53 protein-coding genes and 2 pseudogenes are annotated in these 56,164 nt (G+C 65.0%); 39 read left to right on the top strand and 16 right to left on the bottom strand.

All coding sequences use genetic code 11. The features are described 5' to 3' along the window. Positions 1-283: 283 nt before the first annotated feature. Positions 284-631: a hypothetical protein gene (locus FJ967_RS33660; RefSeq protein WP_246675194.1), complete on the bottom strand. Its 348-nt coding sequence runs from the start codon at positions 629-631 to the stop codon at positions 284-286. On the opposite strand from FJ967_RS33660, the gene FJ967_RS33655 reads away from it, so the two are divergent. Then, entirely contained in the window at positions 599-1,138 is a 540-nt protein-coding gene (locus FJ967_RS33655; protein ID WP_246675193.1) for a hypothetical protein, read from the top strand. The two genes, FJ967_RS33660 and FJ967_RS33655, sit on opposite strands and share 33 nt — an antisense overlap. Positions 1,139-1,147: 9 nt before the next feature. On the opposite strand, the gene FJ967_RS06455 is transcribed toward FJ967_RS33655, so the two are convergent. After that, positions 1,148-2,179, bottom strand: coding sequence for a LacI family DNA-binding transcriptional regulator (locus tag FJ967_RS06455; RefSeq protein WP_140730885.1), 1,032 nt, complete (start codon positions 2,177-2,179; stop codon positions 1,148-1,150). Between the two features lie 165 nt (positions 2,180-2,344). On the opposite strand from FJ967_RS06455, the gene FJ967_RS06450 reads away from it, so the two are divergent. From FJ967_RS06450 to FJ967_RS06440, 3 genes are read left to right on the top strand one after another with little or no spacing between them, the layout of a single operon-like run. Further along, complete coding sequence (locus FJ967_RS06450; RefSeq protein ID WP_140730884.1) at positions 2,345-3,436, top strand: fatty acid desaturase family protein; 1,092 nt, start codon at positions 2,345-2,347, stop codon at positions 3,434-3,436. A gap of 35 nt (positions 3,437-3,471) precedes the next feature. After that, entirely contained in the window at positions 3,472-3,786 is a 315-nt protein-coding gene (locus FJ967_RS06445; RefSeq protein WP_140730883.1) for a MocE family 2Fe-2S type ferredoxin, read from the top strand. Positions 3,787-3,803: 17 nt separating this feature from the next. Further along, entirely contained in the window at positions 3,804-5,021 is a 1,218-nt protein-coding gene (locus FJ967_RS06440; RefSeq protein WP_246675192.1) for an FAD-dependent oxidoreductase, read from the top strand. A 97-nt stretch (positions 5,022-5,118) separates the two neighbouring features. Here the strand turns inward: FJ967_RS06440 and FJ967_RS06435 are convergent, their stop codons facing one another. From FJ967_RS06435 to hslV, 5 genes are all read right to left on the bottom strand, one after another. Beyond that, complete coding sequence (locus FJ967_RS06435) at positions 5,119-6,078, bottom strand: DUF1402 family protein (protein WP_140730881.1); 960 nt, start codon at positions 6,076-6,078, stop codon at positions 5,119-5,121. A 175-nt stretch (positions 6,079-6,253) separates the two neighbouring features. Continuing rightward, complete coding sequence (gene hslU / locus FJ967_RS06430) at positions 6,254-7,564, bottom strand: ATP-dependent protease ATPase subunit HslU (protein ID WP_140730880.1); 1,311 nt, start codon at positions 7,562-7,564, stop codon at positions 6,254-6,256. A 4-nt stretch (positions 7,565-7,568) separates the two neighbouring features. Then, the gene (locus FJ967_RS06425; protein WP_140730879.1) at positions 7,569-8,168 is read right to left on the bottom strand and encodes a DUF2585 domain-containing protein; all 600 of its coding nucleotides are present in this window, start codon (positions 8,166-8,168) and stop codon (positions 7,569-7,571) included. Positions 8,169-8,171: 3 nt separating this feature from the next. Then, positions 8,172-8,723, bottom strand: a complete 552-nt coding sequence (locus FJ967_RS06420) for a GNAT family N-acetyltransferase (protein ID WP_140730878.1) — start codon at positions 8,721-8,723, stop codon at positions 8,172-8,174. Positions 8,724-8,785: 62 nt separating this feature from the next. Beyond that, entirely contained in the window at positions 8,786-9,337 is a 552-nt protein-coding gene (hslV, locus tag FJ967_RS06415; protein WP_140730877.1) for an ATP-dependent protease subunit HslV, read from the bottom strand. A gap of 225 nt (positions 9,338-9,562) precedes the next feature. On the opposite strand from hslV, the gene hisB reads away from it, so the two are divergent. The 9 genes from hisB to coaA are packed head-to-tail and all read left to right on the top strand — an operon-like array spanning position 9,563 to position 15,310. Further along, positions 9,563-10,162 carry an imidazoleglycerol-phosphate dehydratase HisB gene (hisB, locus tag FJ967_RS06410; protein WP_140730876.1) on the top strand — a complete coding sequence of 200 codons (600 nt, stop codon included), beginning with the start codon at positions 9,563-9,565 and terminating at the stop codon, positions 10,160-10,162. A gap of 4 nt (positions 10,163-10,166) precedes the next feature. Beyond that, on the top strand, positions 10,167-10,643 hold the full coding sequence (locus FJ967_RS06405) for a DUF2628 domain-containing protein (protein ID WP_140730875.1): 477 nt from the start codon (positions 10,167-10,169) through the stop codon (positions 10,641-10,643). A 1-nt stretch (position 10,644) separates the two neighbouring features. Next, entirely contained in the window at positions 10,645-11,295 is a 651-nt protein-coding gene (hisH, locus tag FJ967_RS06400; RefSeq protein ID WP_140730874.1) for an imidazole glycerol phosphate synthase subunit HisH, read from the top strand. A gap of 5 nt (positions 11,296-11,300) precedes the next feature. Next, positions 11,301-11,591 carry a DUF1330 domain-containing protein gene (locus tag FJ967_RS06395; protein WP_140730873.1) on the top strand — a complete coding sequence of 97 codons (291 nt, stop codon included), beginning with the start codon at positions 11,301-11,303 and terminating at the stop codon, positions 11,589-11,591. Positions 11,592-11,595: 4 nt separating this feature from the next. Then, entirely contained in the window at positions 11,596-12,345 is a 750-nt protein-coding gene (gene hisA / locus FJ967_RS06390; RefSeq protein ID WP_140730872.1) for a 1-(5-phosphoribosyl)-5-[(5-phosphoribosylamino)methylideneamino]imidazole-4-carboxamide isomerase, read from the top strand. Next, positions 12,342-13,178, top strand: coding sequence for an arginase family protein (locus FJ967_RS06385; protein WP_140730871.1), 837 nt, complete (start codon positions 12,342-12,344; stop codon positions 13,176-13,178). The genes hisA and FJ967_RS06385 overlap by 4 nt, the downstream gene beginning before the upstream one ends. Beyond that, complete coding sequence (gene hisF, locus FJ967_RS06380) at positions 13,175-13,969, top strand: imidazole glycerol phosphate synthase subunit HisF (RefSeq protein WP_181175699.1); 795 nt, start codon at positions 13,175-13,177, stop codon at positions 13,967-13,969. Before FJ967_RS06385 ends, hisF begins: the two co-directional genes overlap by 4 nt. Before the next feature lie 33 nt (positions 13,970-14,002). Further along, positions 14,003-14,326 carry a phosphoribosyl-ATP diphosphatase gene (locus tag FJ967_RS06375; RefSeq protein WP_140730869.1) on the top strand — a complete coding sequence of 108 codons (324 nt, stop codon included), beginning with the start codon at positions 14,003-14,005 and terminating at the stop codon, positions 14,324-14,326. 24 nt (positions 14,327-14,350) lie between these two features. Then, positions 14,351-15,310, top strand: a complete 960-nt coding sequence (gene coaA, locus FJ967_RS06370) for a type I pantothenate kinase (protein WP_140730868.1) — start codon at positions 14,351-14,353, stop codon at positions 15,308-15,310. Between the two features lie 58 nt (positions 15,311-15,368). On the opposite strand, the gene FJ967_RS06365 is transcribed toward coaA, so the two are convergent. The 4 genes from FJ967_RS06365 to FJ967_RS06350 form a co-directional block, all read right to left on the bottom strand. Then, positions 15,369-16,925: a DegQ family serine endoprotease gene (locus FJ967_RS06365; protein WP_140730867.1), complete on the bottom strand. Its 1,557-nt coding sequence runs from the start codon at positions 16,923-16,925 to the stop codon at positions 15,369-15,371. Between the two features lie 188 nt (positions 16,926-17,113). Continuing rightward, on the bottom strand, positions 17,114-17,845 hold the full coding sequence (locus FJ967_RS06360) for an MBL fold metallo-hydrolase (protein ID WP_181175688.1): 732 nt from the start codon (positions 17,843-17,845) through the stop codon (positions 17,114-17,116). Beyond that, positions 17,845-19,011: a diphosphate--fructose-6-phosphate 1-phosphotransferase gene (locus FJ967_RS06355; RefSeq protein WP_140730866.1), complete on the bottom strand. Its 1,167-nt coding sequence runs from the start codon at positions 19,009-19,011 to the stop codon at positions 17,845-17,847. The genes FJ967_RS06360 and FJ967_RS06355 overlap by 1 nt, the downstream gene beginning before the upstream one ends. Positions 19,012-19,141: 130 nt before the next feature. Further along, positions 19,142-19,912 (bottom strand): L,D-transpeptidase, encoded by a 771-nt coding sequence (locus FJ967_RS06350; RefSeq protein ID WP_140730865.1) that lies wholly within the window; start codon positions 19,910-19,912, stop codon positions 19,142-19,144. Between the two features lie 238 nt (positions 19,913-20,150). On the opposite strand from FJ967_RS06350, the gene FJ967_RS33920 reads away from it, so the two are divergent. The 3 genes from FJ967_RS33920 (at position 20,151) to FJ967_RS06335 (ending at position 21,527) form a co-directional block, all read left to right on the top strand. After that, positions 20,151-20,273 (top strand): hypothetical protein, encoded by a 123-nt coding sequence (locus FJ967_RS33920; protein ID WP_140730864.1) that lies wholly within the window; start codon positions 20,151-20,153, stop codon positions 20,271-20,273. A gap of 149 nt (positions 20,274-20,422) precedes the next feature. Continuing rightward, on the top strand, positions 20,423-21,046 hold the full coding sequence (locus tag FJ967_RS06340) for a LysE family translocator (protein ID WP_140730863.1): 624 nt from the start codon (positions 20,423-20,425) through the stop codon (positions 21,044-21,046). A 61-nt stretch (positions 21,047-21,107) separates the two neighbouring features. Then, complete coding sequence (locus FJ967_RS06335) at positions 21,108-21,527, top strand: hypothetical protein (RefSeq protein WP_140730862.1); 420 nt, start codon at positions 21,108-21,110, stop codon at positions 21,525-21,527. 264 nt (positions 21,528-21,791) lie between these two features. On the opposite strand, the gene FJ967_RS06330 is transcribed toward FJ967_RS06335, so the two are convergent. Continuing rightward, complete coding sequence (locus FJ967_RS06330; RefSeq protein WP_140730861.1) at positions 21,792-24,518, bottom strand: autotransporter outer membrane beta-barrel domain-containing protein; 2,727 nt, start codon at positions 24,516-24,518, stop codon at positions 21,792-21,794. A gap of 226 nt (positions 24,519-24,744) precedes the next feature. Here FJ967_RS06330 and FJ967_RS06325 point away from each other — a divergent pair, with 226 nt between their 5' ends. Together FJ967_RS06325 and xylB are read left to right on the top strand one after the other, a co-directional pair. Further along, entirely contained in the window at positions 24,745-26,070 is a 1,326-nt protein-coding gene (locus FJ967_RS06325; protein WP_140730860.1) for a tetratricopeptide repeat protein, read from the top strand. Between the two features lie 81 nt (positions 26,071-26,151). Continuing rightward, entirely contained in the window at positions 26,152-27,606 is a 1,455-nt protein-coding gene (gene xylB / locus FJ967_RS06320) for a xylulokinase (RefSeq protein WP_140730859.1), read from the top strand. Between the two features lie 197 nt (positions 27,607-27,803). On the opposite strand, the gene FJ967_RS06315 is transcribed toward xylB, so the two are convergent. After that, positions 27,804-28,166 (bottom strand): nuclear transport factor 2 family protein, encoded by a 363-nt coding sequence (locus tag FJ967_RS06315; RefSeq protein WP_140730858.1) that lies wholly within the window; start codon positions 28,164-28,166, stop codon positions 27,804-27,806. A 113-nt stretch (positions 28,167-28,279) separates the two neighbouring features. Here FJ967_RS06315 and xylA point away from each other — a divergent pair, with 113 nt between their 5' ends. From xylA to FJ967_RS06300, 3 genes are all read left to right on the top strand, one after another. Next, the gene (gene xylA, locus FJ967_RS06310; RefSeq protein ID WP_140730857.1) at positions 28,280-29,605 is read left to right on the top strand and encodes a xylose isomerase; all 1,326 of its coding nucleotides are present in this window, start codon (positions 28,280-28,282) and stop codon (positions 29,603-29,605) included. 104 nt (positions 29,606-29,709) lie between these two features. Next, positions 29,710-30,189: a GNAT family N-acetyltransferase gene (locus FJ967_RS06305; RefSeq protein WP_140730856.1), complete on the top strand. Its 480-nt coding sequence runs from the start codon at positions 29,710-29,712 to the stop codon at positions 30,187-30,189. Between the two features lie 164 nt (positions 30,190-30,353). Beyond that, positions 30,354-30,563, top strand: a complete 210-nt coding sequence (locus tag FJ967_RS06300; protein WP_140730855.1) for a hypothetical protein — start codon at positions 30,354-30,356, stop codon at positions 30,561-30,563. An 8-nt stretch (positions 30,564-30,571) separates the two neighbouring features. On the opposite strand, the gene FJ967_RS06295 is transcribed toward FJ967_RS06300, so the two are convergent. Continuing rightward, entirely contained in the window at positions 30,572-31,549 is a 978-nt protein-coding gene (locus FJ967_RS06295) for a GlxA family transcriptional regulator (RefSeq protein WP_140730854.1), read from the bottom strand. 81 nt (positions 31,550-31,630) lie between these two features. Here FJ967_RS06295 and FJ967_RS06290 point away from each other — a divergent pair, with 81 nt between their 5' ends. The 7 genes from FJ967_RS06290 to FJ967_RS06260 all read left to right on the top strand — a co-directional run bounded on the left by FJ967_RS06290 (position 31,631) and on the right by FJ967_RS06260 (position 39,341). Next, the gene (locus tag FJ967_RS06290; protein ID WP_140730853.1) at positions 31,631-32,548 is read left to right on the top strand and encodes a 3-keto-5-aminohexanoate cleavage protein; all 918 of its coding nucleotides are present in this window, start codon (positions 31,631-31,633) and stop codon (positions 32,546-32,548) included. A 22-nt stretch (positions 32,549-32,570) separates the two neighbouring features. Beyond that, on the top strand, positions 32,571-33,200 hold the full coding sequence (locus FJ967_RS06285; RefSeq protein ID WP_140730852.1) for an HD domain-containing protein: 630 nt from the start codon (positions 32,571-32,573) through the stop codon (positions 33,198-33,200). After that, positions 33,197-34,291: a carnitine 3-dehydrogenase gene (locus tag FJ967_RS06280; protein WP_140730851.1), complete on the top strand. Its 1,095-nt coding sequence runs from the start codon at positions 33,197-33,199 to the stop codon at positions 34,289-34,291. Before FJ967_RS06285 ends, FJ967_RS06280 begins: the two co-directional genes overlap by 4 nt. A 4-nt stretch (positions 34,292-34,295) precedes the next feature. Beyond that, positions 34,296-35,459, top strand: a complete 1,164-nt coding sequence (locus FJ967_RS06275; protein WP_140730850.1) for an acyl-CoA dehydrogenase — start codon at positions 34,296-34,298, stop codon at positions 35,457-35,459. Between the two features lie 63 nt (positions 35,460-35,522). After that, on the top strand, positions 35,523-37,601 hold the full coding sequence (locus FJ967_RS06270; protein ID WP_140731134.1) for an acetate--CoA ligase family protein: 2,079 nt from the start codon (positions 35,523-35,525) through the stop codon (positions 37,599-37,601). Continuing rightward, positions 37,594-38,376, top strand: a complete 783-nt coding sequence (locus tag FJ967_RS06265; RefSeq protein WP_140730849.1) for a carnitinyl-CoA dehydratase — start codon at positions 37,594-37,596, stop codon at positions 38,374-38,376. The genes FJ967_RS06270 and FJ967_RS06265 overlap by 8 nt, the downstream gene beginning before the upstream one ends. 23 nt (positions 38,377-38,399) lie before the next feature. Then, entirely contained in the window at positions 38,400-39,341 is a 942-nt protein-coding gene (locus FJ967_RS06260) for an alpha/beta hydrolase (RefSeq protein ID WP_140730848.1), read from the top strand. Positions 39,342-39,353: 12 nt separating this feature from the next. On the opposite strand, the gene FJ967_RS06255 is transcribed toward FJ967_RS06260, so the two are convergent. Further along, positions 39,354-40,055 carry a GntR family transcriptional regulator gene (locus FJ967_RS06255; protein WP_181175687.1) on the bottom strand — a complete coding sequence of 234 codons (702 nt, stop codon included), beginning with the start codon at positions 40,053-40,055 and terminating at the stop codon, positions 39,354-39,356. A 226-nt stretch (positions 40,056-40,281) separates the two neighbouring features. On the opposite strand from FJ967_RS06255, the gene FJ967_RS06250 reads away from it, so the two are divergent. The 8 genes from FJ967_RS06250 to FJ967_RS06215 all read left to right on the top strand — a co-directional run bounded on the left by FJ967_RS06250 (position 40,282) and on the right by FJ967_RS06215 (position 52,905). Then, positions 40,282-41,322, top strand: coding sequence for an ABC transporter substrate-binding protein (locus FJ967_RS06250; RefSeq protein WP_140730846.1), 1,041 nt, complete (start codon positions 40,282-40,284; stop codon positions 41,320-41,322). Between the two features lie 68 nt (positions 41,323-41,390). Next, positions 41,391-42,473 carry an ABC transporter ATP-binding protein gene (locus FJ967_RS06245; RefSeq protein ID WP_140730845.1) on the top strand — a complete coding sequence of 361 codons (1,083 nt, stop codon included), beginning with the start codon at positions 41,391-41,393 and terminating at the stop codon, positions 42,471-42,473. Continuing rightward, on the top strand, positions 42,473-43,393 hold the full coding sequence (locus FJ967_RS06240) for an ABC transporter permease (RefSeq protein WP_140730844.1): 921 nt from the start codon (positions 42,473-42,475) through the stop codon (positions 43,391-43,393). Before FJ967_RS06245 ends, FJ967_RS06240 begins: the two co-directional genes overlap by 1 nt. After that, positions 43,390-44,190, top strand: coding sequence for an ABC transporter permease (locus FJ967_RS06235; RefSeq protein ID WP_140730843.1), 801 nt, complete (start codon positions 43,390-43,392; stop codon positions 44,188-44,190). The genes FJ967_RS06240 and FJ967_RS06235 overlap by 4 nt, the downstream gene beginning before the upstream one ends. 48 nt (positions 44,191-44,238) lie before the next feature. Continuing rightward, positions 44,239-45,825: a gamma-glutamyltransferase gene (gene ggt / locus FJ967_RS06230; RefSeq protein WP_140730842.1), complete on the top strand. Its 1,587-nt coding sequence runs from the start codon at positions 44,239-44,241 to the stop codon at positions 45,823-45,825. A 219-nt stretch (positions 45,826-46,044) separates the two neighbouring features. Continuing rightward, the gene (locus FJ967_RS06225; RefSeq protein WP_140730841.1) at positions 46,045-47,565 is read left to right on the top strand and encodes an acyl--CoA ligase; all 1,521 of its coding nucleotides are present in this window, start codon (positions 46,045-46,047) and stop codon (positions 47,563-47,565) included. A 2-nt stretch (positions 47,566-47,567) separates the two neighbouring features. Next, the gene (locus tag FJ967_RS06220; protein WP_140730840.1) at positions 47,568-48,554 is read left to right on the top strand and encodes a 2-dehydropantoate 2-reductase; all 987 of its coding nucleotides are present in this window, start codon (positions 47,568-47,570) and stop codon (positions 48,552-48,554) included. 139 nt (positions 48,555-48,693) lie between these two features. After that, entirely contained in the window at positions 48,694-52,905 is a 4,212-nt protein-coding gene (locus FJ967_RS06215; protein WP_140730839.1) for a hypothetical protein, read from the top strand. An 81-nt stretch (positions 52,906-52,986) separates the two neighbouring features. On the opposite strand, the pseudogene FJ967_RS06210 reads toward FJ967_RS06215, so the two are convergent. Next, positions 52,987-53,431 (bottom strand): annotated as a pseudogene (locus FJ967_RS06210) (ABC transporter ATP-binding protein); the annotation flags it as partial. On the opposite strand from FJ967_RS06210, the pseudogene FJ967_RS06205 reads away from it, so the two are divergent. The 3 genes and pseudogenes from FJ967_RS06205 to FJ967_RS06195 all read left to right on the top strand — a co-directional run. After that, positions 53,411-54,136 (top strand): annotated as a pseudogene (locus FJ967_RS06205) (2-dehydropantoate 2-reductase); the annotation flags it as partial. The pseudogenes FJ967_RS06210 and FJ967_RS06205 sit on opposite strands and share 21 nt — an antisense overlap. A gap of 137 nt (positions 54,137-54,273) precedes the next feature. Then, positions 54,274-54,666, top strand: a complete 393-nt coding sequence (locus tag FJ967_RS06200) for a lysozyme inhibitor LprI family protein (RefSeq protein WP_140730838.1) — start codon at positions 54,274-54,276, stop codon at positions 54,664-54,666. Positions 54,667-54,856: 190 nt separating this feature from the next. Next, the coding region (locus tag FJ967_RS06195; RefSeq protein WP_140730837.1) for an RsmB/NOP family class I SAM-dependent RNA methyltransferase at positions 54,857-56,164 on the top strand (1,308 nt) is incomplete at its 3' end.

Below are 56,164 nucleotides of genomic sequence, written 5' to 3'. Positions count from 1 at the left end.
TCTCTCTCCCGGATGGCGCCTGCCGTTTGCTGGAACGCCAAAGCCTCTGATGAAACAGATGTTCCGGAACGAAAGAACCAAAATGTATGACTGGTGAAATATTTATTCCATTTTGTCGCGAGGCGTCAAGAGCCATTCCAAAACCGGATGTGCGATTTTGACGGAGGCGACGGCGCCGGGTGCAAACGGCAGGTGAATGCCCTGCCCGTTGCGCGGATCGGGCAGGCGCAGGCCGCCGCCAGGCGGCTACCACCGAAACGCGCAGCCCAGCATGGACCTGCCTTCAGAAATGCCAGATGTCGCGTTGCAGCAGGAGATCGAGCGGCGCTCTCCAGACCCTGTATGTCGCCGCGCGCTTCATCTGTTGCTCGATGCTGAGCTTGCCGTTGAGCTCGAAGAAAGCGTCAATCCGCCGGCGGGCGTGGAGCTTTTTTCCCCTGGTGTTGTAGTTGCCGATCGGCAGCCCGTGGCGGCTGATCGTCCGCCCGTCCTGCGATAGCGCGATACCGGTGCAGAATTGTTCCGGGGTGTGCAAACGCACGATTTCCCTGACCTTGCCGGTGGCGGCGTATGCCCGTTCCAGCGCCGGAATGTTGTCATGATGAACGCCGACGACGCCGCTCGCCCACATCGGTTCATCGCCCGTCAGTATATCGTCTCCAAGCGAGAGCCCTTTGCCCCCGAGCGCGCGATAAGGCGGCTTTGGGCGGCCTTCGCAGCGCCACATCAAGGAGGAAGACGCCGATATCCGTTGGAAGCATCCCGATATGTCGCCGGTCGGGTACATATCGGCATCCATGAAAAACAGGCGCTCGCAACGCCGCAACAGATCGATGATGCCGGCGGCCTTGATGCCGAACTTGTATCGATTGCCGAAGGACGTCTCAGCCTTTTTCTCGGCGGTCAGCTCAATCGTTTCGATGGGATATCCGGCGAAAATAGCCGGGTTGTCGGTCAGGACCAGAATTCGGGCATCGGGGCAATGGTGCAGCAGGCGCAAGGCGCTGAAGATGGCGCCGCGCGCAAAGAGCTCGTCGCTTCCAAACGCGATGTACCCAAACCTGTTCCCGCCCATCGGACAACTATATTAGCGAGCGGATTTCCGGTCAATTTGGCGGCGCGCCAGGCGCCTGAGTGAACACGCCCGCTAGATGTTCTCAGGCAAATAGATGTCGAACGGCAAGAAGGTCTGGCCCGGTGCGTTGGCCGCCCCTGTCTCGATGGCATGCGCCATGAGATCGAGCAGTTCGCGGCACAGGGCCGCCAGCGGCGTCGAGATGACCATGGTCAGGACCCCGTCGGCCAGAGCCGAGCGCGAGACCGCCGATATCTCGTTGCAGACGACCGCCGGCATCTCGGTCGGCCGGGCCTGCCTCAGCGCCGCGACAGCGCCTTCCATGCCGCCGCCGGCGACATAGCAGCCGACGAGGTCCGGGTGGCGGCCGAGCAGGTCGAGCAGCGTGTCCTGCGTGATCTGGTTGGCCTCGAGATTGACCAGGGTTTCCAGAAGCGTGAAGTCCGGTGCCTGTTCGCGGAAGAAGGAGCGGAAGCCGATCTCGCGCAGTTCATGGCCGTGGAAGCGGTGGCTGCCGACGAAGAGCGCCACCTTGCCCGGCCGCCTGGCCGCTTTCGAGATCATCCAGGCCGCGGTGCGGCCGACCTTGCGGTTGTCGAGGCCGACATAGCCCTCGCGGATGCCGGCCGCGAAATCGGAAAGCAGCGAAAAGACCGGCAGGCCCCTGGCCTTCATCTCCTCGACGGTGACGGTGAGCGCCGGATGATCCGGCCCGACCAGGGCGACGGCCCGGCATCTGACGGCGAGCTGGCGCGTGCGCTCGACGATTTCGTCGGGCGTCAGCGAACTGGCGAAGTCGATGATCGCGACGCCGCGAAAGCGCTGCGACTGCGATACCGCCAGTTCCAGCTGCCGCGCGAACTCGGTGTAGAAGACATCATTGCCTCGCAGAAGCAGAAAGCCGAGCCGGTATTCGGGCAGTTCATGGCGCATACGCTGCTTGATCAGGCCGGCCGCGTGATAGCCGATCTCGGTCGCGGTCTCGTAGACGCGGCGCGCGGTTTCCTCGCGCACCGGCAAGCGATTGTTGAGCACGCGATCCACCGTGGCGACGCTGACGCCGGAGACGCGCGCCAGATCTGAAATGGTCGGCCGTTTCGCCATGATCGCCTCGTTCGATTGCCTCATACCGATACATCATTCTGATAGGAAATGATAGAAACTATCTTCGTGATGTTGAGTCTATCATCGCGAGGCGTTATTTTCCTGAAATGGAGCCAGTTGGCGATAGGCATTCGCGCGGCGAATGCCCTGCCTTGGGAGGCAATCATGTCGACAGCGCCGTCCCGGCGTGACTACAGCCTGATCGGTCGCGACGCCCGGCTTGCCGTCGAGAGCGGCCTGGCGGCGGCGCAGTGGTATCACACCGACATCCCCCGCAAGCAGATGAAGGAGCTGATGCAGCGCTCCGACGGGCCGGCGATCCGCGATACCGCGATCTGGCTCGCCGCCCTCATTGTCAGCGGCGCCGGCGCCGCCTGGTTCTGGGGCACATGGTGGTGCGTGCCGTTCTTCTTCGTCTATGGCGTGCTCTACGGCTCGTCGACCGATTCACGCTGGCACGAATGCGGCCACGGCACAGCGTTCCGCACGCAGTGGATGAATGACGCGGTCTATCAGATCGCCTGCTTCATGATCATGCGCAATCCGGTGACCTGGCGCTGGAGCCACACGCGCCATCACACCGACACCATCATCGTCGGCCGCGATCCGGAAATCTCCGTCATGCGGCCGCCGGACCTGGTGCGGCTCGTCCTCGGTTTCGTCGGCGTTACAGACGCCTGGCACGCAATGTCGGACATGCTGCGCAATGCCGCCGGCAATATCAGCGCGGCCGAGCAGACCTTCATTCCCGAGCCGGAACAGAAGAAGGCGATCCGCATCGCCCGCATCTGGACGGCGATCTATGCCGCTACCATCGCACTGGCGCTCTATTCTGGTTCGTTGCTGCCCTTGATGCTGGTCGGCCTGCCCCGGCTCTACGGCGCCTGGCATCACGTCATGGTCGGCCTGCTGCAACATGGCGGCCTCGCCGACAACGTCACCGATCATCGGCTGAACAGCCGAACCGTCTACATGAATCCGATCAGCCGCTTCATTTACTGGAACATGAACTATCATGTCGAACATCACATGTTCCCGATGGTGCCCTATCATGCGCTGCCGAAGCTGCATGCGCTGATCAAGCATGATTTGCCGGCACCGACGCCATCGATCCTGGCCGGCTACCGCGAGATGATCCCGGCCTTCCGGCGCCAGTTGCGCAACGAGGATTATTTCCTCAAGCGTGAGCTGCCGCCGACAGCCCGGCCGTATCGCGAGGAATTCCACAACGACACCGTCGCCGTCGCGGCGGAATAATCACGCGCCACCGTGCGCTCCCAGGGGAGGACTGAATGAGCGATTGGGTCGAGGCTTGTGCCGCCGAGGACATCGATGAAGAAGATGTGATGCGCTTCGACCATGGCGGGCGCACCTTCGCCATCTATCGCAGCCCCGACGACGAGTACTTCGCCACCGACGGCCTGTGCACGCATGAGAAGGTCCACCTCGCCGACGGGCTGGTCGTGGACGACATCATCGAATGTCCCAAGCACAATGGGCGTTTCAACTACAAGACCGGCGCGGCCAAGGGTGCGCCGGTCTGCGTCAACCTGCGGACCTATCCGGTCAAGGTCGATGCCGGCAAAGTCCTCGTTCAGATCGGGTGACGGACATGGCGCGGGGAATGGTGATCATCGGAGCCGGCGAATGCGGCGGGCGGGCAGCGCTTGCCCTGCGCGATCTCGGCTATGACGGGCCGGTGACGCTGGTCGGCGACGAGCCGCATCTTCCCTATGAACGGCCGCCGCTGTCCAAGGAGGCGATGGCGAGCGACGCGCCCGAGATCAAGGCGATCGCCAGCGACGCCATTCTGGTCGAAAAGTCGATACGGCACGTCCATTCCGTTCAGGCGGTGGCGATCGATCGCACGGCGCATATGGTGCGCCTGTCCGATGCTTCGGTGCTGCCGTATGACAAGCTGCTGCTGGCCACCGGTTCAACGCCGCGCAAGCTGCCCATGCCCGGCCTTGGCGGGCGCTGTGTCTATCTCAGGACCTTCGCCGACGCGCTGGCCATCCGCGCCCATCTCAGCGCCGGCAGCCACATCGTCGTCATCGGCGGCGGCTTCATCGGCCTCGAGCTTGCCGCGGCTGCCCGCAGGCTCGGCGCTTCAGTCACCGTCATCGAGGCGCAGCCGCGCATCCTGATGCGCGGCGTGCCGGCCGAGATCGCTGCCGTGATCCATGAAGCGCATGTGGCCGAAGGTGTCGACATACTGTGCGGCGACGGCATCGCGTCCATCGCCGACGACGGCAATGAGGTGCGCGTGACGCTTGCCGGCGGGCGCGAAATTGTCGCCGATCTCGCCATCATCGGCATCGGCGCCGTGCCGGTGACCGGGTTGGCTGCCGAAGCCGGCCTGGCAATCGACAATGGTATCGCTGTCGACGCCGAGCTGCGCAGCAGCGATCCCGACATCCTTGCCGCCGGCGATTGCTGTTCGTTCCCGCTTGCCGTCTATGGCGGCCGCCGCGTGCGGCTGGAAGCCTGGCGCAACGCGCAGCAACAGGGCGCGCTGGCGGCCAGGAACATGCTTGGCGCCGGCGAAGCGCATGCCGATGTGCCGTGGTTCTGGTCGGATCAATATGGGCTCTCCCTGCAGATCGTGGGGCTTTCCGACGAAGGCAGAAGCACCGTGCGCCGCGATCTTGGCGAGGGCGCCTTCATCCTTTTCCACCTCGCCGAGGACGGCAGGCTGGTGGCGGCGAGCGGCATCGGCCCCGGCAATGCGGTCGCTCGCGACATCCGGCTGGCCGAAATGCTGATCGGCAAGCGGGCGAAACCGGCGCCGGAAGCGCTGGCATCGCAGGACGTGAAGCTGAAGTCGTTGCTGGCCGCCTGAGGCGGTTGCGCCAATTATCGAGGTACGCGCTGCCCCTCATCTGCCTGCCGGCATCTTCTCCCCGTCAACTCTGATGCGCCTGGTCCCCTCGACGCGCCTAGAACAGCGACTTCAGCTCCGGCAGCTTGTCGTTGACCAGCCAGCCGTAATAATTCTCTTCAGGCAGTTTTGCCTGTTCGCCGGCGGCGCGGCGCCTGTCGTTCTCCGCCTTCAGCGCATAGGCGCGCTGCTCGGGGTTGCCGACATTGTAGAGCGTGGCGGTCAGTCCCGGATTGCCGGAAATATCGAAGCCGGCAATGGACTTGTAGGCATCGATCGATTTTCTGATCGTGGCGGCGACATAGGGCAGCGTCAGGTCCGGATCCATGATGGTCTTGTAGACCGCGTTGGGATCGGAAACGTCGAGCTTCGGCAGGCCTGAGACCTTGTGCACGAGATCGCTCATCTGCAGCGCGGTCAGCGGATTGAGCTGGCCGAGGCCGAAGGTCTGGCCGGCATAATAGGGCTGGAAGAAGGTGGCGCCGAAGCGGTTGTCGGGGAAATCCTCACCGCCGACCGTCTTGCCGCGAAACGAACGATTCCACACCTGCTCGCGGCATTCCCACAGATCGTAGCTGTCGGAAATAGCGGCGCATTTCTTGAATTCGGGCCGCTGCACGAAATCGGTGATGTCCTCGCCGTCATAGGCGAAGGAGAGCTTGCTGGAGAGGTAGGAGATCGCCTTGACGTAATAGGTCTGCAGCCGGTCGTAGGCGTCGACATTGTAGGTGTGCTCGCCGACGATGGCGCCGACGATATGCATCGGATCGATGCCATAGGCGCTCGCCGCCTTCTTGATCTTGGCGCGCAGGTCGGGGTCGTTCTGCAACAGCGCGTAGACCTTGCGATACTTGGCCTGGAAGGTGGTGTTGGTTGCCTGCGTACGGCGGCTGGAAGCGCCGGGAATGTCGGGCTGCTCGGCATTGCGGTTGCCCGGCGGCACCAATGTCGCCGCGTCGGCCGCGAACAGCGTCGCCGCCAGCGTCAAGCCGAGAAGGACCAGGACCAGTTTTTTCATGCACCCGCCGCCTGCAAATGGTGCGGGCAAACTAGGGTAATGGTCCGGGTCGAGTCGAGAGCAACGCTTCGCCTGGCAAGACGAAAGGTGGCCAGATGGTACCATCTGGCCACACATGGTTCAGTCGAGGAACCGCACCGCCTGGATCGGCGCCGGAAGGGTCCGGCACCTCTCTTCAAAGGATGAAACGCGACAAATCCGTGTTTCTGGAGAGGTCGCCGACATGCTTCTTGACATAGGCGGCATCGATGGTGACCGCCGTGCCATTGCGGTCCGGCGCATCGTAGGAAATGTCGTCCAGCACCCGCTCCATCACAGTCTGCAGCCGCCGGGCGCCGATGTTCTCGATGCTGGCGTTGAGGTCGACGGCGACACCGGCGAGCGAATCGATGGCGTCGTCGGTGAAGGTGAGTTCGACGCCTTCGGTCTTCATCAGCGCGATATACTGCTTGATGAGGCTCGCCTCCGTCTCGGTCAGGATGCGGACGAAGTCGTCCTTTTCAAGCGCGCGCAGTTCGACGCGGATCGGCAGGCGGCCCTGCAGTTCCGGCAGCAGGTCCGACGGCTTCGAGACATGGAAGGCGCCCGAAGCGATAAACAGGATGTGATCCGTCTTCACCGGTCCGTACTTGGTCGCCACCGTCGTGCCCTCGACCAGCGGCAGCAGGTCGCGCTGCACGCCTTCGCGCGAAGGGCCGCCGGAAATGTCCGATCGCGCCGCGATCTTGTCGATCTCGTCGAGGAAGACGATGCCGTCATTCTCGGTCGCGTCGAGCGCCCGGCGCACCACCTCGTCCTGGTCGAGCAGCTTGTCGGATTCGTCGCTGACCAGCAGGTCGTAGGACTCTTTCACCGTGGTCTTGCGCAGCTTGGTCTTCTTGCCGCCCATCGCCTTCGACAGCATGTCGTTGATGTTGAGCACGCCGATATTGGCGCCCGGCATGCCGGGAATCTCGAAGCCGGGCATGCCGCCATTGCCGGTGTCGGCCACCTCGATCTCGATTTCCTTGTCGTCGAGTTCGCCCTCGCGCAGCTTCTTGCGGAAGGAATCGCGCGTCGCCGGGCTCGCCGTCTTGCCGACCAGCGCTTCCAGCACGCGTTCCTCGGCATTGATGTGGGCGCGCGCCTTGACGTCTTCGCGCATCTTCTCGCGCACCAGGCCGATGGCGATCTCGACCAGGTCGCGGATGATCTGCTCGACATCGCGACCGACATAGCCGACCTCGGTGAACTTGGTCGCCTCGACCTTGACGAAAGGAGCGCCGGCGAGCCGCGCCAGGCGGCGCGAAATCTCGGTCTTGCCGACGCCGGTCGGGCCGATCATCAGGATGTTCTTCGGCATCACCTCTTCACGCATCTGGCCTTCCAGCTGCTGGCGGCGCCAGCGGTTGCGCAAGGCGATGGCCACGGCGCGCTTGGCGTCCTTCTGGCCGATGATGAAACGGTCGAGTTCCGAAACGATTTCGCGGGGAGAAAATGTGCTCATATCACTAAATTCCACTTTGCCACTGCTTGATGGCCTCGAACGGATGCAGCAGCATGATCACGTTGAGTGTCAGATTGTCCCGGATAAGATAGCCGGTACCCAGTTCGAAGAGGATGGCGAGGCTGACGATCACCCATATAGGTAGCCTTCGCGCCATCACAAATCCCAACACCATGGCCAGTGTGTCGGACACCGAATTGATGATCGAGTCGCCGTAATAATCGAGCGAAATGGTGCCGGCGCGGTAGCGGTCGATGATGAACGGGCTGTTTTCCAGCAACTCCCAGCCGCCTTCGATGAGAACCGCGAAGGCCAGCCTCAAGCCGATCGGCGAGCGCGGGAACAGGAAACGCGCCAGCGCGTAGAACAGGAAGCCGTGGATGATGTGCGAGAACGTATACCAGTCCGAAATGTGCTGGGAATTCTCCGAACTGTTGACCACGCCATGCCAAAGCTTGACGTAGCCGCAGGTGCAGATCGGCGTCCGGCCCATGAGATAGAGCGTGACGGCCTGAACGATGACCAGGCCGGCGACGATCAGCAATCCCATCCGCCAGCTGTTCTCATAGGCCGACAGGCTCCTGTCCTCTCCCGAAGCGTCCATGCCTTACCCCTCTTCCCCGTCGCCATCGTCGGCATCGCCCTCTTCAGCGTCGCCCTCTTCAGCATCGATAGCCATCAGGACGACGTCGCCATAGACCGATTGCCTGCGATCAATGGCGCGGAATCCGGCTTTTTCATAGGCACGGATGGCCCTGGCGTTGGCGGGATCGGGGTCGATGATGACGCGCGGCACGCCTTCCCTAAACAAATCCTCGACAAACTGGCGCACGATGGCGGAGCCATGGCCGATGCCGATCAGCTCCGGCCGGCCGATCGACAGGTCGATGCCCAGCGTGCCGAACGGCTGATCGGCATAGGGATGATCGTCCTCCATATGCGGGTCGTAGCTCTGCAGGTAGGCGATCGGCTTGCCGTCGAGCTCGACGATCAGCGGCTCGACGGAAATCGAGTCCATATGATCGCCGATCGCGGCGATTTCCGTCTCCGGATCGTCCCACCACGCGGCGACTTCAGGCTCGGCCAGCCAGCCGGCGATCATCGGCAGGTCCTTTTTGGTGACCGGCCGAAAATCGTAGCTATTTTCCTGTTTGACCATGATCTCTTCCGGAAACCGGTTCCCCGCTTGCGCGATCCTGCGGTTCGGGATCCTGGCCTGATTCAGGCGGCATCGAGCGTTTCTACGACGAAATTGTTGTTGGTGTAGACGCAGATGTCGGACGCGATCTGCATCGCCTTGCGGGCGATCTCCTCGGCATCCTTGTCGGTGTCCATCAGCGCCCGGGCGGCCGCGAGCGCGTAATTGCCGCCGGAGCCGATGGCCATGACGCCATGTTCGGGCTCGAGCACGTCGCCATTGCCGGTCAGCGCCAGCGAGACGGATTTGTCGGCGACCAGCATCATCGCTTCCAGCCGGCGCAGATAACGGTCGGTGCGCCAGTCCTTGGCGAGCTCGACGCAGGCGCGCGTCAACTGGTCGGGATATTGTTCGAGCTTGGCTTCGAGCCGCTCCAAAAGCGTGAAGGCGTCCGCCGTGGCACCGGCGAAGCCGGCAATCACGGTGCCGCCCTTGCCGATGCGGCGCACCTTGCGGGCATTGCCCTTCATGATGGTCTGGCCAAGGCTGACCTGGCCGTCGCCGGCGATCACCACCTTGTTGCCCTTGCGCACGGTCACGATGGTCGTGGCGTGCATGGTGAGTTCGTTGGACATTTCCTGGCTCCGATTCGCGCGATCCCAAAAAGGCGATTGGCGCGGTACGAGTAACTCCGATCGGCCATATGTATGCATGGGTCCGATGATTGCAAACCGCTCGATAGCGACCGGGATCGCAACTGGCAATCGCCGGATCATGCTGATAGAAGGCTTTCGTTTTCAAGCCCGTGAATGGCTCGAAGCCCGCTCCACCGCTTCGAGCCTGTCAAACAAGGACCAGTCATGGCGCCCCGTTCCGCCGAAGTCAGCCGCAAGACCAGGGAGACCGAGATCGCCGTGTCGGTCCATGTCGACGGCTCCGGCAAATCGGATATCGCGACCGGTGTCGGCTTCTTCGACCATATGCTCGACCAGCTGTCGCGCCATTCGCTGATCGACATGACGGTCAGGGCCAAGGGCGACCTGCACATAGACGACCACCACACGGTCGAGGACACCGGCATCGCACTCGGCCAGGCCCTGACCAAAGCGCTTGGCGAACGGCGCGGCATCATGCGCTATGCCTCGATCGACCTTGCCATGGACGAAACGCTGACGCGCGCGGCAATCGATGTCTCGGGCCGGCCGTTCCTGGTCTGGAACGTCGCCTTCTCGTCGCCCAAGATCGGCACGTTCGACACCGAACTGGTGCGCGAATTCTTCCAGGCGCTGGCGCAGAATGCCGGCATAACGCTGCATGTCACCAATCATTACGGCGCCAACAACCACCATATCGCCGAGACCTGCTTCAAGGCCGTGGCACGCGCGTTGCGCACCGCGCTGGAGCGCGATCCGCGCCAGCCCGACGCGGTTCCCTCCACCAAGGGTTCTTTGAAGGGATAGCCTCATGGCCGCCTATATCGTGATGGAGCCACCCGGCCGCAGCGAGAAGGTCGACACCACGGCCTTTGTCCGCGACGGCTTCACCTGGGGCGGCCTGCTGGTGCCGCCGCTGTGGCTCGCCTGGCACCGGCTGTGGATCGAAGCCGCACTTACCTTTGTCGTCATGGGCATGCTTTCGATGCTTGGCCAGAGGCTTGGCCTCGGCGTGGCCGGCTCGCTTTTGTCGCTGCTCGTCTCGCTCTATGTCGGGCTCGAGGGCCAAGGCCTGCGCATCGCGGCGTTGCGCCGCCGGGGCTGGCATGAATGGGGCGTCGTCGAGGCGGCCCGGCTCGGGGACGCCGACATGCGTTATACGCTGGAGGCCGAAGGCCTCGCGGACGAGGCAGCGCCCGCGCCGCGGATCGTTCCGGACGCCGCCCTGGCGCGCCCGGCGCAACCCGGCATGGCGCTGGGGCTGACCCATATTCCGGGACGGCGCTGAGATGCGGGTTGCGATCATCGATTACGGCTCGGGCAATCTGCGCTCGGCCACCAAGGCTTTCGAGCGCGCCGCGCGCGAGGCCGGCATCGCGGCCGAGATCGACCTAACGGCCGATGCCGACCGGGTGCGCAGCGCCGACCGCATCGTGCTGCCCGGCGTCGGCGCTTACGCCGATTGCGCGGCCGGCCTGCGCGCGGTCGAGGGCATGTGGGAGGCGGTCGAAGATGTCGCCGTTCGTAAGGGCCGGCCTTTCCTCGGCATCTGCGTCGGCATGCAGCTGATGTCAGAGCGTGGTCTGGAAAAGACCGTCACCAGCGGCTTCGGCTGGATATCGGGCGACGTCAAGGAGATCACGCCGACCGATCCGGCCCTGAAAATCCCGCAGATCGGCTGGAACACGATCGAGTTGAGGCGCCAGCATCCGCTGTTTGCCGGCATTCCGACCGGACCCGATGGGCTGCATGCCTATTTCGTCCATTCCTATCATCTCGACGCAAAAAACCCGGACGAGGTCGTTGCGGTCGCCGACTATGGCGGCCCGGTGACGGCGACCGTCGCCCGCGACAATCTCGCCGGCACGCAGTTCCATCCGGAAAAGAGCCAGGCGCTGGGCCTGGCGCTGATCACCAATTTCCTACGCTGGAGGCCCTGAACACGATGAGCAAGAAGGGCTACTGGATAGCGATGATCGATGTCCGCGACCCCGAGATGTACAAGCAGTATATCGAGGCGAATGCGGTGGCGTTCGCGAAGTATGGAGCGAAATTCGCCGTGCGGGCCGGCCGCCATGAGAATCCGGAGGGACCGACCGGCAACCGGCATGTGCTGGTGGAGTTCGATTCCTACGACAAGGCGATCGAATGCTACCATTCACCGGAATATCAGCAGGCCTCCAAGTTCCGGCTTGCCGCCTCGACAGGTCATTTCGTCATCGTTGAAGGCGCCTGAACGCATGATCCTTTTTCCAGCCATCGATCTCAAGGACGGCCAGTGCGTGCGCCTGAAGCACGGCGACATGGCGACCGCGACCATCTACAACGATGACCCCGCAGCGCAGGCAAAAGCCTTCGAGGACCAGGGCTTCGAATGGCTGCATGTCGTCGACCTAAACGGCGCCTTCCAGGGCCAGAGCGTCAACAGCGCGGCGGTCGGCGCCATCCTCAAGGCGACGAAGAACCCGGTTCAGCTCGGCGGCGGCATCCGCACGCTGGCGCAGATCGAGGACTGGCTCGACCGTGGACTGGCCCGCGTCATCCTCGGCACGGTGGCGGTGCGCGATCCCGACCTGGTCAGGCATGCCTGCAAGGCGTTTCCAGGCAAGGTCGCCGTCGGCATCGACGCCAAGGGCGGCAAGGTGGCGGTCGAAGGCTGGGCCGAGGCGTCCACCCTTGGCGTCATCGAACTAGCTAAAAAGTTCGAGGGCGCCGGCGTCGCCGCCATCATCTACACAGACATCGACCGCGACGGCGTGCTGACCGGCATCAACTGGGATGCCACGATCGATCTCGCCGACGCGGTCTCGATCCCGGTGATCGCGTCGGGCGGCCTCGCCTCGATCGCCGACATCGTGCGCATGACGATGCCCGACGCGCAAAAGCTCGAAGGCGCGATTTCGGGGCGCGCGCTCTATGACGGCCGCATCGATCCCGCCGAGGCACTGGCGATCCTGCAAGGCAGGCCCGTGGCGGAGGCTCGCTCGTGAAGATCACCATCATCCTGGCCTCCTATGACAGCGGCCACTATCACGGTGGCATGGGCCAGGGCCCGGACGCGCTGATCTCGGGCGGACTGGTCGACGCGCTGACCATGGCCGGCCATGACGTGACGGTCGCGGATATCGGCAAGGTCGGCGACGAGCAGGAGCGCGAGATCGCCACGGGTTTTGCCGTCTGCAACGCCGTCTCGGGCGAGGTCCGCATTGCGCGTGACAGGGGGCGGTTCCCCATCGTGCTGGCCGGCAACTGCCTGACGTCGGCCGGCGCGGTCGCCGGCGAAGGCGCCGACGCCATCGTCTGGGCCGACCAGCATGGCGACCTCAACACGCCCGAAACGTCGATCTACGGCTTCCTCGACGGCATGGCGCTGTCGACGGTGCTTGGCCTGTGCTGGCGGCCGATGGCGGCGGCCATTCCCGGCTTCAAGCCGATCGATCCCTCGCGCTGCGTGCTCGTCAACGCCAGGGATCTCGATCCGGCCGAGGAGAAACTCCTCGCAACATTGCCGGTCATCCGGACGGAATGTCCCGGGGTGGCGCAAGCGACGGAAAGGCTGAAGGCCGCCGGCGCCAAGAGCGTGCACATGCATCTCGATCTCGACGTGCATGATCCCAAGGCATTGCAGGCCAACCGCTACGTCACACCTGGCGGCCCGAACCCGGAACAGTTGCGCGACGCGGCCTGCGCCATGGCGCTAGCCGTGCCGGTCGTCGGCATCACCGTTTCCGCCTACGACCCGGCCTTCGACGCCCAGGCCGACGTGCCGCCGCTGGTCGGCCAGCTGCTCAACGATCTCATCGCCACGATAGAGGGCCGCTGATGCTGAAAGCCCGCGTCATCCCTTGCCTCGACGTCAAGGACGGCCGCGTCGTCAAGGGCGTCAATTTCGTCGATCTCATCGACGCCGGCGATCCGGTCGAGGCCGCCAAGGCCTATGACGCCGCCGGTGCCGACGAACTCTGCTTTCTCGACATCACCGCCTCGTCGGACAATCGCGAGACCATTTTCGACGTCATCGCCCGCACCGCCGAACAGTGCTTCATGCCGTTGACCGTCGGCGGCGGCGTGCGCCAGGTCGCCGATATCAGGAAATTGCTGCTGGCCGGCGCCGACAAGGTGTCGATCAACACGGCGGCGGTGAAGAACCCGGATTTCGTCGCCGAGTCGGCCGACAAGTTCGGCAACCAGTGCATTGTCGTCGCCATCGACGCCAAGAAAGTCTCCGGCGCCGGTGAGGCCGACCGCTGGGAAATCTTCACCCATGGCGGGCGCGAGAAGACCGGCATCGACGCCATCGAATTCGCCCGAAACATGGTCGATCGCGGCGCCGGCGAGATCCTTTTGACCTCGATGGACCGCGACGGCACCAAGGCCGGCTACGACATCGCCCTGACCCGTGCGGTATCGGATGCAGTGCGTGCGCCGGTCATCGCTTCCGGCGGCGTCGGCACGCTCGATCACATGGTGGCCGGCATCCGCGACGGCCATGCCGGGGCCGTGCTGGCGGCCTCGATCTTCCATTTCGGCACCTACACGATCGCTGAGGCCAAGGCGCATATGGCCGAGGCCGGCCTGCCGATGCGGCTGGACTCCTTGGCCGATCGGCCCTAGAGGCTTTCCGGCTAAGAACAGGGCTCCTGCGCCATGGCTGAATTCTCGCTCGCCGACCTGGAGGCAAGCATCCGGGAACGCGCCCGGTCCGGCGATCCGGATTCGTGGACGGCGAAGCTGTTCGCGCGCGGCATCGACAAGGCGGCGCAGAAGCTTGGCGAGGAGGCGGTCGAGACGGTGATTGCCGCCGTCAAGGGCGACAAGCAGGGCCTCGTTTCGGAAAGCGCCGATCTTATATATCATTGGCTCGTCGTTCTCGGCATTTCGGGTGTTCCGTTGAGCGACGTGCTCAAGGAGCTCGAAAGCCGCACCGGGCGTTCGGGCATCGCCGAGAAGGCGTCACGCCCCAAGGGCTGACCGCGAGGGAGGGCAGGTATCTCGATGGATCAGCTCGCGCCGACCGAGAAATATTCTCCCTTTCGCTTCTTCTCGGCCGAGCAATGGTCGCAGTTCCGCGCCCAGACGCCGCTGACGCTGAGCGAGGACGAATTCCGCCGCCTGCGCTCGCTCAACGACCCGGTCGACCTTGCCGAGGTCTCGCGCATCTACCTGTCGCTGTCGCGGCTTCTGTCGGCCCATGTCGAGGCGAGCCAGCTTCTGTTCCGGCAGCGCCAGGCATTCTTCAATGCCGTCGACGTGGTCAAGACGCCCTTCATCATCGGCATCGCCGGCTCCGTCGCGGTCGGCAAATCGACCACGGCGCGCGTGCTGAAGGAGCTTCTGGCGCGCTGGCCGTCGAGCCCCAAGGTCGATCTCATCACCACGGACGGCTTCCTGCTGCCCAACGAGGTGCTGCGCCGCGAGAACCTGATGGAGCGCAAGGGCTTTCCCGACAGCTACGATGTCGGCGCGCTGCTGCGCTTCCTCTCGGGCATCAAGTCGGCATTGCCCAACGTCCGCGCGCCGGTCTATTCGCACCTCACCTACGATGTCATTCCGGGCGAGTTCGTCACTATCGACCGGCCCGATATCCTGATTTTCGAAGGCATCAACGTGCTGCAGCCGGGCAAGCTGCCGCAGGACGGCAAGATCGTGCCTTTCCTGTCCGACTTCTTCGACTTCGCCATCTATATCGACGCCGACGAGACGCTGATCCACCAATGGTACATCTCGCGCTTCATGCGGCTGCGCGAGACCGCCTTCCGCAACCCGGACTCCTTCTTCCACCGCTATTCGCAGCTTTCCGAGGAAGCGGCGCGGGCGATCGCAGAGGGCCTGTGGAGCAACATCAACCTGAAGAACCTGCGCGAGAACATCCTGCCGACGCGCGCGCGCGCCGACCTGATCCTGCGCAAGGGCGCCGACCATCTGGTCGAGGAAGTGGCCCTGCGCAAGCTGTAACAAGAACATGGCGGGCCCGGGCCCGCCATGTCGATGTTCAGGTCAGCACCTTGCATCGTCAGCCATTGGCGAACGGCACGGCGACATAGATCTGGTTGCCGTCGCGCTCGACCAGCAGCAGCACCGATTTGCGGCCCGATTTGCTGGCCTGCGCTATGGCTTGCGTGACCTGCCTGGCGCTCTTCACCGAGGCCTGGTTGACGGCGACGATGATGTCGCCGGGCTGTATGCCGGCACCGGCCGCGGCCTTGTCCGGATTGACGGTGGCGACCACCGCGCCGCGCTCGTTGTCGGCGAGATTCATCTGCTGGCGGATGTCGGGCGTGATGTCCATCAGGCCGAGGCCGATGGTCGGCGCACGGGCACCCTGCCCGGTGCCCGGCGCGCCGGAATCATCGGTCGATGCGGTTTTCACATCGTCGCTGTTGCGCCCGACAGCGACGGAAATCTGCATCGCCTTGCCCTTGCGCCAGACCTCCAGACTTTCTTTCGAGCCCGGCGAGACGTCGGCGACGGCCCGTGACAGGTCCTTGGGATCCTTCACGTCCTGTCCGGCGAAGCTGGTGATGACGTCGCCGGTCTCGACGCCGGCACTTGCGGCGGGCGAGTCGTCATTGACCCGCGATACCAGGGCCCCACCGGAATGATCGAGCCCGATGGCGCTGGCGATATCAGGGGTGACGGGCTGGATCTCGACGCCGAGATAGCCGTATTCGATGTCGCCGCCCTTCATCAGCTTGGCGACGACCTTCTGCGCCTGGTCCGACGGGATGGCGAAGCCGACGCCGACGCTGCCGCCATTGGGTGAGTAGATCGCCGTGTTGATGCCCACGACATTGCCGCTGATATCGACCAGCGGGCCGCCGGAGTTGCCGTGATTGATCGGCGCGTCGATCTGGATGAAGTCGTCGAACGGCCCGCTGTGCAGGTCGCGGCCGCGTGCCGAGACGATACCGGCCGTTACCGTGGTGCCGATGCCGAACGGATTGCCGATCGCCAGCACCTGGTCGCCGGTCATCAGCTTGTCGGAATCGCCCCATTTCACGGTCGGCAACGGCTTGCCGGCCTTGATCCTGAGCACGGCGAGATCGTTTTTGGCGTCGTGACCGATCAGCTTCGCGGGGAGCTCGGTGCCGTCGTCGAGGGTCACCTTGATCGAGGTCGCGCCGTCGACGACATGGTTGTTGGTGACGATGGTGCCGTCGGCACCGACGATGAAGCCGGAACCTAGCGCCTCGGCGCGCTGCGGCTGCTGTTGCGGCGGCGTCCTGGGCATTGGTGCGCCTTGATCGCCGAAGAACTGGCGGAAATAGTCGTCGAAGGGCGAATTGCCGAGCGGTGAGCCGTCCTGTGAGCCGTCGTTCATGGCTTCCGGTTGTGCCTTCATGACGGTGGTGACGGTGACGACGGCGGGCTTGGCCGCGGCCACGATCGGCGCGAACGATCCGTTCGGGGCCGTTATTCCGGCGACCGGGGTCTGGGTGGTGGCAACGGCATTGCTCAAGCCGCCATTGCCCGCGCTCTGGGCGAAGGAGACGACGACGGGGGAGATGATCAGCGCCGCGCCCAGCAGGGCGGCGACGCGATGCCTACGAAGAATACCAAGGGGTGACATGGTCGTTCTGTCCGGGCGAGGGTTGATCGGGCGCCGCGGGCGCATCCTGGGAGAGAGCGCCCGTCAGCGTGTCGACGGCCGGGGTGGCTTGCCTCGCCGTGCATGGCGGCCGGCCGGATCGACACCAGCTATCTAGGGTCGCGAATGGCCTGAATTAGGGTTTTTGCCCGACCTTACGAAGATTTAATTCAGGATGCGCTTACGGACCGCAGATAGGCCGACGCGATTTCGCGCATGCGCCTGCCGTCGAAACTCGGGCCGTGACCGCCATGGCCGATGCGGATCGGCAGGTCGAGAAGCCGGCGCATGGTGTTGCGATAGGCCTCCCGGTCGGAATCCGGCAGGTCGTCGATCAGCGTATCGTCATAGATGGCGTCGCCGGCGAAGAAGAGGCCGTCGGTCTCGTCGAACAGCGCGATCGAATCCGGCGAGTGCCCGGGCAGGTGCAGCACCCGGAACCGGCGGTCGCCGAGATCGACCACGTCGCCCTCGTCGAGCATGCGCGTCAAGGGCGCCGGCGGGATCTTGTAGTCGCCCGATTTCCAGCCCGGCCCGGGCAGTTTCGAGACGGCGCCTTCGAGGTCGTGGAACATGTAGGCGTAGGTCGCTCTCTCATCCATGCTCTCGAACTGCGTCGCACTCATCCTCGGCCCGGCGCGCAGGGGGAACTCGTGCAGCGAACCGACATGATCGAGATGGATATGGGTGGCGACGACCAGCAGCGGCTTGCCTTCGGGTGTCCGGATCTCCGGCGCCAGCGGACAGATGCCCATGCCGGTATCGACCAGGAGATCGGCATCGCGGCCGGTGAGATGCCAGATGTTGGCGCGCAGATAGTCATGCACGAACGGCTCGGTCAGCATCGTCGTTTTGTCGTCGACGACGCTTCTGGAGAACCAGCCGGGCACAGGGGCCGGCATCAGACGAACGGCTTCCCGACCTTGTATTTTTCCGGCACCAGCCGCTTCAGATAGGCCATGCCGGCATCGGACAGTTGGTTGGCGTCGGGCTTCATGAAATTGTCGGGCATGTGGCGGGTCTTGCCGGCGACGTTCTTCAGCGGCACCTTCTTCAGCACCGTTTTCGAACCGTCATATTGCAGCGCCACCGAGCCGCCGCCCTGTTCGGCGACGCCGACGGCAAAGGCGCCGGCATCGAAGGCCTCTTGCGCGTCGACCGCGCTGATGGCGCCGACATAGCCACGCGGCATGTAGCCGAGCGCGTCGACGCGGGCCCGCTTGCCAGGCAGGCCTTCGGCCAGTGCGCGTTCGAGCGCGGCGGGCAGGTCGCTGCCCGACAGTTTGACGTTGCCGTGCTGGTCGCGCTCGAGCTTTTCGGGCGGCACCAGGCTTTCGACCAGTGCCTTGCCGTCGGCGGTGCTCACCCCTTCCGACACCGCAACGATGCAGCGCTTGTGGCGGTCGAGCGAGGCGCGCACGTCGTCGATGAAGCCGGCGGCCGAGAATGGCCGTTCGGGCACGTAGACAAGGTGTGGACCGCTGTCGGGGTCGAGCTGCCATGCGGCGGCGGCCGCGGTCAGGAAGCCGGCATGCCGGCCCATGACGATGCCGACATAGATGCCGGGCAGCGCGCGGAAATCGAGATCGACCGACAGGAAGGCGCCGGCGACGAATTCTGCGGCCGAGATGAAGCCCGGCGTATGGTCGTTTTCCTCGAGATCATTGTCGATGGTCTTCGGCGCATGGACGAAGGCGATCTTGCCACCGGCGGCGTCGGTCAGGATCTGCTGCGTGCCCGACGTGTCGTTGCCGCCGATATAGATGAAGGCGTCGGCGCCGGCCTTCTGCAGGCCCTTGAGGACGACCTCGCAATAGGCGGCGTCAGGCTTGTCGCGCGTCGAGCCCAGCGCCGCGCTCGGCGTTCCGGCGATCAGCCGCAGCCTATCCTCCGGGATGGCGGAAAGATCGACATAATTGCCGTCACGGATGCCGCGCACGCCGTGGATGGAGCCCAGCACCTTTGCGCCGGGATGCCGCTTGCGGATTTCCAGCGTAGCGCCGACGACCGTCTGGTTGATGACGGCGGTCGGGCCGCCGCCCTGCGCGATAACGAAAGTTTCGGCCATTCCTGACGTCTCCCTAGAGCATGATGCCGAAAAGTGTGAAGCGGTTTTCGGACGACATCATGCTGTGATTTCAGGCACCTTGGCCTGTCTTGCGACATCGCGCAACGGGGAGTGTCAGGGAGATGGACGATCACATGACGACGACCGGGTTTTTCTTCGATACCCGGCTGTAGAGGTCGATAATATCCTGGTTGATCAGGCGCACGCAGCCCGACGACATCGCCTGGCCGATGCTCCACCATTCGGGCGAGCCATGGATGCGGTAGCCGGTGTCCTTGCCGTCCTGGTAGATGTAGAGCGCCCGGGCGCCGAGCGGATTGGTGAGGCCGCCGGGCTGGCCGCCCTGCCACTTCACCAGTTCCGGCTTGCGCTGGATCATTTCGGGCGGCGGCGTCCAGGTCGGCCATTCCCTTCCGTACTGGATGTTGGCGCGGCCGGACCAGCGGAAACCGTCCTTGCCGATGCCGACACCGTAGCGGATGGCGTCGCCGCCCGGCTGGACGAGATAGAGCATGCGCTCCTTCAGGTGCACGACGATGGTGCCGGGCGCCTCGCCGGTGGTGTCGACGACGATCTGGCGGCGGAATTCCGGCTTGACCTTGAGATAGGGCACTTCGGGCACGTTGAAGCCGTTGTCGGTCAGCGCGGCATACATGACATCGGGGCTGGTGATGTTCTTGTCGACGCTGATCTGGGGCCGGATATGCGGCACCGAACCGGTGACCGTGTTGTCCAGTTCGAGCGCCGGCATGCCGCCATCGCCTGAGGTCGAGCAGCCGGCGACGCCGAGCAGCGCCAAGGCGCCCGCTCCCGACAGGACGGCGCGGCGGGAAAGAAGGAGATCGGTTTCGATTGCGTCGCCGTTTCGTGGCGGCGTCGGACCTTGCGGCAAGTCACGCATATACCCAACCCTACGCTGTCGGCGGGAAGCACGGTCCGGCCGGATGTCGGGCATTTTCATCATTCATGGTTGATAAAGCGTGAATGCCTTGCGCTGCCTGCGTTTGCGCCTCGCCGGCGTGACGTTCCACGCCCGCGGCGATCACCGCCTCCGTGCGCCTGCACAAAATCACCTCCGTCGGGTCACAATCCCGGCACCGGCGTTTCCTACCTCTGCCGGCGATCAGCGAGGGGCCTCCATGTGCAAGACGTTAAAAACCGACATCAAGCTTCTTGCCGCCGCCATTGCCGCGGCCGCCATGGTTCTCGGTGCCAATGTCAGCCTGGCCGATATCGTGAGCACGCTGAGCGGCGCGAACTGACGCCGATCGGCCGCTGGCGAAACTGACGGCCTGCAATTCGGGCAAGCGGCAATTCGGGCAAAATGCGTGGCGCTCGGCGCCCGCGATTTCTCTTTACATTCTCCCTGGGCTCGGGATTTATCCTTTTCCTTAACCCAAGGGAGACAGACATGTCCTTCGAAAACTGGGCCGCCTTCGCTGCCGCGTCGACCATCCTTCTCATCATCCCGGGGCCGACCATTCTTCTCGTCGTGTCCTACGCACTGGGCCAGGGCTGGCGAACCGCCCTGCCGATGGCCGTCGGCGTGGCGCTCGGCGACTTCACCGCCATGACCTTGTCGATGCTGGGCATCGGCGCACTGCTGGCCGCCTCCGCGACCGTCTTCACCATCCTGAAGCTGATCGGCGCCGGCTATCTGATCTATCTCGGCGTGAAGCTGTTCCGCGCCGGCGGCACGCTGAAAGCCGAACCGCGCACCGACGCCGTGTCGTCCGCCAAGATGATGGCGCATGCCTGGCTGGTCACGGCGCTCAATCCGAAGAGCATCACCTTCTTCGTCGCCTTCCTGCCGCAGTTCCTGGACCGGCATGCCAATTTCTGGACCCAGATGCTGATCTTCGAGACGACGTTCCTGGTGCTCGCCTTCGCCAACGCCTTCGGTTATGCGCTGATCGCGGCGCGTGCCCGCAATGTCGTGCGCAATCCCAAGGCGATCCGCATCTTCAACCGCACCGGCGGCACGCTGCTGGTCGGCGCAGGCATCGCCACGGTGGCGATGCGTTCGGGCAATTGATCGACGGATCTGCCGGCGCCGCCCGGTTTCTCTCTGGATCGGCTGTTACAGGACGGATGACATGATGATCGAACGAACCATGATAGCGGCGCTAGCCATTGCAGTTTCCTGTTCGCCTTCGCATGCGCAACCACGGCACCGTCTGCCGGCCGGCTACAAATGGGGCCGCTGCCTGCTTGTCGTCGGCGGACAGACCCGGATATCCGGAAAATGCTCCTATCAGATCGAGCAGGGCGGCGATTTCAACATCCAGGGACCCCGGCAGGTTTTTGCCGGGATCGACTATCCGGATACGCATAGCGGGGCCGGTGAAATGTCCAGGGACTACTGGGCGGTCGTCTACAAGGACGGCGATGTCTGGAACGGCTATGCCAACGGCGACATTCGCGACACCCATGGCGATTCCGACGACTGGGGAGAGCTTCGGCGCGAAGGCGCATGTTATGTCGGCAAGGACGTCCGGGTGTGCCTCTGGCGTTAGAGCAATTCCAGCAAAGTGCGTAGCGGTTTTCCCGGGAGAAGCGTGTCGCGCGTCCCCTTGGGAATTGCGTAAAAACAAAGAGTTAGAGCGGGTCTGCGATTCTACCAAACGCTGAACGGCTCTACAGCATGTCGTGGCGAACAGGGTTCGCCCGACCTACTGTAAGCTTCTGATTTTATGCATGTCGTTGTCCCGGAACCGAGGACACTTCCGGGCGACATGCATTAGGCGAGCGCGGACTGGATCTGTCGATCCAGCCTTGCTTCACCATTTGACGCTAAGGCCCAGATTGCCCTCGAGGATGCGGCGTTTGTCGCCGCCGAGGTTGGTGGTGTAATCGGCGGTGGCGAAGAGGCTGACCTTGTCCGTCACCTGCGCGACGATGCCGCCGCCGAATTCGAACGAGGTTGACCTGCCCTCGGTCGAGATGTCGGTGGTGTCGAAGCCGACATGATCGGTGCCGCCGAAATCATGCCAGATATTGGCCTTGAGGTAGGGCTGCAGCGCCATGCCGTTGACGGAGGCCTCGCCCTGCAGCCGCGCGCCCAGCCGGCCGGTGACGCTGCCGTCGCTGTCGAAGGAAACAGACGAGAAACGGTCCCTGGCATCGTCGAGCGACAGTTGCTGCCAGATCAGTTGCGCCTGCGGTTCGAGCGTCCAGCCCTGCGCCAGCGCTATGGGATAGCCGCTTTCCAGCGAGGCGGTGACGCCTGTTCCGCCGATGTCGATGCCGACATCGCGCGACGACGTCGCGTCGCCGCCGAAGAAGGTGGCCATGAGGACGCCGTCGAGGTACCAGCCGCTTTGACCGATACGGGTCCAGTAACCGCCGACGCTGGTGCCGCTGACATCGAGGCGGCCGACGGACAGGTCATTCCGCCCCAGCGCCTGGCCACGCACGTCACCTTTCATGCTGGCATAGGCGACGAACAGGCCGGCGCGATCGATCCCGCCCGAGGCGGTTTCACGGCCGAGGACGTCGAAGCCGGCCTGCAGGCCGAACAAGGTGCCGTCGAAGGATGGCGACACCGTCCCCGACCAGCCCATCTTGGCGTCCTGGCCGTATATGCGGCCCCAGACCGGCGACAGCTCGGCGTTCGACAACAGGCTCTGTTCGCCGCGCCGCTCGTGGAAGGTGCCGAGCGTCGTCATCGCCAGATGCCCGGCCACCGGCGGCAGGGCCGAATAGGTGGGCACCTCGATGCGGTAGAGCAGGATCGTCTCGCCGGGGGCCGGCGTCGGCAGGTCCGGCACGGCGGTGGGGACAACCGGCGGCGGCGGTGGCGGATCCGCCGGCGGCGCCGGCGGTGGCGGCGGCGGTGCCTCGGGCTCCGGATCGCCCGCCTGCACCGGCGGTGTCGAATCGACCGGCGGGTTGTTGATGTCGCCATCGGTCGGCACCGGCACCGGCGGCAATTCGGACGGCGGCGGCGGCGCTTCGGTCTGCGGCGCCTCCGGCTCGGGCTGTGGCGCCGGTTCGAGCGCCGGCGGCCCCGCGGCCGGCGTCGCCGGTGTGTTCAGCGTCGAGCGTAGATACCAGTTCTCCTCGCTGCCAGCGCTGACGCCGCCCTTGAAGAGGTAATATTCGAAGGCGCCGGCAGCGACCGGCGCATCGAGGGCAAAGGCGCCGGCGCTCGACGTGGCGCCGTTGACCGCCTGGACAAGCATGATGCCGTCGGCCGTGGTCTGCGCCCCGGCGCCGCCGACATTGACCACGGCAATGCCGGTCGAGCCCGAGGCCGTGCCGCCCGACAGCACCAGCCGGTCGGAAGCGGAACTGTCGTCGCCGAGTTCGGTCTGCAGCAGCAACAACCCGCCCATGCCGACATAATTGCCTGAAATGGTCAGGCGGTCGGTGGCGCCGGTGCCGCCATTGGTCAGGTCGATGCGGCCGGCATTGACCACTTCGGCCAGTTGCCCCGCCGTAAAGGCCTGGATGGAACTGCTGAAGCCGCCACCATAGAGCGTGCTTGCCTGGTCGACACTGAGCTTTCCGGTGCCCGTGCCGCTGTCGCCCAGCACCAGATTGCCATCCAGGATCAGCTGGGTGTCATTGGTGGCGTCGATGGTTTCCCAGTTCTGGACCCTGGCGACGCCGTCCAGCTTGACGTTGTCGAAGGTGAGCGCATCGGTGCCGAGGCCGCCGTTCAGCGCATCGGCTCCGCCGAGATTGGCCTTGGTGAGGTTGCTGAGCCTGACTGTATCGTTGTCGGCGCCGAGATCGACCGAACCATAAATGATGCCACCGCCATCCCAGACGAAATTGTCCGCGCCGAAGCTCAGCAGCACGTCGCCACCGACCGTACCGCCCGTGATCGTGACGCTGTCGTTGCCGCCGCTGACGCTGATATTGCCGCCGATCGTGCCGCCCGAGAGAATGATGGTGTCCTGGTCGAAGCCGGTGACGAGGTTGCGGTCGATGGTGCCAGCCGACATGTTGAAATAGTTCTTGTCGAGCTTCATGTTGACGCGGCCGATGCGGCCGCCAGTCATCACGGCACGATCGCCATCGTCGAAGAAATCGACGATGCGCCCGCCCGTCATGGTGAAAGTGTCGAGCCCGTCGCCCTGGTTCAGCGACCCGATCTGGCCGCCACTCATGTTGAAGTCGTCGATGCCGGCGCCCTGCTGGACATTGCCGGCGACGGTGCCGGACTGCATGTCGATGCGATCCGTGCCGGCGCCGAAGGTGACATTGCCGCTTACCTGGCCGGTGCCACCAGCGGGAAAGGTCAGCGTGTTGTCGCCGCTGGTATCGGTGAGGCCGCCGCCCGAATCGCCACTATCGCAAGTGAAGGTGTCATTTCCCGGAGACGGAACCAGCACGCATGCCGCGAATGCCGCAGAGCCAGGCAGCAACATCAGCGCTGTAGTTGCAAGTAAGCTAATAAACCTCGGATCGATCCGCCAACGCCTTCGCCGTAGCAAAGAAACAGCTCGATCATTGTGCTCCGAACCGCTGTCCGGAAGCTGTATTTTCAAGTGCCGCATCGCGTCCCCTCTCAGATCGCGATTTCAAGCCCCTTACCCGCGCCGCAATGAAGCCACAATTCGTCAGGTTTTACAAAGCCTAATCTGTCCCTCATGGTTGATGAACTACAAAAATAGCTGAAATGACACGCCGCAGCCCGCGAAATGGCGCGACCGTGGTCCATGCTTTAAGATCATGTTGGACCGAGGGGCATCACGCCCATCGGGGCTCGACAAGGACACTCGCATGGCTGTCAGGGACGAATTCGGCTTGGCATTTTCCGGTGCCACGGAAGCGGGGTTCGCGCCCTACAGCCAGGCGGTGCGTGAGCTGCAGTGCTTCATCGGCGATCCTGTCGGCTCCGTCGATCGCGCCATCGCACAGGATCCCGGGTTTGTCATGGCGCATGTCTTCAAGGGTTATCTTTTCGGCCTTGCCACCGAACCGGAAGCGACGGCCGTGGCCAGGACCTGCCATGCGGCGGCGCTGCCGCTTGCCGCCACGGCGCGCGAACGAGCCCATGTCGCGGCGCTTGGCCATCTCGCCAACGGGCGCTGGCATCGGGCCTCCGCCATCCTGCAAGACATAGCAGTCGACTTTCCGCTCGACGCCGTGGCGCTCCAGGTCGGGCACCAGGTCGATTTCTTCACCGGCAATGCCCGCATGCTGCGCGACCGCATCGCCCTTGCGCTACCGTCATGGCAGGCTGACATGCCGGGGTATCACGCCATGCTCGGCATGCATGCCTTCGGGCTCGAGGAGATGGGAGAGTATGCACAGGCCGAGAGGCTGGGTCGTCAAGCGGTCGAGATCGAACCGCGCGACGGCTGGGCGCAGCACGCGGTCGCGCATGTCATGGAAATGCAAAGCCGGCAAAGGGACGGCATTGCTTGGATGCGTGCCGATCCGGAGGCGTGGACGAGGGAAAGTTTCCTCCAGGTCCACAATTGGTGGCACCTGGCGCTGTTCCACTATGATCTCGGCGAGACCGACGAAGTGCTGGCGCTCTATGACGGGCCTATCTACGGCACCGGGTCGACGCTGGCGCTCAACATGGTCGATGCCTCTGCGATCCTGTGGCGGCTGCATCTCGGCGGCATCGATGCCGGCGACCGCTGGGCAGCCCTGGCCGCCAATTGGGTGCCCAAGGCGGGTGCCGGCAGCTACGCTTTCAACGACGCGCATGCGATGATGGCCTTTGTCGGCGCGGGGCTCGGCGCCCCGGCCGGCGATCTCCTCGAGGCACAGGGCCGGGCCATGCGCGGCGATGACGACAATGTCGCCTTCACCAGGGATGTCGGCCATCCGCTGACGCTCGCCATCAAGGCGTTCGGCGAGGGCAATTACGCCGAAACCATCCGGCTGATCCGGCCGATCCGGACGATCGCCCACCGTTTTGGCGGCAGCCATGCACAGCGCGACGTCATCGATCTCACGCTGATCGAGGCCGCACTGCGCGCCGGTGATGGCGCGCTTGCCAGGGCCCTTGTGGCGGAGCGCGCGACGGCACGCCCCGACAGTCCCCTATCGGCGCTGTTTTCGCGGCGGGCGGGCGATTTGTCAGAGAATTGACCCGGAGCGGTTCTTGCCTTAAAGACTGGCTCAGCCAGATTTTTTCGAGATCCGAAAAAAATAGCGACGTGGGAGGAAACCATGTATCTCGGCCTCGACCTGGGCACGTCAGGCGTCAAGGCGCTGCTGATCGATGCCAAGCAGAGCATCGTCGGCTCCGGCCATGGCTCGCTCGACGTCTCGCGCCCGCATCCCGGCTGGTCCGAGCAGGACCCGGCGCATTGGATCCGCGCCTGCGAGGACGCGATTGCCGAATTGAAAGCCTCTCAACCGGCACAGTTCGCGGCGGTCAAAGGCATCGGCCTCTCCGGCCAGATGCACGGCGCGACCTTGCTCGACGCGGCCGATCATGTGCTGCGCCCCTGCATCCTGTGGAACGATACGCGCAGCCATGTCGAGGCGGCCGCGCTCGACGCCGATCCGCGCTTCCGCGCGCTCACCGGCAACATCGTCTTCCCTGGCTTCACCGCGCCGAAGCTCGCCTGGGTGAAGAACAATGAGCCCGCTGTGTTCGCCAAGGTGGCGAAAGTTCTTTTGCCCAAGGATTTCCTGCGGCTTTGGCTGACCGGCGAGCATATTTCGGAAATGTCTGATTCAGCCGGCACGTCCTGGCTCGATGTCGGCAAGCGGCGCTGGTCGGCGGACCTGCTGGCGGCGACATCGCTTGACGAAAGCCACATGCCGTCGCTGGTCGAGGGCACCGCGAAAGCCGGCGGCCTGCGCGCCGAGCTGGCGTCGAAATGGGGCATCGCAGCCGGCATCCCGGTTGCCGGCGGCGCCGGCGACAACGCGGCTTCGGCCTGCGGCATGGGCACGGTCGGCGCCGGCCACGCCTTTGTCTCGCTCGGCACGTCGGGCGTGCTGTTTGCCGCCAACGCTTCCTATCTGCCCAACCCGGCGAGCGCGGTGCACACTTTCTGCCATGCTTTGCCCGACACCTGGCATCAGATGGGCGTCATCCTGTCGGCCACGGATTCGCTGAACTGGCTGTCGGAGATCACGGGCAAAGGCGCGGGCGAGCTGACGTCGGAGCTCGGCGATACGCTGAAAGCACCGACCGGCGTGTCCTTCCTGCCTTATCTCTCTGGCGAGCGCACGCCGCACAATGATTCGGCCATTCGCGGTTCCTTCACCGGCCTGGCGCATGAATCCGGCCGCGCCGTGCTGACGCAGGCCGTGCTCGAAGGCGTCGCCTTCGCCTTCCGCGACAGCCTGGAGGCCTTGAAGACGGCCGGCACCAGCCTGACGCGGGTGACGGCAATCGGCGGCGGCTCGCGCTCGCGCTACTGGCTGAAGGCGATCGCCACCGCGCTGCAGGTGCCGGTCGACATTCCCGCCGATGGCGATTTCGGTGCCGCGTTCGGCGCGGCGAGGCTCGGCCTGATCGCGGCGACAGGGGCTGATCCGCTGGCTGTGTGCACCGCGCCGCGGACGGATGCCACGATTGAACCGGATGCTGGGCTTGGCGGGGCGTATGCCGATGCTTATCAGCGCTACCGGGCGCTGTACCCGGCGATCAGGGCTGTAACAGCGTGAGTCAGTGCGAGGCCCCCCTCTCTGCCCTGCCGGGCATCTCCCCCTCAAGGGGGGAGATTGGCAGCTTTGGCGGCGGCCTCTTTCTTTCGGCGTTGGTTGTTGGCGAAGGCCTGCGTGACAATCAATCTCCCCCCTTGAGGGGGAGATGGCCGGCAGGCCGGAGAGGGGGGCCTCGCACCGCCCCTACGAAATTAGCCTCACTGCGCCGGAATCTTGTCGAGAAACCCCGTAACGCTCTTCAGGCGGCCGTTCTCGATGACACCGATGTCGGTGCCTTCAATGACGGAGGGCACACCCTCGGGTCCCAGATTCCACGAGAAGCGGATCTTGTCGCCAAACCCGTCCGGCGTGCCCTTCAGCGAGAAACGGAAGCCGGCAAAGCGCTGCTGGACGCCATCCACAAGGGCCGCGATGCCGTCATGGCCGTCGCCCTGCATGATCGGGTCGCGATAGCTGACATCGCTCGTGAAGGCCGCTTCGAGCAGCGCCTTGCGGCGGTCCGCATCGCTTTCGTTCCAGGCGGCGATGTAGTTCTGGGCGATCGTGTTGAGGTCGGTCATGGTCTGTCTCCTTCGTTCGACTGTTTTGACAGGACCGTTTTCGGCCAGCGCCGTCGTGAAACCAATTACGCCCGAGGTAATCGGGCAAAACTATCTTGGAGAGGAAGAAAACCATGAGCAGCGGCTTTTTCGGCGACATCCAGAAGATCAAGTATGAAGGACCGGATTCGACCAATCCGCTGGCCTATCGTTTCTACAATCCCGACGAGGTGGTGGCCGGCAAGCGGCTGGAAGACCATCTGCGCTTCGCCGTCGCCTACTGGCATTCCTTCGCCTGGCCGGGCGGCGATCCGTTCGGCGGCCAGACCTTCGACCGCCCGTGGTTTCCCAAGGCCGGCGGCGTCGACACGATGGAACTGGCGAAACTGAAGGCCGACGTCGCCTTCGAGATGTTCTCGCTGCTCGGCGCGCCCTATTTCTGCTTCCACGACGCCGATGTGCGGCCGGAAGGCAAGGATTTCTCCGAGAGCGCCGCCCGCCTCGACGAGATCGCGGACTATTTCGCCTCCAAGATGAAGCAGACCGGCGTCAAGCTGCTCTGGGGCACGGCGAACCTGTTCTCGCACCGCCGCTTCATGGCGGGCGCGGCGACCAATCCAGATCCGGATGTCTTCGCCTACGCGGCGGCGACGGTGAAGAGCTGCATCGACGTCACCAAGCGGCTGAAGGGCGAGAACTATGTGCTTTGGGGCGGCCGCGAAGGCTATGAGACGCTGCTCAACACCGACCTTGCCCGCGAACAGGAACAGGCCGGCCGTTTCCTCAACCTGGTCGTCGACTACAAGCACAAGATAGGCTTCAAGGGCACGATCCTGATCGAGCCGAAGCCGCAGGAGCCGACAAAGCACCAGTACGACTACGATGTCGCCACCGTCTACGGCTTCCTCAAGCGCTTCGGCCTGGAGAAGGAGGTCAAGGTCAACATCGAGCAGGGCCACGCCATCCTGGCCGGCCATTCCTTCGAACATGAGCTTGCGCTGGCCAATGCGCTGGGGATTTTCGGCTCGATCGACATGAACCGCAACGACTACCAGTCGGGCTGGGACACCGACCAGTTCCCCAACAACGTGCCGGAGATGGCGCTGGCCTTCTACCAAGTGCTGCAGGCCGGCGGCTTCAAGACCGGCGGCACCAATTTCGACGCCAAGCTGCGCCGTCAGTCGCTCGATCCGCAGGATCTGCTGATCGGCCATATCGGCGGCATGGATTCCTGCGCGCGTGGCCTCAAGGCAGCCGCGAAGATGGTCGAGGACAAAGCGCTGTCGGGTCCGCTGGCCGAGCGCTATGCAGGCTGGAACGGCGCCGAGGCCAAGGCGATGCTTTCGGGCAAGCGCACGCTGGAGGAGATCGCCGAGCGCGTGGTGAAGAAGAAGATCGAACCGCAGCCGCGTTCCGGCCGCCAGGAACTCTTGGAAAACATCGTCAACCGCTACGTCTGACGTCCTGGAATTGCCCCGAACTGGACCGACATCTGCCCGGTGTGGCCGAAAGCCGCCGTGATCGTCTTTTGCTAGTCGTCTCCGCCAGGTGAGCGGAGACGACAATGGCAGACGGCCAGATCACGGTGCGCGCGGCGCGGCAGGGCGATGTCGGGACCCTGAAGCAGGTGCTGCAGGAGACGTTCGAAGGCACCTGGCTGCCGCACATCACCCAGACATCGGCGCGGCGCTATGTCGAAGCCGACATTGGCGGACGCTATGTCGAGGAGAGCTGGCCGCACTTCACGGTTGCCGAGATCGATGGCGACATCGCCGGGCTGATCCACTGGCGCGACGACTTCATCGAGGCCGTGCATATCAGGGCCAGGCATCAGGGCCAGGGCGTCGGCCGCAGGCTCTTGTCGCAGGCCGAACAGGCGATTCGCGCCGCCGGCTTTGCCCAAGCGCGGCTGGAGACCGATACGTTCAACGAGCGGGCCCAGGACGTCTACAGAGCGCTCGGCTATGTCGAGAAAGACCGTTACCCCGACGATGAATGGGACAGCGGCTTCACCACCGTGCTGTTCGTGAAACCTCTCCCCTGATTCGCGATCAGGCACCCGGGAACCACGTTCGCCGGAAGGCCAATTGGACGACAAGGTTTTGCCCCTTGCCGCCTCTCAATGACCTCGCTCTTGCCTTCAAACTGCCGTCACGTATCTCGTATAAACAGGGCTCGTGGCGGGAGAGGAATGAAGGAGGCGAACCGATGCAGAACGAACGTGAAATCGACGCCCTGCTCTCACCTGAAGGAGCCGGCTCGATCATCGACCGGCTGATGGCAATGCCGCATCCCCGGGACGGCGCGCGCCGCTCCAACGAATGGGACCGCGCCGTGGCCAGCCGCTTCGAGACCCATCTCGCGCGGCAGATGCGCTCGCAGATCGATGGCGGCGGCGACCGCCAGAACGCTGCCTGATTCCCGAATCAACCGCGGCGAAGCCTGACAGGGGCCTCGCCAAAAGCTCTTGAAAACGCTCTGGAAAAGGCCGCGGCAGACGAGAAACCCGTCCGCCCGGCAATATCGGCCATGGCGATCCGCGTGTCGACCACGAGCCGACGCGCGGCCCCCAGGCGCAGCCTGAGATAGTAGGCACCCGGCGTCTCGCCGATCGACTTGCGGAAGATGCTTTCCAGCGTCCGCGCCGTCACCCCGGCGCGCTTGGCCACCGCCTCTATGGTCAGCGGCCGGTCGACATGCGATTCCATCAGCCGGATGGCCTGCGCCAGGCGCGGGTCGTAGCCATCGAGCCGCCCGAGCGAGACGAGCGGCTGGGCATCGGTGGCGGCGCGGGCCTGATCGTAGATGAAGACGCTGGCGACATCGAGCGCCACCGCCATGCCGAGGCGCGTGCGAATGAGATGCAGCATCAGGTCGAAGGTCGGCGAGGCGCCGCCCGAGGTAAAGACAGGGCCGTCGATGACATAGCGGTCCGGGCGCACGTCAACGCCGGGGAAGGCCGAGGAAAAATCCTCCATGTCTTCCCAATGGGTGGTGGCGCTGCGGCCTTCGAGCAGGCCGGCGCGGGCCACCAGCCATGTGCCGGCCTCGACGCCGCCGCAGGCACGGGCCGCGCGCGCCGCGCGCCGCAATCCCGAAAGCAAGGCCGATGTCGCGTAATTCTGGGTGCCGAAGCCGGCGACGACGACGAGAACATCGGTAGTTTCGGTCGCGTCGAAACGGCCGCTGACCGCCACCGGCAGGCCGCATGTGGTGACCGGCGCTTCGCCGGTGACCGACACCAGCTTGAAATCGAAGAGTATCTCGCCGGAGATGCGGTTCGCCGCGCGCAGCGGATCGACAGCCGAGGCAACGCACATGATCGAGGACCCGGAAAACACCAGGAACGTCACCTTGAGGGCCTCGCGTTCGGCGCGAAAGACGGATTTTTCGCTTTTGATCATATCGTCTTCGTAAAACGCAAAGCAGTTTCGTTCAAGTCGCGCGATGCTTGGTCCCTGTTTCGAAATGGGAGGAGAGTTTCGATGCCGCTTGCGATGAACCGTGAGGTCTTCATTACCTGTGCCGTGACCGGATCCGGCGGCTCGCAGGATCGCTCCCCCCATGTGCCGCGTTCGCCCAAGCAGATCGCCGATTCGGCCATCGATGCGGCCAAGGCAGGCGCGGCGATCGTTCATTGCCATGTGCGCGACCCCGAGACCGGCAAGCCCCGGCGCGACGTGCATCTCTACCGTGAAGTGACCGAGCGCATCCGCGCGGCGGAAGTCGACGTGATCCTGAACCTCACCGCCGGCATGGGCGGCGACATGGTGTTCGGCTCGCCAGAAGCGCCGTTGCCGCTCAATGAAAGAGGCACCGACATGGGCGGCGCCTCGAACCGCATGGAGCATGTGCGCCAGTGCCTGCCCGAAATCTGCACGCTCGACTGCGGCACGATGAACTTCGCCGAGGCCGACTATGTGATGACCAATACGCCCGGCATGCTGCGCGCCATGGGCGGCATGATGACGGCGCTCGGCGTCAAGCCCGAGATCGAGGCCTTCGATACCGGACATCTGTGGTTCGCCAAGCAGCTGGTCGAGGAGAAGGTGCTCAACGCCGATGCGCTGGTGCAGCTCTGCATGGGCGTGCCATGGGGCGCGCCTGACGACCTCAACACGTTCATGGCGATGGTCAACAACGTGCCGTCAACCTGGAACTGGTCGGCCTTCGCCATCGGCCGCAACCAGATGGCCTATGCGGCGGCCGCGGTGCTGGCCGGCGGCAATGTCCGCGTCGGCCTGGAAGACAATCTGTGGCTCGACAAGGGCGTGCTGGCGACCAATGCACAGCTGGTCGAGCGCGCGGCCTCGATCGTCACCAATCTCGGCGCCCGGATCCTCGGGCCGGAGGAAGTGCGCAAGAAGCTGAACCTGACCAAGCGGGCGCCGATCGCGGCATAAATTATTCGCGGGGAGGGTCGATATGACTACTGTAAAATTCACCGCGATGAAGGATGGCGACAGGGACGATTACGAGTTCCTGACCGCCCATGAAATCGACTATGCCGCCAAGACCGGCGACCGGCTGCTCGATGCGCTTGTACAGCTCGACGAGGGCCTGTCGGGCTACAAGATCACCCGGCTTGGCCATTCGCTGCAGGCGGCGACGCGCGCCTTTCGCGACGGCGCCGACACAGACTGGATCGCCTGCGCGCTGCTGCACGACATCGGCGATATCTACGCGCCCTACAATCACGACGAATACGCCGCATCGATCCTGAAGCCGTTCGTGCGCGAGCAATGCACCTGGGTGGTGGAGAAGCACGGCGATTTCCAGCGGCTCTATTACGCGCATCATCTGGGCGGCAACCGGCACGCCCGCGACCGCTTCGCCGGTCATGCCTATTTCGACGATTGCGACCAGTTCTGCGAGCGCTGGGACCAGTCGAGCTTCGATCCCGATTACGAGACGCTGCCGATCGAGTTCTTTCGGCCCTTCGTGCTCGAAGTCTTCGCCCGCAAGGCCTACGACCCGGCCGTGATCCGCGCCGGCGAGCGCGTGCCTCTCACCGATCCTGAAACCGCCAAGAGCAGAACCGGAGCTTCCGCATGAGCATCATCAACAAGGCGGCCGCCATCGGCGGCGGTGTCATCGGCGCCGGCTGGGTGGCGCGGCTGCTGCTCAACGGCATCGACGTGTCGATCTTCGATCCGGACCCGGAAGCCTCGCGCAAGGTCTCGGAAGTGATGAAGGGCGCACGCCGCGCCTACAGGCAGATGGTGCCAGGCGGCCTGCCGAAGGAGGGCAAGCTGACCTTCGCCAAGACCATCGCCGAGGCGGTGGCCGACGCCGACTTCATCCAGGAAAGCGTGCCGGAACGGCTCGACCTCAAGCACAAGGTGCTGGCCGAGATCGACGCGCATGCGCCGGCCAACGCCATTGTCGGTTCCTCCACGTCGGGCATCAAGCCGACCGACATGCAGGTGGCGATGAAGAAGCATCCTGAACGGCTGGTCGTCGGCCATCCCTTCAACCCGGTCTATCTGCTGCCGCTGGTCGAGATCGTCGGCGGCGACCAGACCTTCCCGGAGGCGGTCGAGGTCGCCAAGGAGATCTATGCCTCGATCGGCATGAAGCCTGTGGTCATCCGCAAGGAGATCGAAGCCTTCGTCGGCGACCGCCTGCTCGAAGCCGCCTGGCGCGAGGCGCTGTGGCTGATCAAGGACGGCATCTGCACGGTCGAGGAACTCGACGATATCATGCGCTACGGCTTCGGCCTGCGCTGGGCGCAGATGGGCATGTTCCAGGTCTACCGCGTCGCCGGCGGCGAGGCCGGCATGCGCCACTTCATGGCACAGTTCGGCCCCTGCCTGAAATGGCCGTGGACCAAGCTGATGGATGTGCCGGAGTTCAATGACGAACTGGTCGACCTGATCGCCACCCAGTCGGACGACCAGGCGCACGGCCTGTCGATCCGCGAGCTGGAAAAGATCCGCGACGACAATCTGGTCGCCATCATGGACGCGCTGTCGAAGCAGAACAAAGGCAAGGGCTGGGGCGCCGGCGCGCTGCACAAGGATTACACCAAACAGCTGGCCAAGCTGGCGGCAAAGAAGCCCGTGGCTTCCAAGGCGGCGGAAAAGGCCAAGGCCGCCAAGCCGGTGAAGAAGGCGGACAAGCCGAAGAAAAAGAAGAAGGGCTGAGGTGATGGATTTCGGTCTTTCGGAAGAGCAGAAACTCATTGTCGATACGACGCGGGCCTTCGTCGAGAACGAGCTCTACCCGCACGAGCGCGAGGTCGAACGCACCGGCGTGCTGCGCCGCGAGCTGATCGAGGAGATCAAGGCCAAGGCGATCGAGGCCGGGCTCTATGCCGCCAACATGCCGGCCGATGTCGGCGGCGCCGGTCTCGATACGGTGACCTGGCTGCTCTACGAGAAGGAACTCGGCCGCGCCAATTACGCGCTGCACTGGACCTGTGTGGCTCGCCCCTCCAACATCCTGCTGGCGGGCACGCCGGAGCAGCGTGAAAAATACCTTTTCCCCTGCATCCGCGGCGAGAAATGGGACTGCCTGGCGATGACCGAGCCCGGCGCCGGTTCGGACTTGCGCGGCATGAAGGCATCAGCGGTGCAGGATGGCGACGACTGGGTGCTGAACGGCACCAAGCATTTCATCAGCCACGCCGATCTCGCCGACTTCGCCATCGTCTTCATGGCTTCGGGCGAGGAAGAGACCTCGCGCGGCAAGCGCAAGAAGATCACCGCCTTCTTCGTCGACAAGGGCACCAAGGGGTTTTCGGTGCGCGAGGGTTATCGCAACGTCTCGCATCGGGGCTACACCAACGCCATCCTGGAATTCGACGATTGCCGGCTGCCGGCATCCCAGGTCCTGGGTGAGGTGCACAAGGGTTTCGACGTCGCCAATTCCTGGCTCGGCGCCACACGCCTGCAGGTCGGCGCCACGTGTCTTGGCCGCGCCGAGCGGGCGCTTGGCCATGCCATCGAATATGCCGCGCAGCGCCAGCAATTCGGCCAGCAGATCGGCAAGTTCCAGGGCGTGTCGTTCAAGCTCGCCGACATGGCCACCGAACTCAAGGCCGCCGATCTGATGGTGTTCGAAGCCGGCTGGAAGTACGATCAGGGCACCGTCACCGACCAGGACATGGCCATGGCCAAGCTGAAGGCCACCGAGATGCTGGCCTATGTCGCCGACGAGGCGATCCAGATCCATGGCGGCATGGGGCTGATGGACGACCTGCCGCTGGAGCGCATCTGGCGCGATGCCCGCGTCGAGCGCATCTGGGAAGGCACGTCGGAGATTCAGCGACATATTATTTCGCGAGCGCTGCTGCGTCCGTTCGGAGCTTAGAGCATACTTCCCCGAAGGCCGGACGCCGATCTGGAAAATCATGCTCGAAACGAAAAGATGACCATGCATAAACTCGAACGTCTCCTGCGCCCGAAATCGATCGCCGTGTTCGGTGGCGTGCAGGCCGCCGCCGTGGTGGCGCAATCGATCAAGATGGGTTTTGCCGGCGAGATCTGGCCGGTGCACCCGACCAAGGACGAGGTCGCCGGACGCAAGGCCTATCGCTCGGTCGCCGACCTGCCGGGTGCGCCGGACGCGGCCTTTGTCGGCGTCAACCGCCATCTGACCATCGAGGTCATCAAGGCGCTGGCCGAGCGCGGCGCCGGCGGCGCCGTCTGCTTTGCCGCAGGCTTCCTCGAGACCGAGGCCTATGACGAGGACGGCGAGCGTCTGCAGGCCGAACTGGTGGCCGCTGCCGCGCAGATGCCGATCATCGGCCCGAACTGCTACGGCCTGATCAATTATGCCGACGGCGCGCTTTTGTGGCCCGACCAGCATGGCGGCATAAGGCTGGCGGAGGGCGGCAAGGGCGTCGCCATCATCACCCAGTCGTCCAACATTGCCATCAACATGACGATGCAGAAGCGCGGCCTGCCGATCGCCTTCCTGATGACTGCCGGCAACCAGGCGCAGACCGGCCTGTCGGAAATGGCGCTCGGCCTTATCGAGGACGAACGCGTCACCGCGCTTGGCCTGCACATCGAGGCTTTCGACTCGGTAGCCGGCTTCGAGCGGCTGGCGGCGCGGGCGCGAGAGCTGAAGAAACCTATCATCGCCATGAAGGTCGGGCGCTCCGAACAGGCGCGGCAGGCGACCGTCTCGCACACCGCCTCGCTTGCCGGCTCGGACGCGGCATCGGGCGCGTTCCTGAAGCGACTGGGCATCGCGCGCGTCGATTCCATCCCCGCCTTCATCGAGGCGCTGAAGCTGCTGCACATCACCGGACCGCTGCCCGGCTACACCTTGTCGTCGATGAGCTGCTCCGGCGGCGAAGCGTCGGTCATGGCCGACAGCGCCGAAGGCCGCTGGGTCAACTTCCCGGTGCTGACCGACACCCATCGCGCCCATGTCAAATCGACGCTCGGGCCGCTGGTCGCGGTCGCCAATCCCTTGGACTATCACACCTTCATCTGGAACAACGAGCCGGCGATGACGGCCACCTTCACCGCCATGGTGTCGGGCGGCTTCGACCTCAACATGCTGGTGCTCGACTTCCCGCGCCCCGACCGCTGCTCGGTGACCGACTGGTGGGCGACGTTGCGCGCCTTCGAATCGGCCCTGAAGACCAACAAGGCGCATGGCGCCATCGTCTCCTCGCTGCCGGAGAACCTGCCGGAGGAATACACCGCCGAGCTGATGGCGCGCGGCATGGTGCCGCTGTTCGGCATTTCCGAAGCGATGGACGCGGCCCAGGCGGCCGCCTTCATCGGCTGGGCCTGGCGCGAGCCGCAGGCGCAGCCGGTGGATATTTCGGCCTCGGGCGCAGCCGGCGGCGATCATGTCACGCCCGACGAGGCCGAAGCCAAGGCGCGGCTGATCAAGGCCGGCTTGCCGGTGCCCAAGGGCGAGCGTGCCGGCAATGCGGTCGAGGCGGTGATCTCGTCGATGGCGCTCGGCTTCCCCGTCGCGCTCAAGGCCCTTGGCGTCACCCATAAATCCGAGGTCGGCGCCGTCAGGCTCAACCTCAAGGACGCGGAATCGGTCAGCGCCGCGGCGCACGATCTTCTGCCGCTCGGCACCGGCCTCTATGCCGAACGCATGGTGCGCGACGGCGTCGCCGAACTGATCGTCGGCTTCACCCGCGATCCTATGTTCGGCGCGGTCATGACGCTGGGCACCGGCGGCGTCCTGGTCGAGCTGCTGCGCGACAGCGTCACGCTGATGCTGCCGGCGACGCGCGACGACATCGAGGCGGCGCTGCGCGGGCTGAAGCTCTATCCGTTGCTGGAAGGCTATCGCGGCCGGCCCAGGGCCGACGTCAAGGCGGCCATCGACGCCATCTCGGGCATTGCCGATTTCGTACAGAAGAATGCCGGCGAGATCGAGGAACTCGACATCAATCCGCTGATCGTCTGCTCGGAAGGCAAAGGCGCCTGGATCGCCGATGCCTTGCTGGTGCTTGGAGAGAAGAAGAATGTCTGACGTCATCACCACCCGCCGCGAAGGCGCGATCCTCGAAGTCACGCTGGACCGGCCCAAGGCCAACGCCATAGACCTGAAGACCTCCAGGCTGATGGGCGAAACCTTCAAGGCTTTCCGCGACGATTCCGGACTGCGCGTCGCCATCGTCAAGACGGCAGGCGACAAGTTCTTCAGCGCAGGCTGGGACCTGAAGGCGGCGGCGGGCGGCGACGCGGTCGACGGCGACTATGGCGTCGGCGGCTTTGCCGGGCTTCAGGAACTGCGTGATCTCAACAAGCCGGTCATCGCCTGCGTCAACGGCATGGCGGTGGGCGGCGGCTTCGAGCTCGCGCTGTCCTGCGACCTTATCTACGCCTCCGACCATTCGTCCTTCGCGCTGCCGGAGATCCGCGCCGGCACGCTGGCCGACGCCGCGACCATCAAGCTGCCGAAGCGCATTCCTTATCACATCGCCATGGACCTTTTGTTCACCGGCCGCTGGATGGACGTCGCCGAGGCGCATCGCTGGGGCCTGGTCAACGAGGTGCTGCCCAAGGACAAGCTCGAGGACCGCGTCTGGGAAATCGCCCGGCTGCTTGCCAGCGGGCCGCCTCTGGTCTTCGCCTCGATCAAGGAGACCGCACGCGTGGCCGAGGCGCTGACCTTCCAGGACGCCATGAACAAGGTGACGCGCCGGCAGTTGCCGACCGTCGATGCGCTCTATGGATCGGAAGACAATATGGAAGGCTTCAGGGCCTTTGCCGAGAAGCGCGATCCGGTGTGGAAGGGGAAGTGATCCCGCGGATCGGCACAGCCAGCATGACCGACTACAAAACACTCATCGACGCCGAGACCTGGGCCTTCATCGAGCGGACCAATTCCTATTATCCGCCCGATACGATCGACTATACGATCGCGCGGCAGCGCGAGATCTATGACCTGATGTGCCGCGAGTTCTTTGCCGGCTACCCGCAAGGCGTGACGGCCGAGACGACGGTTGTCGCGGCGCCCGCGCACGATATCCCGATCCGCATCTATCGCAACGCGACGCCGGACGATGCGGCGATGGTGCTTTACATCCACGGCGGCGGCTTCATCCTTGGCGGGCTGGACAGCCATGACGATGTCTGCGCCGAGCTTTGCGGCCGCACCGGCCATGAGGTGGTCTCGGTCGATTACCGGCTGGCGCCGGAACACCTGCATCCAGCCGCTTTCGACGATGCGATGGGCGCTTTCGAATGGGCGGCCAGGACCTATGACCGCCCGGTCGTGCTGTGCGGCGACAGCGCCGGCGGCAATCTCTGCGCGGCGATAGCGCATGCAACGCGCGGTCATGCGAAGAAGCCGATCGGCCAGGTGCTGATCTATCCCGGTCTCGGCGGCGACCGTTCGACCGGCTCCTATATCAAGCATGCCGAGGCGCCGATGCTGACGATGCGCGACCTCGAATTCTACAAGCACATCCGCACCGGCGGCGCGGACCGGACCGGCGACATCACCCTGTCGCCGCTCGCCGACGCCGATTTCGCCAATCTGCCGCCGACCGTGCTGATCACCGCCGAGTGCGATCCGCTGTCATCCGATGGCGAGGCGTATCGCGACCGCACCGTCGCGGCAGGCGGGCGCGCTCACTGGTTCGAGGAGCCCGGCCTGGTGCACGGCTATCTCCGGGCCCGGCACAGCGTCGGCCGCGCCCGCGCGAGCTTCACCCGGATCGTCGATGCGGTGGCAACGCTCGCAAAGGGCGGCTGGGCCTGGTAGGGGCTGCCCCGCTCAGGACGCCTTGGCCAGAAAGCTCTGATAGTCCGATTTCGCCTGCAGCAGGCGCAGAACGTTCTCGCGCGAGCCGCGTACGTGCGCTCGGGCCAGCGCTCCGGCCCTCACGGCGTCGCCGGCACAGATCGCCTCGATGATCTCGGCATGTTCGTCGCGCGCGATCTTCCATTCGTCGAGCCACAACAATTCGGTCCAGACATAGTGCTGGCACTTGTCGAGGATGCCGCACAGCATGCCGTGCAGCATGACATTGCCGCTGATTTCGGCGATGACGCGGTGCAGGTCGATGCCGACCTCCAGTTCCTGGAATTTTTCGCGCGTGGTGCGGTCGGGAATGGCGGCCAGCCGCTCGCACTCGGCCAGCATGGCGCGCAGCCGCGCCTTGTCCTTCTCGGTCGCGGCGGCCGCCGCGAGTTCGGTGGCGTGGCCGTCGAGCAGCTCGCGGATGTCGAAGGCCTCGCGGAACATGTTGATGTCGAACTCGGTGACGGCATAGCCCTGGCGCGGCCGGCCCGTGACCAGCCCGTCACGCTCCAGCCGGTTGAAGGCTTCGCGCACCGGCGTGCGGCTGACATTGAGTTTTGCCGCGATGTCGCTCTCGGTGACGCGTGAGCCCGGCGGGATCTGGCCGGTCACGATCATCGCCTTGAGCGCGGAATAGACCGAGTCGCGCAGCGTGTTTTTGGTTTCCTTGGCCAAGTTCCGTTTCCAGTTCCCCGGTCCTAGCACCGGAAGTCGATGTCTTCCCAAGCGTAGCTGTAGTCAAAGTCGGCGTGATTTGCCACGCCCTGTCCGCTACCCACGCCGCCAATCCAGGATGCAGCAAGCGGTGTTGACAACGCCGCTTCCGAAGCTACACTCATAATTGTATACAAAATCGCATGCGAAATCAAAAACAATGGGAACACCCGGTTGGAGAACCGAAATGAACAGGATCAGGAACATTAGCTTTGCGGCGATGGCCGGCCTCATGGCCACGGTCGCGGTCCCCGCCTTTGCCGCCGATACGATCACCGTCGCCTCATGGGGCGGCACCTATCAGGAGGCGCAGACCAAGGCCTTCTTCACCCCGACCGCCGAGGCCCTCGGCATCACCATCAAGCAGGACACCACCAACGGGCTCGACGACGTGCGCCTGCAGGTTACCGGCAATGCAGTGAAGTGGGACATCACCGAGCTTGGCGCCGACGAATGCGCGCGCGGCTCGAAGGAAGGGCTGTTCGAGAAGCTGGACTACGGCGTCATCGACAAGAGCGGCATCAACCCGAAGCTGGTCCATGACGACTGGGTCGGCATTTCCTACACCTCCGTCGTGCTGATCTACCGGACCGATGTGTTCGGCGACAAAGGCCCCAAGACCTGGGCCGATTTCTGGAACGTCGAGAAGTTTCCGGGCCGGCGCGCGCTTTCGAGCAGCCAGGCGACTGAGACGCTGAGCGTCGCGGCACTCGCCTCGGGCCTGCCGATCGACAAGGTCTATCCCGTCGACATAGACGGGGCGCTGAAATCGGTCGACAAGATCCGTGGCCATGTCGATGCCTGGTGGACGTCGGGCGCGCAGGCCATGCAGCTGGTCAAGGACGGCGAGGTCGACATGGCCAGCATCTGGAACGGCCGCGCCGGCACGTTGAAGAAGGAAGGCGCGCCGGTGTCGTTCTCCTTCGACCAGGGCGTGCTCACCGCCGACTGCATGGTCATTCCCAAGGGCTCCAAGAACAAGGAAGCGGCGATGAAGGCGCTGGCGATGTTCGTCAGCCCTCAGCTGCAGGCCAACCTGCCGCTCTATGTCGACAACGGCCCGGTCAACGAGAAGGCGTTCGAGACCGGCAAGATCCCGCAGGACAGGATCAAGGACATCAACTCGGCGCCCGAAAACGTCAAGAAGCAGGTGTTGCAGGATGCCGAGTTCTGGCGTGACAACCTCGTCGAGGCGACGGAGAAGTTCAACAATCTGATCCAGCAATAGCTGCGACGAGACAGGCCGGGCGACACGCGCGCCCGGCCCCCATTGCCCCGGCCCAGGAGAAAATGATCTTGTCCATTGCACCATCCGCGCTGCCTATCGGCATGCGCCGGATCGAGAAGCGATTTGGCAGCGTCACCGTGCTGCGCGACCTGAACCTCGATGTCGAGCCCGGCGAGTTCCTGACGCTGCTCGGCCCCTCCGGATCGGGAAAGACGACGCTGCTGATGATCCTCGCCGGTTTCGTGCGGGCCAATGGCGGATCGATCAAGGTCGGCGAGGAGGAGATCATCGCCACGCCGCCGCACAGGCGCAACATCGGCATGGTGTTCCAGAACTATGCGCTGTTTCCGCACATGAACGTGTTTCACAACATCGCCTTTCCGCTGAAGCAGCGCGGCGTGGCGGCGGGCGAGACCGCCAGGCGCGTCGAGAATGCGCTTGATATGGTGAAGCTGCAGGGCCTCGGCGAACGGCGCGTCGACCAGCTCTCCGGGGGCCAGCGCCAGCGCGTGGCGCTGGCGCGCGCCATCGTCTTCGAACCGCGCATCGTGCTGATGGACGAACCGCTGTCGGCGCTCGACAAGGGCCTGCGCGAGCATATGCAGATCGAATTGCGCGCGCTGCACCGGCGGCTTGGCATGACAACGGTCTATGTCACCCACGACCAGCGCGAGGCGATCACCATGTCGGACCGCATCGCGGTCATGAACGGCGGCCGCATCGAGCAGCTTGACCGGCCGGAGACCCTCTACACCGCGCCGAAGACGCAATTCGTCGCCGGCTTCATCGGCGAATCGAATTTCGTGCCCGTCGAAAGCCGCAACGGTTCGGTCTGGTACGAGGACAGGAAGATCCGGACCGCAGCACCTTCGCCCGCGCCGGGCCAATATGTGATGGTGGTGCGGCCGGAGAAGCTGCGTCTTGTCACGGCAGCCGAACCGGCCGACGGCGTCAATGTGCTCGGCGCCACGCTCAGCGACATCATCTACCAGGGCGACAGCTTCGTCTGCTACGCGACGCTGCGCGACGGCCGGCAACTGACGCTGCGCGACTATTGCCGCAGCGACGTGCTGGCAAGGCTGCCGGTACCCGGCCAGCCGGTCACGCTCGGCCTCGATGCGCAGGACACAATCCTGGTGGCGGCGGACTGATGGCCGCGCAATCCGCCCTCCCGGAAGCGATCGGCGCCGGCCGCGATTTCAACGCCGGGGCGTTGCGCGCCGACGCGCGGCGCGAGCAGCTCAGGCTGCTGGGGTTGTTGTCGCCGAGCCTGCTGCTGGTCTTCGCCATCATCATCGTGCCGATCGGCTGGCTGTTCTGGCTGTCGCTGTTCGACGAGACCGGCGCGCTGAGCGCATCCAACTATGCCCGCTTCTTCGAACAGGCTTCCTACATCAAGACCTTCATCACCACCTTCAAGGTCGCCTTCATCGTCACCGGCGCCTGCGTGCTGCTCGGCTATCCGCTGGCCTACATGCTGTCGCAACTGCCGCGCCGGGCGGCGTCGATCTGCCTGATCTTCGTCATCCTGCCGTTCTGGACGTCGGTGCTGGTGCGTACCTATGCCTGGCTGGTGATCCTGCAGCGCAAGGGGCTGATCAACAGCTGGCTGATCGATCTCGGCGTGATCAGCCAGCCGCTGTCGCTAGCCAATAATTTTTCGGGCGTCGTCATCGGTATGACGCACATCCTTCTGCCGTTCCTGGTGCTGCCGCTCTATGCCTCGATGAAGACGATCGACACCGACTGCCTGCGCGCCGGCATGAACCTCGGCGCCGGCCCGGCCGCCACCTTCCGGCAGATTTTTTTCCCGCTGTCGCTGCCGGGCCTCGCGTCCGGCGTGGTCATCGTCTTCGTGCTCTGCCTCGGCTTCTTCGTGACGCCGGCGCTGATGGGCGGCGGCAAGGTGGTCATGTGGGCGATGCGCATGGAACAGACCACCAGCCTCTATTCCAACTGGGGCGCAGGCGCGGCGCTCGGCGTGGTGCTGCTGGTGGTGACGCTGGCGCTTCTGGGCCTGTTCCAGTGGCTGCTCGGCGCGCGCGCCACCGGCGTATGGAGTTCGCGATGAGCGACAGCGTCGGACTGCCTATCTCGCACCGCCAGCGGCTGTGGCTCTATGCGCTGGGCGGGCTGGTGCTGCTGTTCCTGATCGCGCCGTCGGTCATCATCGTCATCATGTCGTTCTCGGATTCGACGCTGCTGCAGTTCCCGCCGCAGCAATGGTCGCTGCGCTGGTATGAAAGCTATTTCCAGTCGCTGGAATGGCGCGACGCCACGATCGTCTCGGTCAAGGTGGCTGTCATGACCGTGCTGGTGGCGACGCCGCTCGGCACGATGGCGGCTTATGCGATCAACCGGGGCACGCTGCGCTTCAACGGCACGATCAACGCCCTGCTCACCGCATCGCTGATCATCCCGGTGATCCTGATCGGCATCGGCACCTTCTTCCTCTATGCGCGCGTCGGCCTCAACAACACGCTGACCGGCCTGGTCATCGCGCATACGGTGCAGGCGCTGCCGCTGGTGGTGCTGACGGTGCTGTCGGGCCTGCGCAGTTTCGACATGAACCAGGAGCGGGTGGCGCGCAGCCTGGGCGCCGGGCGCATCGCTGCCTTCTGGCAGGTGACCATGCCGCAGATCCGCTTCTCGATCGTCTCGGGCGCGCTGTTTGCCTTCATCACCTCATTCGATGAAGTTGTCGTCTCGCTGTTCATCTCGGGCGGCGAGACCACGACCCTGACGCGCCGCATGTTCAACGCGCTGCGCGACCAGATCGACCCGACCATCGCCGCCATCTCGACCTGCCTGATCGTGCTGTCGGTCCTGCTGTTGTCGCTGGCGCAGATCTTCGGCCGGCGGGATTGATTTCACCGGACCAATTCGCTGAAGTGACCAAGGGATACAAAGACCAAGATGCGTGATTTCCAGTTTCCCGGCCGCTCGCCGGTCCGTGCCACCGAAGCGATCGCCGCGACATCGCATCCGCTGTCGACGCTCGCGGCCATCGAGATGCTGCGCGCCGGCGGCAATGCCATGGATGCCGCCATCTGCGCCGCCGCGGTGCAAGGCGTGGTCGAGCCGCAATCGACCGGCATAGGCGGCGATTGCTTCGTTCTCTACTGCCCCAAGGGGCAAAGCGAGGTGCTGGCCTTCAACGGCTCCGGCCGCGCGCCGGCGGGCGCGACCGTCGGCTGGTACCGCGACAAGGGCTTTGGCGAGCTTCCCAAGCAGGGTCCGCATGCGGTGACCGTGCCGGGCGCCATCGACGCCTGGTGCCGGCTGCTGGCGGACCATGGCAGCAAGGATCTCGCCGCGGTGCTGGCGCCGGCGATCCATTATGCCGAGAACGGCTATGTCGTGCATGACCGCGTCGCCTTCGACTGGGCCGAGCCGGAAACCGATCTTTCGGCCGACGAGCACTGCGCGCGCATCTTCCTGCCCGGCGGTAAGGCGCCCCGTGCCGGCGATGTCCACCGCCAGCCCGAACTCGCCGCCACCTTGCGCATCATCGCCGGAAAGGGCCGCGCCGGGTTCTACGAGGGCGCGGTGGCCGACGACATGGTGCGCCGGCTCAGGGAATTGGGCGGGCTGCATTCTCACGAGGATTTCGCGGCGACCCGGGGGGATTATGTGGCGCCGGTCAGCATTTCCTATGGCGGCCACGACATCCACCAGATGCCGCCGAACAATCAGGGGCTGACGGCGCTGTTGATGCTGAACGTGCTGTCGGGCTTCAAGCTTGGCGGGCTCGATCCCAACGGCGCCGAGCGGCTGCACCTGGAGATCGAGGCCGGGCGGTTGGCTTATCGCGACCGCGACCGCTTCGTCGGCGACCAGGACCATGTGCCGGTGCCGGTGCAACAGCTTCTGTCGGGCGCCTATGCCGACCGGCTGCGCGCCGAGATCGACCGCGAGCGCGCCATGACGCATCTGCCCGACGTGCAATTGCCCGGCAGCGACACGGTCTACATCTCGGTCGTCGACCGCGACCGCAATGCCGTCTCCTTCATCAACTCGACCTATTATTCCTTCGGCAGCGGCGTGGTCGGCCCGAAGACCGGCGTGGTGCTGCAGAACCGCGGCTCGAGCTTCCGCCTCGACCCGGCGCATCCGAACGCCATCGCACCCGGCAAGCGGCCGATGCACACGATCATGCCCGGCATGGCGACGAAAAACGGCCGCGTGGTGATGCCGTTCGGGGTCATGGGCGGCGGCTACCAGCCGTTCGGCCATGTCCATCTGCTCACCAACATGATCGATTTCGGCATGGACCCGCAGCAGGCGCTGGACGCGCCCCGGGTGTTCTACAATGACGGCATGGTCGAGGCCGAACGCAACGTGCCCGCCGGGGCGCTCGAGGGACTGCGCAGACGCGGCCATGCCATCACCGAGCCGCATCATCCGCTTGGCGGCGGCCAGGCGGTGCTGATCGACTGGGAGAAGGGCACGCTGACCGGCGCCTCGGACCCGCGCAAGGATGGAATGGCGCTGGGATATTGATGGGATTGGCGCGGGAACGGCAGGTAATTTCCGGAACTTGGCGCCGCCCCTCATCCGCCTGCTGGCACCTTCTCCCCGTAAACGGGGAGAAGAGAGATAGAGCCGACGTCGCGCCCCAGCTTCTTTCTCCCCGTTTCGGGGAGAAATGCCGGGCAGGGCATGAGGGGCGGCGCCAACCTCCGCTGGACTTTCACAAGCTTTGAAACATAGTCGGTGACCATGAGCACGAAATCACAAGACCTCTCCCGCCGCCTCGCAGCCGGTGCCGACAACGCGCCGGCGATCCTGGCGCCCGACAGACCGACGCTGACCCATGGCGGCTTGCGCGAGCTGATCGCGACGACCGCCGAACGGCTGCACACCCTCGGCATCGGCCGGGGCGACCGGGTGGCGATCGTGCTGCCCAACGGGCCGGAGATGGCGACGAGCTTCGTCGCCGTGGCGGCCAGCGCCTCGACGGCTCCCCTCAATCCCGCCTACCGGGCGGACGAGCTCGATTTCTACCTCAGCGATATCGGCGCCAAGGCGATCCTCGTTTCCGCCGACGAGAGCGGACCGGCGGTGACGGTGGCCGAGCGTCTCGGCATCGGCGTGCTGCGGCTGGTCGTGCCGGCGGGCGCCCCTGCCGGTGGTTTCGTCATCGAGGGCCCAGCCGTGGGGCCGCAGGCGGCGCCCGACATGGCGCGCGACGAAGACGTCGCGCTCTTGCTGCACACGTCCGGCACGACGTCGAGGCCCAAGCTGGTGCCGCTCAGCCACGCCAATGTCGCGGCCTCCGCCCGCCACATCGGCGCGACGCTCGGCCTGAGCGCCGGCGACCGCTGCCTCAACATCATGCCGCTGTTCCACATCCATGGTCTGATCGCGGCGGTGCTGTCGTCGCTTGCCGCCGGCGGCAGCATCTACTGCACGCCGGGCTTCAATGCGCTGCGCTTCTTCCAGTGGCTGAGCGACGCCAGGCCGAGCTGGTACACGGCGGTGCCGACCATGCACCAGGCGATCCTGCCGCGCGCGGCGCGCAATCCGGATGTGCTGGCCGCGACCGCGCTGCGCTTCATCCGCTCGTCCTCGGCGTCGCTGCCGGCGCAGGTGATGGCGGAACTGGAGGAAACCTTCGGCTGCCCGGTCATCGAGGCCTATGGCATGACGGAAGCCGCGCACCAGATGGCGTCCAACCGCCTGCCGCCCGGCCTGCGCAAGCCGGGCAGCGTCGGTGCCGCCGGCGGCCCCGAAGTCGCCGTCATGGCGCCGGATGGCCGGCTGATGCAGGCCGGCGAGACCGGCGAAATCGTCATTCGCGGGCCCAATGTCACGGCCGGCTACGAGAAGAACCCTGACGCCAACGCCACGGCCTTCGCGCATGGCTGGTTCCACACGGGCGACCAGGGCGTGCTCGACGGCGACGGCTATCTCAAGGTCACCGGCCGGCTGAAGGAGATCATCAACCGGGGCGGCGAGAAGATCTCGCCGCTCGAGGTCGACGAGGTGCTGATGGACCATCCGGCGGTGGCGCAGGTGGTGACCTTCGCCATGCCGCATGACAAGCTCGGCGAGGAGGTGGCGGCCGCCGTGGTGCTGCGTGAAGGCATGAGCGCCTCAGAGGGCGATATCCGCGCCCATGCCGCGACGCGGCTCGCCGACTTCAAGGTGCCGCGCAAGGTGCTGATCCTGGACGAGATCCCGAAAGGCGCGACCGGCAAGCTGCAGCGCATCGGGCTTGCCGCCAAGCTCGGGCTTTGACGATGAAGATCACCATTTTCGGCGCAGGCGCCATCGGCGGCTATCTCGCCGCCAAGCTCGCGCTCGCCGGCCGCACCGAACTGTCGATCGTGGCGCGCGGCGCGCATCTCGAAGCCATCAGGGCTGACGGCCTGCGCCTGGTCGAGGACGGCGCGGAAAGCGTGGCGCCGGTCAGGGCCGCCGCGAAGGCCGTGGAGCTCGGCGTCCAGGATTATGTCGTGCTGGCGCTGAAGGCGCATTCGCTGACCCCCGCGCTCGACCAGATCGCGCCGTTGCTCGGCCCTGATACATCGGTCGTCACCATGCAGAACGGCGTGCCCTGGTGGTATTTTCATGGGCTCGGCGGCCCACTCGAAGGCACCAGGCTGGAGACGGTGGACCCCGGCGGCGCCATCTGGCGGCGCATCGGGCCAGAGCGCATCATCGGCTCGGTCGTCTATCCCGCCGTCGAGGTCGACACGCCGGGCCTCATCCGCCATGTCGAGGGCAGGCGCTTTTCGCTCGGCGAACCCTCCGGCGAGAAGAGCGAACGGGTGACGCTGCTGGCCGGAGAGATGGTCAAGGCCGGCCTGCAGGCGCCGGTGCGCGAGGACATCCGCAGCGAAATCTGGATCAAGCTCTGGGGCAACCTCTCCTTCAACCCGATCTCGGCGCTGACCGGCTCGACGCTGGCCGCGATCGTTGCCGATGACGGCACCCGCGCGCTTGCCCGCGCCATGATGCTGGAGGCCCAGGCGATCGGCGAGAGCCTCGGCGTGCGCTTTCCCATCGAGGTCGACCGCCGCATCAAGGGCGCCGGCGATGTCGGCGAGCACAAAACCTCGATGCTGCAGGACCTGGAACGCGGCCGCCCGATGGAGATCGACGCGCTGGTCAGCGCCGTGCAGGAGCTCGGAAGGCTTACCGACAAGCCCACGCCGAACATCGATGCGGTGTCGGCGCTGGTGCGGCGGCTGGCGGTGGAGCGCGGCTGCTACGGCCGAGGGTGACGCGGCCGGGAAAAGGCTGCACGGGCCCTTAATTCAGCATCGTTGAATGTAGCGCGCCTGTCGGCATATGACGACTTGCCGGAGGCCGAACCTTGCCTACGCTACCTCCCGGGAACGGGGTCTTGTCAGCGAGGGTTCAATGCTTTCTGAAAATATCGGCGTTTCCGCCGCACCGAGCACTCCCGTCACACTTTCCGGCAAGGTCATCCAGAAGGAAACAGGACAACCTCTTTCAGGGGTTCGGCTGACCTGGGTCGCGACCTTGAACGGCAAGCTCCTGTCCAAGGCCCGGACGGCCAGGTTGGCTGAAGCCGTCAGCGGTCGGGCCGGCACATTCACGCTGGCGCTCGAAGACGAGGCTGTCGAAGCCTATCGCCTGCTCGGCGTATCTCCGGGTTCATCCTCCACCATCGAGGTCGTGGATGCGGGCATCGCGGCGCCCGCTTACAAGATGAAAACGGGGCCGCAGGCCGGCCTTGTCATTCAGGTCGAATTGTACCCCAAGGCGAAGCCTGCCGCGAGCGGCGATATCAAATTGCTCTCGGAGTTCCTCGCTGCAAATCGTCTCACCAGCGCCAGGGACCTGCGGGAGCAACTGACCGCTCCCTGGGCGGACAGCCCCGCCGCATCATGGCCTGTCGCTACCAGGCTCAAGACACTGCAGGCCCTCGACATCGCGGCCAAGGATGCCGGTGTCGGCGAGGACTGGGGCCGGCTCCTCGATTTCGACAAGCTCGATGCCGGAACGCTGGCCGGCTCGGTCACAGGCGAGATTTTCACCGGGGCGATCCGGGACCATATCGGCAAGAAATCGAATCTGCGCCTTTATCGCGACTATCTGCGCGGTGTGTGGGTCAACGCCGCGCTTTTCATGCACGGGGCAACGTCGTCGCCGGGTGACGCGCAGCCCTCAAAGGCGACGCTCGAGAAGCAACTCGACAACCGGTTGCACCAGAATTTCAGGACATCTTCCGAGGCGCTCACGTCGACGGCTGCATTACTGGCCGAGATCCTCAAGCCCGCGCTGACGGTGTCGCGCGACAAGGGCGGGTTCGGCAAGACCGCGAATCAGGTGCCGGCCAAGGCGAGTTCCGAAAGCGATGACGGCTATCTGGCGAAGCTCGTCCAGCTTTCCGGCGTCGGCTCTTCGGAATTGCAAAAGCGCTTCCGCGTCGACTTCGAACCGGACGCCGGCGCCAGGACGTCGCGAATCCAACTCAATGTCGATGCCTTGCGCGGCTTTCTGTCCGACAGTTTCCAGGCGCCGTTCGACCCTTACCCGATTTCTCCTGACGCGCGCCAGGACAGGCAACGCCCGATCGTCTTGCCCGGCTTTGCCGGATCGGCGCCCTTCTATCTGCAGTATGAGGAATGGCTCGACCGACAGCAGCCCTTCTATTGCGAGAATGCGTTTGATATCCGGCGCACGATCCCCGTCTTTTCAGCGCAGTTCCGTGAAGCCGTACAGACGTTCATGGGCGGCCGAGACTTCGACGCGCGCAAGGCTTTCACGGAAGCCGAGCAACATTCGGTCTCCGCATCGGATGGGGTCGGGTCGATCCTGGTCGGGCTGTTCGCATTCACCGACCAGTTGACGCAATCCGTCGGCCAAATCGACCAGGGCGACTACAACGGGGCGCTGGCATCGCTGGCGGACGTCGAGGTCGCGGCCCAAGCGACGCTCAAGCAGCTGCTGAACAGATACTGGTACAAGGAGGCGTTCTCGTTTCAATGGAACAGCGGCTCCGAGATCCATCGCGACATCTCGTTGCCGGCACGGGCCGGAATGCCGACCGACAGCGTCGAAGCCCTGAGCGCGCTCGAGGGGTTTTTCCAGCCACCTTACTTCCTGCCGCTCAACTATCCCTCGGGTTTCGACAACGACACAAACCGCATCATCTCGACGCTCACATCCGCAACGCTTTACGTGCATTGGCTGTATTACGTGCTGCAGGTGATGCTGCCGTTCCTGCGCGCCGGCATCGCGCAGGCGACGCGGAACTATGCCGAAGCGTGCCGGCAACTCGGCTTTCTCACCGGGAATTTCGTCGGCGTCGCGGAGGCCTATACCGCCGATCCCTACAATGGATCATCGCGGATATTCCAACTGGAAAGCCTGCCCTACACCACGACCGTGACATACGACGAACGCAGCGGCACGCGCAAAAATGCCTATCCAGCCGCCTCGTCGGGAAGCGATGATCGCGCCTTCAGCACACTCAGGCGCAATCTCGCGATCTCGCCATGCGAATGGCGCTTCTTCCGCCTCGCGCAGGGCCGGGCAATGCTCGACTGGGCCGAACAACTCTTCCGCACCGACGAACCATCGAGCATTCGTCGCGCGCGCGAACTCTACAAGGGCGTACTCCTCCTGCACGGCGTGGAGCCCGGCACGGCACCAAGCTATCCCAAGGAGGGATCGCCGATCCTGGTCATGGTGACCCTTATCGGCAATCCGGCGATCCGCGCGCAGGTCGCCAGGGCCAATTACGGGCTGTACCTGATCCGGCAGGGACTGAACGTCTATGGCTGGCGCGAGGACATGGTGCCGGTCCTGCGGTTCCGTCCCTTGAAAGACGCGGCGGACAGCCTGGCCTCGGCGGCCAAGGCGGCTCAGAACGACTTCATCGCCTATACGGATCGCTTCGAACAGGCCCAGCTCGACAGGATGTATGCCGGGCTGCTGGTCGAGAAGGGCAAGGCAACCGCCAAGATCGCGGAAGAGCAGGTCGCAATCGCGCAGAACGATGTGAAGCTGGCTCAGGACCAGGTCAAGGCGATCGAGAAGCAGATCGAAAAGAAGCAGCAGGAGATCGACGATCACGACAGCTTGTGGGGTCAGTTCAAGGACTACGCCGGCGGCGTCAAGAAGGAACTGGAAAAGCTCACCAAGGAGGACAAGGGCAGCGCGGCTGGCGGCGGCGAGGCGACGAAAGGCCTTGTCGCCGTCGGTGGTTCGGGCGCCATGGTGCTGGGTGGCCTTGCCGTCTTTACCTACGTTTCCTGGCTGAGCATGGAGACGATGGAAACCGAGGCCAACCGGCGCGGTGACGAAATCAAGCGACTGCGGGACGAAGCCCTGCCTGCCGCCCAGGCACAGGTCAAGGTGCGCCAACGCGGCGTTTCCATCACCCAGTACCAGCAGCAGATCGCGCAGGCGGACCTGCAATACGCCAATACGCTCGTCCGCTTCAATCGCGACCGTTTCCTGAGCGTCGAGACCTGGTCGAAACTCGCCCTGGTTGCGGAGCAGCTCATGGGTTACTACGTCGACAATGCCGCACGCATGGGCTGGCTGTCGGAGCGCGCGCTGGCTTTCGAACAGGCGCGCGCCATCGCCATCATCAGGAAGAACTACCTGCCCAAGGCCATGCGCGGTCTTATGGGCCCGGACCTGCTGATAGCCGATCTCTCGGCGCTGGAAAACAGCCGGCTGCTCGCCATCAAGCTGACCATGCCCGTCCAGCATACGCTGTCGCTTGCCCGCGACTTTCCGCTTGCCTTCGGCGCTCTGAAGAGCACCGGCCGTTGCAGCTTCGTGACCGAGGAAGCCCTGCTGCGGGTGGCTTATCCCGGCCTTTTCGGCTTCCGTATCCGTAGCGTCAGCGTCGGATGCCAGACCACCGGTGCAAGCCTCATCCGCGGTTCGCTGCGCAATCGCGGCGTGTCGTCGGTGAACGTCGGGAGCGGCAGTCCCGAACAGATGCTGATACGGTTCCCCGACGCCTTGCCGATCTCCGAGTTCGACCTGAAGGACGACATGGATGCGTTCGGGTTGCCGGGCGAGACACTCCTGCAGTTCGAAGGCAGCGGCTTCACCACCGGCTGGGACGTCGCGCTGGCCGCAGGGCCGGGCGCGGCCTCCGGTCTGACCGACATGCTGCTTACCTTCGACGGGTTCGCGTTCTTCAACGACGATGCGTTCGCCCAGCCTGCGCCTGCCGCGCCATCGAACCGGGCCATGCTGTTTGCCGGATCGACGATCAATGCCGAGGGCGTTTCGGCGCTTCGCGAGGGAAGCTCGTCACAACTGACGATCGACCTCTCCGATGTTGGCGAGCCGGCCGCCGGCGTTCGAACGATCGCCAACCTGGCGCTGATATGGTTGGGCAAAGGGCCGGCCACGGCCACGCTGACCTCAGGCGATGGCACCACGGCCACGGCTACGTTCGAGGACGGCGTGGCCGCCTCCAACGCAGCACCTTTCGATGGCTCCGCCGGGGCGATGCCGCTCAATGTCTTCAGCGGTACCCCGCTCGACCAGACGTTCCGGCTCGATGTGGGAAGCCAGCAATTGCAAGAGGTCGACGATATCGCATTCCTGGTCGAGTATTCGACCTTGCCGAACTGAGCCAGGGCGCATCTGCGCCCCACGGGCCGGGCCGGCAGACAAGCCGATCCTGAGAGTTCGGCGGCGACGAATCCGATCGGCTCAGACGCCGGCGGCCACCAGGTGGCCGCCGCCGACATCGTTGAGCGCCAGCTTCATCGGCGCTTCGCCGATCCTGCGGGTGGCGCTCGGGATTTGCTGGTCCAACCTGGCGAAGCGGCTTCTTCGCCTGGCCGGGTCGGGCACCGGCACGGCTTCGATCAGGCGCCTGGTGTAGGGATGGCGCGGGTTGGAGAAGGCCTGGTCGCGCGTGCCCATCTCGACGATCTGGCCGAGATACATGACGGCAACGCGGTCGGAGATGTTCTCGACCACGGCCATGTCGTGCGGATGAAGAGATAGGCGACACCGAATTCGCGCTGCAATTCCTTCAACAGGTCGAGCACGCGCGCCTGCACCGATACGTCGAGCGCCGACACGCTCTCATCGGCGATGATCAGCTTCGGCTCAGCGTCAGCGCCCGGGCGATCAGATCGCGCCGCTGCTCGGCCCGGATACATCGGTCGTCACCATGCAGAACGGCGTGCCCTGGTGGTATTTTCACGGGCTCGGCGGCCCACTCGAAGGCACCAGGCTGGAGACGGTGGACCCCGGCGGCGCCATCTGGCGGCGCATCGGGCCAGAGCGCGTCATCGGCTCGGTCGTCTATCCCGCCGTCGAGGTCGACGCGCCGGGCCTCATCCGCCATGTCGAGGGCAGGCGCTTTTCGCTCGGCGAACCCTCCGGCGAGAAGAGCGAACGGGTGACGCTGCTGGCCGCCGAGATGGTCAAGGCCGGCCTGCAGGCGCCGGTGCGCGAGGACATCCGCAGCGAAATCTGGATCAAGCTCTGGGGCAACCTCTCCTTCAACCCGATCTCGGCGCTGACCGGCTCGACGCTGGCCGCGATCGTTGCCGATGACGGCACCCGCGCGCTTGCCCGCGCCATGATGCTGGAGGCCCAGGCGATCGGCGAGAGCCTCGGCGTGCGCTTTCCCATCGAGGTCGACCGCCGCATCAAGGGCGCCGGCGATGTCGGCGAGCACAAGACCTCGATGCTGCAGGACCTGGAACGCGGCCGCCCGATGGAGATCGACGCGCTGGTCAGCGCCGTGCAGGAACTCGGCCGGCTGACGGACAGGCCGACGCCCGCCATCGATGCCGTGTCGGCGCTGGTGAAAAGGCTGGCGGCCGAGCGCGGGTGCTACGGCTGAGCCGGGGCACGGCAGGCCTTCACGCGCCGGCAAACGGTGCAACATATCGTGCCCGAGATGCCGGCCGGTTCGCCTTATTGCCGGCCAGGGGCGACGTTAGCGTAGCGGCCCGTGCTTTGGCATCGAGGAACCGCCCCATGCGCCGATACGCCTGCCTTCTCACTCTTGCCGTCATGACCGCGGCCCATCCCGCGATGGCGCAAAGCGATGCCGAGATGAAAGCGTGCATCGACCGGTCCGGCGGCGTCACCGAGGCGATGCTGGATTGCGGGAAAGCCCAGATCGACAAGTTCGATGTCAGGCTGAACGCGGCCTACACCACGCTGATGCAGCGCGAACATGGCGCCGGGCGGACGCGGCTGCAGCGCGAGCAGCGCGCCTGGCTGAAGCACCATCTCAGCGAAACGCACCGGCTTGCCGCCGACCCGGACAATGGCTCGGCCGCCTTCCTCACCTCCCAGGGATTCGAGCTCGACGATCTCGGCGCGCGCACGGCCGAACTCGAAAAGCGGGTGCAGAAGACCCGTTAGAGAGGGAGGCACGCTGCTGTCCGAAAACCGCTCACGGTTTTCGGCATCATGCTCCAGCCGTCCCGGAGGCGGACATCCCCGTGATTTCGCCCATGGCTGCGCATGCCGCCGCCGGCGGGCCGATATGCTCGATGGCCAAGCGCGGTTCCGTCGCCTATATCTGAATTTTTTTCAGCCTGATCATCCGTCCGTGACCCCAGCCACCCGCCTGCAAGCCACAATCGAACTCATGCAGGACGTCGACAGCGTCGCGCGTCCCGCCGATGCCGTCGTCTCCGCCTGGTTTCGGGCCCGGCGCCATATCGGCGACAGGGACCGTGGCCAGATCCTGGAGCTGCTCTATGCGCTGCTGCGCCATCATGCGCGGCTTGGCTGGTGGCTGGCCCGGCATGGGCGCGAGGCCGTGCCCCGCAACCGGCTGCTGGCATGGCTCGCGCTCAAGCAGGGCAGGACGCCCGATCAGGTCAAACGCCTGTTCGACGGCGCCAAATTCGCGCCTGCCGCCCTCAGCGATCACGAGCACGCGCTGCTGGTCAAATTGCAGGGAGGCGCGATCGACCATCCCGACATGCCGCAAGAGGTGCGCCTGGAATGCCCGCTCTGGGCGGCCGATCCCTTGCGGCGCCGTTTCGGCCGGGCGTTTGGGCAGGAAATGGCCGCGCTGCTGACGCCGGCGCCGCTCGACCTGCGCGTCAATTCGATCAAGTCGACGCGCGAGGCCATGCTTGGCGCGTTGAAGGGCCTTGGCCTGGCGGCCGAGGCGTCTGAAATGGCGCCCTGGGGCATCCGCGTGCAGGAGCGCCCCTCGCTGGCCGGCCTGCCGATGCTACAGCGCGGCGAAGTCGAGATACAGGACGAGGGCTCGCAGCTCGTCGCCATGCTGGTCGATGCCCGGCCGGGCGAGCGCGTCGTCGATTTCTGCGCCGGCGCCGGCGGCAAGACGCTGGCCATCGCCACGCAGATGAACAACAAGGGCCATGTCGTCGCCTGCGACGTGATGGAGGGCCGCCTGAAGCGCGGCGCCGAGCGCTTCCGCCGGGCAGGGCTGCACAATATCGAGACGCGGCTGCTGGCCAGCGAAACGGACAAGTGGATCAAGCGCCACAAGGCCGGCTTCGACCGCGTGCTGGTCGACGCGCCCTGCAGCGGCACCGGCACCTGGCGCCGCAACCCCGACGCCCGCTGGCGCGCGCAGGAGCAGGGACTGGACAATCTCGTGGCGCTGCAAGCCCGCATCCTGGCGAGTGCTTCGCGCCTGGTGAAGCCCGGCGGCCGACTGGTCTACGCGACCTGCTCCCTGCTGCTGGAGGAGAACGAGGAGCAGGTGGGGGCGTTCCTGGCGGCGCATCCGGCTTTCCGGGTCGTGCCATTGGAAGAGGCCGCGCCGGGGGTGACGGGCTCGGCGCATGGCGATTACTTGTCGCTGACGCCGGCGCGGAATGGGACGGACGGGTTTTTTGCGACGGTGATGCAGCGGGATGTGGGGGTGGCAGGTGGG

Source organism: Mesorhizobium sp. B2-3-4 (genome assembly GCF_006442315.1).
Taxonomy (GTDB): domain Bacteria; phylum Pseudomonadota; class Alphaproteobacteria; order Rhizobiales; family Rhizobiaceae; genus Mesorhizobium.
The sequence above is the reverse complement of the archived record's forward strand: the minus strand, read 5'-3'. Positions and strand labels throughout refer to the sequence as shown.

Coding starts and splice junctions, on each gene's coding strand:
- coaA (WP_140730868.1), top strand. CDS start 14,351: ATGGATCAGCTCGCGCCGACCGAGAAATATTCTCCCTTTCGCTTCTTC.
- FJ967_RS06340 (WP_140730863.1), top strand. CDS start 20,423: ATGTCCTTCGAAAACTGGGCCGCCTTCGCTGCCGCGTCGACCATCCTT.
- FJ967_RS06435 (WP_140730881.1), bottom strand. CDS start 6,078: ATGAAAAAACTGGTCCTGGTCCTTCTCGGCTTGACGCTGGCGGCGACG.
- FJ967_RS06420 (WP_140730878.1), bottom strand. CDS start 8,723: ATGGTCAAACAGGAAAATAGCTACGATTTTCGGCCGGTCACCAAAAAG.
- FJ967_RS06260 (WP_140730848.1), top strand. CDS start 38,400: ATGACCGACTACAAAACACTCATCGACGCCGAGACCTGGGCCTTCATC.
- FJ967_RS06325 (WP_140730860.1), top strand. CDS start 24,745: ATGGCTGTCAGGGACGAATTCGGCTTGGCATTTTCCGGTGCCACGGAA.
- FJ967_RS06330 (WP_140730861.1), bottom strand. CDS start 24,518: ATGCGGCACTTGAAAATACAGCTTCCGGACAGCGGTTCGGAGCACAAT.
- FJ967_RS06240 (WP_140730844.1), top strand. CDS start 42,473: ATGGCCGCGCAATCCGCCCTCCCGGAAGCGATCGGCGCCGGCCGCGAT.
- FJ967_RS33655 (WP_246675193.1), top strand. CDS start 599: ATGATGAACGCCGACGACGCCGCTCGCCCACATCGGTTCATCGCCCGT.
- FJ967_RS06360 (WP_181175688.1), bottom strand. CDS start 17,845: ATGCCGGCCCCTGTGCCCGGCTGGTTCTCCAGAAGCGTCGTCGACGAC.
- FJ967_RS06215 (WP_140730839.1), top strand. CDS start 48,694: ATGCTTTCTGAAAATATCGGCGTTTCCGCCGCACCGAGCACTCCCGTC.
- FJ967_RS06365 (WP_140730867.1), bottom strand. CDS start 16,925: ATGTCACCCCTTGGTATTCTTCGTAGGCATCGCGTCGCCGCCCTGCTG.
- FJ967_RS06280 (WP_140730851.1), top strand. CDS start 33,197: ATGAGCATCATCAACAAGGCGGCCGCCATCGGCGGCGGTGTCATCGGC.
- FJ967_RS06405 (WP_140730875.1), top strand. CDS start 10,167: ATGGCCGCCTATATCGTGATGGAGCCACCCGGCCGCAGCGAGAAGGTC.
- FJ967_RS06375 (WP_140730869.1), top strand. CDS start 14,003: ATGGCTGAATTCTCGCTCGCCGACCTGGAGGCAAGCATCCGGGAACGC.
- FJ967_RS06425 (WP_140730879.1), bottom strand. CDS start 8,168: ATGGACGCTTCGGGAGAGGACAGGAGCCTGTCGGCCTATGAGAACAGC.
- FJ967_RS06220 (WP_140730840.1), top strand. CDS start 47,568: ATGAAGATCACCATTTTCGGCGCAGGCGCCATCGGCGGCTATCTCGCC.
- FJ967_RS06335 (WP_140730862.1), top strand. CDS start 21,108: ATGATGATCGAACGAACCATGATAGCGGCGCTAGCCATTGCAGTTTCC.
- FJ967_RS06300 (WP_140730855.1), top strand. CDS start 30,354: ATGCAGAACGAACGTGAAATCGACGCCCTGCTCTCACCTGAAGGAGCC.
- FJ967_RS06305 (WP_140730856.1), top strand. CDS start 29,710: ATGGCAGACGGCCAGATCACGGTGCGCGCGGCGCGGCAGGGCGATGTC.
- hslV (WP_140730877.1), bottom strand. CDS start 9,337: ATGTCCAACGAACTCACCATGCACGCCACGACCATCGTGACCGTGCGC.
- xylA (WP_140730857.1), top strand. CDS start 28,280: ATGAGCAGCGGCTTTTTCGGCGACATCCAGAAGATCAAGTATGAAGGA.
- FJ967_RS06235 (WP_140730843.1), top strand. CDS start 43,390: ATGAGCGACAGCGTCGGACTGCCTATCTCGCACCGCCAGCGGCTGTGG.
- ggt (WP_140730842.1), top strand. CDS start 44,239: ATGCGTGATTTCCAGTTTCCCGGCCGCTCGCCGGTCCGTGCCACCGAA.
- FJ967_RS06350 (WP_140730865.1), bottom strand. CDS start 19,912: ATGCGTGACTTGCCGCAAGGTCCGACGCCGCCACGAAACGGCGACGCA.
- FJ967_RS06355 (WP_140730866.1), bottom strand. CDS start 19,011: ATGGCCGAAACTTTCGTTATCGCGCAGGGCGGCGGCCCGACCGCCGTC.
- FJ967_RS06285 (WP_140730852.1), top strand. CDS start 32,571: ATGACTACTGTAAAATTCACCGCGATGAAGGATGGCGACAGGGACGAT.
- FJ967_RS06290 (WP_140730853.1), top strand. CDS start 31,631: ATGCCGCTTGCGATGAACCGTGAGGTCTTCATTACCTGTGCCGTGACC.
- FJ967_RS06440 (WP_246675192.1), top strand. CDS start 3,804: ATGGTGATCATCGGAGCCGGCGAATGCGGCGGGCGGGCAGCGCTTGCC.
- hisH (WP_140730874.1), top strand. CDS start 10,645: ATGCGGGTTGCGATCATCGATTACGGCTCGGGCAATCTGCGCTCGGCC.
- hisB (WP_140730876.1), top strand. CDS start 9,563: ATGGCGCCCCGTTCCGCCGAAGTCAGCCGCAAGACCAGGGAGACCGAG.
- FJ967_RS06455 (WP_140730885.1), bottom strand. CDS start 2,179: ATGGCGAAACGGCCGACCATTTCAGATCTGGCGCGCGTCTCCGGCGTC.
- FJ967_RS06315 (WP_140730858.1), bottom strand. CDS start 28,166: ATGACCGACCTCAACACGATCGCCCAGAACTACATCGCCGCCTGGAAC.
- xylB (WP_140730859.1), top strand. CDS start 26,152: ATGTATCTCGGCCTCGACCTGGGCACGTCAGGCGTCAAGGCGCTGCTG.
- FJ967_RS06225 (WP_140730841.1), top strand. CDS start 46,045: ATGAGCACGAAATCACAAGACCTCTCCCGCCGCCTCGCAGCCGGTGCC.
- FJ967_RS06250 (WP_140730846.1), top strand. CDS start 40,282: ATGAACAGGATCAGGAACATTAGCTTTGCGGCGATGGCCGGCCTCATG.
- hslU (WP_140730880.1), bottom strand. CDS start 7,564: ATGAGCACATTTTCTCCCCGCGAAATCGTTTCGGAACTCGACCGTTTC.
- FJ967_RS06270 (WP_140731134.1), top strand. CDS start 35,523: ATGCATAAACTCGAACGTCTCCTGCGCCCGAAATCGATCGCCGTGTTC.
- FJ967_RS06265 (WP_140730849.1), top strand. CDS start 37,594: ATGTCTGACGTCATCACCACCCGCCGCGAAGGCGCGATCCTCGAAGTC.
- FJ967_RS06395 (WP_140730873.1), top strand. CDS start 11,301: ATGAGCAAGAAGGGCTACTGGATAGCGATGATCGATGTCCGCGACCCC.
- FJ967_RS33660 (WP_246675194.1), bottom strand. CDS start 631: ATGTGGGCGAGCGGCGTCGTCGGCGTTCATCATGACAACATTCCGGCG.
- FJ967_RS06450 (WP_140730884.1), top strand. CDS start 2,345: ATGTCGACAGCGCCGTCCCGGCGTGACTACAGCCTGATCGGTCGCGAC.
- FJ967_RS06295 (WP_140730854.1), bottom strand. CDS start 31,549: ATGATCAAAAGCGAAAAATCCGTCTTTCGCGCCGAACGCGAGGCCCTC.
- FJ967_RS06275 (WP_140730850.1), top strand. CDS start 34,296: ATGGATTTCGGTCTTTCGGAAGAGCAGAAACTCATTGTCGATACGACG.
- FJ967_RS06200 (WP_140730838.1), top strand. CDS start 54,274: ATGCGCCGATACGCCTGCCTTCTCACTCTTGCCGTCATGACCGCGGCC.
- FJ967_RS06445 (WP_140730883.1), top strand. CDS start 3,472: ATGAGCGATTGGGTCGAGGCTTGTGCCGCCGAGGACATCGATGAAGAA.
- hisA (WP_140730872.1), top strand. CDS start 11,596: ATGATCCTTTTTCCAGCCATCGATCTCAAGGACGGCCAGTGCGTGCGC.
- FJ967_RS33920 (WP_140730864.1), top strand. CDS start 20,151: ATGTGCAAGACGTTAAAAACCGACATCAAGCTTCTTGCCGCCGCCATT.